The organism is Serratia sp. SA088, assembly GCF_049065515.1.
In the GTDB taxonomy this organism is placed as follows: Bacteria; Pseudomonadota; Gammaproteobacteria; order Enterobacterales; family Enterobacteriaceae; genus Serratia; species Serratia nematodiphila.
Genome location: NZ_JBAKGW010000002.1, coordinates 726,194 through 769,869, shown reverse-complemented (window position 1 = coordinate 769,869; position 43,676 = coordinate 726,194). Strand labels below are relative to the sequence as shown.

Here is a 43,676-nt window from a genome sequence, read left to right as displayed (position 1 = left end):
AGGGCGTGCTGGAGAAATCACCGCGGGTAAACGGCATCACGACCGAACAGTACCCGACGCCGGCTAAACGGCCCGCCTACTCGAGCCTGAACTGCGGGAAAATCGAAAGCTTAGGTATCTCACGTTCAGACTGGATGAATGCATTGAAATACATTATGCCGGCGCTGGGCTAAGCCGCACTATATGGCAAAAAGCGAGCATCTCTCAAAGAGATGCTCGCTTTTTTATATGTTTACTTATCAAGAAGCACAGCTAATCAGCTTTTCTCTTTTGAACATTCTCATGCTCATATAAATAATCAAGAGAGTGGCCAATAGTTCGGTGAAGACTAATGAGTAAGAAGCGCCTAGTGCGCCAAAAAGCTTTGTTGTGAAATAAATATGCAGGCAGTGAGTCGCGGAACAGAAGATGTAAATTCTCTGCAGTACTTTATCGTGACTGTTCGCCAATAGGTAAAGCTGCGCCAACACGATGGCCGGTGGAATGATCAGCAGCATGATGGACAACACGGCCAGAATGGGGGCCGCGGCAACGAAATTTTCACCAAACAGTAAGGTAATTATCGGTGCAGAGAACAAATTCAGTACCAAGAAAGCGCAAATTCCGAACACGAAGCTGACGCTTAAAACCAGTTTAATGAGCTTATTTCGCTTGGTGGTTTGCTCCGTACGGCAGCTGCAAATGATCGGGTAAGCCGCCTGGCAGAGTGGCGCCATAACCGCCAAACCGGAGCGAACCAACCTTTCCGCCGCACCGTATAAACCTGCCGCCAGGGGGCCGGAAATGATGCCTAAAAGAATCGTGTTGCTGGCGGCGTAAACCATCGTGATCGAGTTGGCGACAAATACCGGCCAACCCTCCTTTAAATTTGCCGCAATCTCTGGCAAAGAAAAACGAGGCCAGCCGATGTGATACCGCGAAAATACCCAAAACAGCATGATGAGCGCGGCAAGAAAGTTGGGCAGCACCAGCAACAGCACGGCGCTGTAGGGTGTGATCGGGAAACAAAGGAAGACCGCCAGCGTCACGATTCTGGCGAACAAGGTGATCAAGGCGCCCGCGGCCGTTTTCCCTACACCTTGTAATAGCCAATAAGGGGATAGCATGGACGCTACGATTAACAGTGAAGACAGAAGCATATAAACGCTGAGCTGGGCCAGTTTCTCCCAGCTTAGGGTCATCAGCGTCATCGCCGCCAGCGAGCAGAGGGCCAGGATGATTTTAGCGAATGTAATGCTATAGAAGCTTTTGCCGATGTCGCGATGGTCTTCCATTTTTGAAACCTTTCGGACCGCCGAAAAGTTAAATCCGTAATCGACAAAAATGGAAAAATAGAAGGCGACCATATAGCAAAACAGAATGTTGCCGAACTCACTGACACCGATGTTCCTGCCCACAAGAGGAAAGACCAACAGAGGGAATATGAAATTCCCCCCCTGCACCAGCAGCAAAGAAACATAGTTTTTAACTAAAGGTTGGTTCAGATGCTTAATCATGAACCGCGGCCTTTAGCTCGCTCGATGGTTTGGCCAGCTTGAGCCTCACCAACCAGTCCCGGCTCATAAATGCTTTGAATAACAAGAGCAGAATAACGTTGACGATGACGGTTGAGTAATAGAAATGATTATCAAAAATCATGAATAACATCGCCATACAGAAATAGCTGTAGAGCAGGGTATTAATGAGGGTTTTTCGCTGCTGAACCCGCTGATAGAGCGCCATGCCGACACAAGTGAATACCAGCATGAAGCCGCCAACACCATAGACGCCAAAGTCCATATAAGGTTTCTGCATAAAGGTCATGATATTGATCCAGTCATACCCTCCCATTTTGACCAAATCCAGCGTTTCTTCCGGCATGAAATGTTTGGTTGCAAAGCGGAAAGTTCCGGTCATCAACATGCGCCCATCTCTGAAATCATGAGTTTTATCCAGATAGACAACCATTTTGTTGAAGGCGTGCATCTCGGTACTCAGGTTAATCCAGATAGACATCATCTGCGGAGGCAATTCCATCGTAGGTTTAAATTCTTTTGCCTCTTTATCTCCCTGAGATGCCGTGTTTGGACTGTTATAAATGACTTCATAATATTGCGTGCCGGTTTGCACCTTTTCTTCTGTTGCCGGTTGTTGGTTTTGAACGTAAATTTGGGTTCGAATCAACGGCATGCTTATCATCAACAGAACAACGGAGAACAAGGTGATGACACCGGTAATCAGCAGTGCAGATTTATTTTCTTTAGCGACATAATATTGAATGAGTACATAGAATAAGCTGGTGATGACGGGGACGAAAATATTTATTCTTCCGCCTAACAACATCAGCAGGCTCAAATATGCGGCGCTGAAAAGAAGATATCCATACTTTCTTGACTCAGTCACGTAAATGGTGTTGAAGATAATAAAGAACGTAGGAATAACCATCAGCGTCATCAAGTAATTGCTGATCACTTTGGGCATGATGTTTGCGCGCGCATTGTCGTCAAATAGAGGAATGCTGCCAATTTTATGGATGGCATACCAATACAGAAACGCTTCGACCACGACGCAGATGACATTGGACCAGAAGAGGGTGCGGGCAGAAATCCCTGAGCGCACGTTTGCTTCACGATTGAGCGTGATGCGGCCGCGCCGTAGGATAAAGGCGGCCACGACGATATAGAAACAGGCTATCACTGCAAACAACGCCATCCAGGTCGAGTGACTGAAGTCGTCTTGTTCAATAAGCGTCAATTTCGCCTGACTGCACCCAATCATGAACAGGAACATGCTCATGAAGATCGAAGCGGGATTGTAGATGTTTTTGAAAAAATAGGTAAAGAATACGAAGTTTGCCACGGCGGCGATGGCGAAGCTTTTGCTAACCCCATTCACGGGGAGCAAGAGAATGCATGCCAAGCAAACAATGCCGAAACCGGCGAGCGTTAATCGGCTCAAGAACCCGTTATTACCCATTGCTTTTTTCCTCCCCCTGTTCTTTCAGCCGCGGCAGTTGTTTCATACATGTTTTATTCACGCCTCTGCGTTCTGCGTCAAAAAACCAACCCCATTTATTGAAATATGTAATCGCCGAGCGAATGTGGTAACCCATCAACTTCAGGTTTTTATATGAGCCTTTGGCAAAGGCATGCGTTACTGTCGCTTCCGAGCAAAACATCGGTTTTTCATATTGAAGCACTTTGCGGCACAGATCGACATCTTCAAGATACATGAAGTAACGTGAATCAAAGCCCTGTAATTGCTTTAACAACTGTGACTCTACGAACATAAAGCAGCCGGAAATGGTCGGTGCAAAGAAATTCTTATCGTAGTCGGCATTTTGCAACTCATAATTTTTATCGAGATACTTGGACAAAAAGGGCATGAATCGGCGCAAGAACAGATGAGCGGGTGTCGGCAGCAAACGGCAGACACGTTGCGCTTCGCCGTTTGGATAAACGATCTTTGGCGCAATAAAACGGTGGTTACCGCTTTCCGCAAAGTCATATAAACTTTTCACCGTGCCTGGCTTAAACTCGATGTCTGGATTGCAAATAATAAAATACTTACATTTATTCAGGTATTTATCCATGGCCTGATTATGCCCGTGGCCATAACCGCCATTGAAATCTGACTTGATGTAAGCAATACGCGGATTGTTTAAATTGTCCGCCCATTCACTATCGGCATTGTCAACCAACACGATGGTTTCTATTAACGGTTCGGCTAACAGAGAGTCGATGGTCGGTTGAATGTCCTTTTGTTTGTGTTTGTACAGAACAATGGACGCGACAACGGGTTTTTTATCTTCAACTGCACTCATTTTGCGCTAATTCCGTCTTTAATCGCACGGCACCAGGTTGCCAAATGCGTTTTTTTGTTCGGTTGTGTAGCAATCAGTAATACTTGGTGGATGGCGTTAAAAACGTTTTCGCGCACTTTGATTAATGGCGGAATGTGTTTCATTTTTGCCAGATATAACCCGTTGCGCAACCGATAGTATCTGCGGAAAGCCGAGTGCACCGGCACATGCCAGGCCAGTATCTTAATCGCTTTGTCACCGATAGCATGCGACATCCTGGCTGAGGTTGCCGCATAGATTTTGTAGCCTTTGGCAATGGCGCGCAGGCACCATTCAGTATCCACGTAGTCGATAAACAACGACTCATCCATATCGCCTACGTCCATCAATACCGTGACGGGAATCAGCGAGCCGGAAGAGATGATCATGCTGACTTCAAAGGGCGCAGTCTGGAATTGTGGACGCACTTTGCTGCGCCAGCCCAGCTTGTTTACCCTTATCAATGGATAATGGAAACCATAGCGCGAATCGGTAAAGATCGGGCCGATAGCCGCCACTCGATCGACGGAGGAAACCCGCTCATAATCTTTGAGCAAACCGGCCATAAACTGTTCGTCGATGTGGCTGTCTTGATCGAAAAATACTATTAGTTCGGCATCATGTTCCTTGCGGGCATATTCAATGCCGATATTTTGCGCTTTCGCAATGCCGACGTTCTCCGGCAAACACACTACGGTGGCTAACTGAGAAAGCGATTCGACGACGGATGCCTCTAATGAGCCATTATCAACGAGAACGCTGGAAACCTGCTGACGCTTAAGTTCTTTGATTAAGGTGGTGAGGTTGCCCAGTTCCGGATGATAAGAGACTATCACTGCTGCGATTTTGTGACTGTTAGCATGTTCATCGACGGTCGCAGGAGTATGGTTAATGGCTTGATGCTCAGACACTACATTCTCCAATAAAATACAATATCAATGCCGTCATGTCCTCGTCCTTTGGACAGAAGCGCATAGCATTAATCAAGCCGTCAATTTTAGCAGTCGTGAGAAATCTCGCAATCAGGAAAAATCTAAATTGCCGATAAATCTTATTTTACTTGAGTGCTTAATCAACTTGTTGAATAAAATGAATTAATTTAATTTTATTGGATTATTCTGCAGGTAAAGTAGGGGGATTGCCGCATGAATCGTCGAAGAAGCATCCCTGCGAATCGCCTATCGCATCAATCACTACCCACGCGCCGCAATCCTGAGTTAACATGTGTGCCACATCACAAAACCTGTTGGCCATCGTTGCTGACAGGGTCATCCTCAGACAGGAGTTCCTAAATGTCCAAGCAACAAATCGGCGTTGTCGGCATGGCGGTAATGGGCCGCAACCTCGCGCTGAACATCGAGAGCCGTGGTTACACCGTTTCCATTTTCAACCGTTCTGGCGACAAAACTGACGAAGTGATCGCTGAGAACCCGGGCAAGAATCTGGCGCCGTATTACACCGTTGAAGAGTTTGTCGAATCGCTGGAAAAACCGCGCCGTATCCTGCTGATGGTGAAAGCGGGCGAAGCAACGGATAAAACCATTGCCTCGCTGACTCCGCACCTGGACAAGGGCGATATCCTGATCGACGGCGGCAACACCTACTATCAGGACACCATCCGTCGTAATCGCGAGCTGTCCGACCAGGGCTTCAACTTCATCGGCACCGGTGTTTCCGGCGGCGAAGAGGGGGCGCTGAAAGGGCCTTCCATCATGCCTGGCGGCCAGAAAGAAGCTTACGAACTGGTGGCGCCGATCCTGGAGAAAATCGCTGCTGTTGCGGAAGGCGAGCCTTGCGTGACCTACATCGGTGCAGACGGTGCCGGCCACTATGTGAAGATGGTGCACAATGGCATCGAATACGGCGACATGCAGCTGATTGCCGAAGCCTATTCTCTGCTGAAGCAGGCGCTGAACCTGAGCAACGAGCAGCTGGCCGAAACCTTCGCCGAGTGGAACAAAGGCGAACTGAACAGCTACCTGATCGACATCACCAAAGACATCTTCACCAAGAAAGACGAAGAGGGTAAATACCTGGTCGATGTGATCCTGGACGAAGCGGCCAACAAAGGCACCGGCAAGTGGACCAGCCAGAGCTCGCTGGATCTGGGCGAACCGCTGTCGCTGATCACCGAGTCGGTGTTCGCACGCTACCTGTCCTCGTTGAAAGATCAGCGCGTTGCCGCGTCTAAAGTGCTGACCGGCCCGAAAGTGGCGCCGTTCACTGGCGACAAAGCCGAGTTCATCGAGAAAGTGCGTCGCGCGCTGTATCTGGGCAAGATCGTGTCCTACGCGCAGGGCTTCTCACAGCTGAAAGCCGCTTCTAAAGAAAACAACTGGGATCTGCACTACGGCGAAATCGCCAAGATCTTCCGCGCCGGCTGCATCATCCGCGCCCAGTTCCTGCAGAAGATCACCGACGCTTACGCGGCGGACGCCGATATCGCCAACCTGTTGCTGGCGCCATACTTCAAGCACATCGCCGACGAGTACCAGCAGGCGCTGCGTGACGTGGTGGCTTACGCCGTGCAGAACGGTATTCCTACGCCGACCTTCTCCGCTGCGATCGCCTACTACGACAGCTACCGCTCCGCGGTGCTGCCGGCGAACCTGATCCAGGCGCAGCGCGACTACTTCGGCGCACACACCTACAAACGCATCGATAAGGAAGGCGTGTTCCATACCGAATGGATGGAATAAGCGCTTTACCTGTCATCAAGCCGCCGCAAAGGCGGCTTTTTTTTGCAACGTTTTAAGCGCCTGGGGAAAGCATGGAACACGTCTGAACTGGCGCTTCTCAAGTCTTTTTTACATGCCAATCTGGCATTATTCTTAATTTTTAATTTTTTTTAATAATAAGATCTGCATCTTGTTATTCAGCATGTTAACCGTATTTTCTTTGCATCTCCTTGCCTAACAACACACGTTTGCTAATATAATTCCTAATCCAGTGAATCGCTTTCGCCGCCACCTCTCTCACCTTCCGTTGGTGCGGCTTCCCTGTTCGAGGGGGTAAAATGGATCTCTTTGTATTTATTTGATTTTCTTGTTTTTTCCTTTCCGGCTTCGGTGGGGCTGCTTGACGGCGCCGGCGGAGATTTTAGGAATGTGCCCGGTTATTATTTTTTTATTTTTATGCGAGATTACTGGAGTAGTGGGAAATCTTGATTTCATTTCACATATTAAAAAGCAAGAGAAGTCTCTTTAGCAATCAGCAAGCGATAGGTATTGGGTGATTAGCCTAATTGCCCTGAGCAATGCATCTGTGTTGGGGTAATGCGGGGTTTATGGTGAGATTAATTCCAGTCATTTTGGCCGGGGGCAACGGTAGCCGTTTGTGGCCCTTATCAAGAGAAGCATTTCCTAAACAATTTCTGACGGTCGATGGTAGCGGGCGCAGTTTGCTGCAGCAGACGCTGTTGCGCCTGGAAGGTCTGCATGGGGGAGATATCGCGGCGCCGATCGTCATTTGCAACGAAGAGCACCGTTTTTTGGTGGCGGAACAGCTACGAGAAATCGACTGTTCGAATCCTCACATTATTCTGGAGCCCGCAGGACGCAATACGGCGCCGGCAGTCGCGCTGGCTGCGCACCATGTTCTTAAAGACGATCCTGATGGCGTGCTGTTGGTCTTGGCCGCCGATCATTTGATCACGCAGATAGACGCGTTTCATGACGCGTTGCGTAAGGCTATCGAGTTTTCTTTGCGCGACCGTTTGGTGACCTTCGGCATCATTCCCCAGCATCCTGAAACGGGCTATGGCTACATCAAACGCGGAGCGCAGCTGTCACTTCATTGTTTTGACGTCGAGCGTTTCGTCGAAAAACCCTGTTATCAAAAGGCGCAGGCCTATCTGGAAAGCGGTGACTACAGCTGGAACAGCGGCATGTTTATGTTCACGGCGAAAAAGTATCTGCATGAACTGGCGCGCTTTCGCCCCGATATCTATCACAAAACGCTGTTGGCGATGGAAACCAGCCGGCGCGAGCTCAACTTCATTCACATTGATGAAGAAACCTTTCTCCGTTGCCCCTGCGAGTCCATCGATTACGCGGTGATGGAAAACACCGCGGATGCAGTAGTGATGCCGATCGATATTGGCTGGAGCGATGTCGGGTCGTGGGCCGCCGTGTGGGAGGTGGCCGAAAAGGACGCCCAAGGCAATGTGCACCGCGGCAATGTTATCGCTATCGACTCATTGAACAACTATGTTTACGCTGGCGACAAGCTGGTGGCCACGCTTGGCGTCAACGATCTGGTGATCGTGCAGACCGGCGATGCGCTACTGGTTGCCGCGCGAGACGCGGTACAGGATGTTAAACAATTAGTGGGCGAACTGAAGGCGCGCAAGCTGCCGTGTTGAGGCGCATGGAAAAATTTGCGTCAGAATCATGCTAAAGATTTCCAGAGCAGCGAGATAGTGATAAATGTAAGGAAGACCGTACCGGTGATTGCGACTCCATCGCATTAATTCCCCAGGATAGCGACAGAGCGCAAAGGTACAAATAACAGAAGAATGTGACATGACTGAGTTGACTTGTTTTAAGGCTTACGACATTCGTGGCAGATTGGGGAGTGAGCTGAATGATGAAATCGCTTATCGGATTGGCAGGGCTTTCGGTGAATATTTGCTCCCTAAAGCCGTAGTTTTGGGCAACGACGCCCGTTTAAGTAGTGAAAGCCTGAAACACTCATTGGCCAAAGGGCTTCAGGATGCCGGCGCCAGTGTGATTGACATCGGGTTGTGTGGGGCGGAGGAGCTCTATTTTGCCACGGCTTTTCTGGCGGCGGACGGCGGAATCGAAGTCACGGGCAGTCACAATCCTGAAAATTATAACGGCATGAAACTGGTGTGCAGGGATGCGAGGCCGATCAGTAGCGACTCTGGATTGAATGAAATCAAAGCGCTCGCGGAGAAAAAGCACATCGAGCGCGCAGCATGTTCGCGCGGCGGCTACCTTCAGGCCGATACCTTGAACGAGTATGTCGATCATATCCTGTCCTTCGTTGACTTCACGCATTTCAAACCGCTGAAACTGTTGGTGAACTCCGGGCACGGCACCGCCGGGCGGGTTATTGACGCCATCGAACGGCGCTTTCAGCAGCATCGGGTACCGCTGGAATTCATCAAGATTCAGCATGAGCCCGACGGCACCTTTCCTCATGGCGTACCGAATCCGCTGTTGCCCGAGCGTCGTCAGGACACCGCGGACGCGGTGCGGCATTATGGCGCGGATATGGGGATCGCCTTCGATGGCGATGCGGATCGTTGTTTCCTGTTTGATAGTCAAGGCCATTTTATCGAGGGCTACTATATCGTCGGTTTGCTGGCTGAGGCGTTTCTAGCCAAGGGGGCAGGAGAGAAGGTCGTTCACGATCCGCGATTGAGTTGGAATACCGTGGATATCGTTGAAAAAGCCGGCGGTATTCCCGTGATGTCGAAAACCGGACACGCTTTTATCAAAGAACGAATGCGGGCTGAAGATGCAGTCTATGGTGGCGAGATGAGTGCCCACCATTATTTCCGCGACTTCTATTACTGCGATAGCGGCATGATCCCCTGGCTAATGGTCGCCGAGATCATGTCTCTGAAAGATCGCTCGTTGGAACAGCTGGTTGCGGAACGCATCCGCGCCTATCCTTCTTCGGGTGAAATTAACATTGTCCGCGTTCCTGCGATATCCGCGCTCGATATGATCGAGCGCCATTATCGAGATCAGGCCTTAGAGGTTGATAAGACGGATGGTGTCAGCATGACCTTTGCCGACTGGCGGTTCAATTTGCGAGCGTCAAACACGGAACCTTTGCTCCGCCTCAACGTTGAATCACGGGGTAACCGCGACTTAATGGAGCGGAAAACAGAGGAAATTCTTGCGCTGGTAAACAGCCGACTATAAGGCTTCCCATTATCAGGGAAGCCTGTGTGCATTATTTCTGATGCCGCTCGCGCAGCCGGCCGATCACCGCGCTCAGATCCAGATCCTGGTCCTGCAGCAGCACCAGCAGGTGATAGATCAGGTCTGAAGCTTCGTTGGTCAGCTCTTCGCGATCGTTGACCGTGGCGGCCAGCGCGGTTTCCACGCCTTCCTCCCCGACCTTCTGCGCGATGCGCTTGGTGCCGCTGGCGTACAGGCTGGCGGTGTACGAGCTGTCCGGGCTGGCGTGCTTGCGCTCCGCCAATAGCTGTTCCAACTGATAGAGGAACGTCCAGTCGCTGGCGGCCGGGTGGAAGCAGCTGCTGTTGCCGAGGTGGCAGGTCGGGCCGATCGGGTTGGCCAATATCAGCAGCGTATCGTTATCGCAGTCCGGCGTGATGCTGACCACCTTAAGGAAGTGGCCGGAGCTTTCGCCCTTGGTCCACAGGCGCTGCTTGGTGCGCGAGAAGAAGGTGACGTTGCCGCTTTGCTCGGTGGTGGCCAGCGCTTCCGGCGTCATGTAACCCAGCATCAGCACTTCGCCGGAAACGGCGTGCTGCACGATGGCCGGCATCAGGCCGTCGGTTTTTTCCCAATCCAGCTGGTTTCTCTGTTGTTCTGTCAGCACACGCGAATCTCCACGCCTTGTTCAACCAGGAACCTTTTCAGTTCGCCGATATTGATGATTTGTTTGTGGAACACCGACGCCGCCAGCGCGCCGTCGACGTCCGCATCGCGGAACGCTTCCAGGAAGTGTTCCATGGTGCCTGCGCCGCCGGAGGCGATCAGCGGCACCTTGCAGACCTCGCGCACCCGGCGCAGCTGCTGCAGATCGTAACCGTTGCGCACGCCGTCCTGGTTCATCATGTTCAGCACGATCTCACCGGCGCCGCGGCGCTGCACTTCCTGCACCCAGTCGAGGGTTTCCCACTGGGTGATGCGGGTGCGGCTCTCGTCGCCGGTATATTGGTTGACGTGATACTTGCCGGTTTCACTGTCGAACCAGGTGTCGATGCCCACCACGATGCACTGCACGCCAAAGCGTTCAGCCAGGCGGCTAATCAGCTCAGGATCGGCCAGCGCCGGCGAGTTGATCGAAATCTTGTCGGCGCCGAAAGACAGGATCTGGCTGGCGTCCTCGGCGCTTTTAATGCCGCCGGCGACGCAGAACGGAATATCAATCACCTCCGCCACGCGCGACACCCAGCTTTTGTCCACCACTCGGCCGTCGCTCGAGGCGGTGATATCGTAAAATACCAGCTCGTCCGCGCCTTCTTGCGCATAGCGCTGCGCCAGCGGCACGATGTCGCCGATGATTTCGTGGTTGCGGAACTGCACGCCTTTCACCACTTGCCCGTCTTTAACATCCAGGCACGGGATTATCCGTTTTGCCAGCATGCGATCGCCTCCTCAACGCTAAATTTACCTTCCAGCAGGGCGCGCCCCACGATCACGCCGGCAACGCCGCTGCCGCGCAGCTGGGCGATGTCGTCCAGATTGCCGATGCCGCCCGAGGCCTGGAAGGCCACCTGCGGATAACGGCGGCTGATTTCCTGATACAGCGCCACGTTGGAACCGGCCAGCGTGCCGTCGCGCGAAATATCGGTGCACAGCACGTGCTTGAGCCCGTAGGGCAGGAACTGTTCCACCACCTGTTCCAGCGTGGCGTCGGAGTCTTCTTGCCAGCCGCTGATGGCCACGCGCTTCACGCCCTGCGCGTCGATGCGCACGTCCAGCGCCAGCACCAGCGCGTCGGCGCCGTAGCGCTCGAACCAGCTTTGCACCAACTGCGGCTGTTTCACCGCGGTGGAGCCGATCACCACGCGCGTGGCGCCGGCCTCCAGCAGGGCACTGACGTCTTGTTCGTTGCGGATGCCGCCGCCGACCTGCACCGGCACCTCAACCCCCGCCAGCAGTTTGCGCAGCAGCGGGATCTGGCGCGCCGCCGGATCCTTGGCGCCGGTCAAATCGACCAGGTGCAGCACCTGGGCGCCCTGCTGTTGATAGTCCTGCAGGCGCAGCAGCGGATCGTTGCCGTAGTCGCGCTGTTGGCCGTAATCGCCCTGATGCAAACGCACCACGTTGCCGTCGATCAAATCCAAAGCCGGAATAATCATGCTGCCTACATCTCCAGAAAGTTTTTCAACAGTTGCGCGCCGGCCGCTCCAGATCGTTCTGGATGAAACTGCACGCCGAAGAAATTGTCTTTTTGCACGGCGGCGGTGAAGGGCTCGCCGTAGTTCGCCTGGGCGATGGTGCTGGGGCATATCGGCATCGCATAGCTGTGTACGAAATAGAAGTAGGCGCCGTCATCGATGCCGCGGAACAGATGGAGGCCCGCCTGCGCGGACACCTGGTTCCAGCCCATGTGCGGCAGCGGCAGGCCGAAGTCGGTCATCTGCTTGACCGGCGTATCGATAAGGCCGAGCGTGGTCACGCCGCCGTTCTCTTCGCTGCTGGCCGCCAGCAGCTGCATGCCGAGGCAAATGCCCAGCACCGGCTGCGTGCAGGCCCTGATCAGTTCGATCAAATCGCGCTCGCGCAGCTGATCCATCGCCGCCTGCGCAGTGCCGACGCCCGGCAGGAACAGCTTGTCGGCGCGCAGCACGATCTCCGGATCGCGGCTCACCTCCGGCTGATAACCCAGGCGCCGCACCGCGTAGGTGACGGAGGCCAGGTTGGCGCAGCCGGTATCCAAAATCACCACGTTCATCACAGCACTCCTTTCGAACTCGGCAGGGTATTGCCCTCGACGCGGATCGCCTGGCGCAGCGTGCGGCCAAACACTTTGAACAGGCTCTCGACCCGGTGGTGGTCGTTTTTGCCCTTGGTCTTCAGGTGCAGCGTGCAGCCCATGGTGTAAGAGAGCGAACGGAAGAAGTGCTCGACCATTTCGGTGCTGAGATCGCCGACGCGCTGATAGTTGAACTCGGCCTTGTACTCCAGGTGCGGGCGGCCGGAGATATCCAGCGCGCAGCGCGCCAGGCATTCGTCCATCGGCAGCACGAAGCCGAAGCGGGCGATGCCGCGCTTGTCGCCGAGCGCCTTGTTCAGCGCTTCACCCAACGCCAGGCCGGTGTCCTCTACCGTGTGGTGATCGTCGATATACAGGTCGCCTTTGACGTCGATCTCCATGCGGAAGCCGCCGTGGGTGGCGATCTGATCCAGCATGTGATCGAAGAAGCCGACGCCGGTTTTGATCTTGCTGCCGCCTTCGCGATCCAGCCAGACGTTGACGTCGATCTGCGTCTCTTTGGTCACGCGATTAACCCGCGCGTGACGGTCACGCAGGGTCAACTGGCGCACGATCTCTTTCCAGCCCAGCACGCCGCGCTGGTAACGCAGCCCCTGGATGCCCATGTTTTCCGCCAGCTGCACATCGGTCGGCCGATCGCCGATCACGTAGCTGTGCGCGGTATCGAGCACGCCGGGTTCAAGGTAGCCTTTCACCAGCGCGGTTTTCGGCTTGCGGCAGTCGCAGTTGTCCGCCGGCAGGTGCGGGCAAATCAGCACGTCGGCGAACTGAATGCCCTGGGAGCTGAGGATCTGCATCATCAGGTTGTGCGGCGGATCGAAGGTCTCCTGCGGGAAACTGGCGGTGCCGAGCCCATCCTGATTGGTGATCATCACCAGCTGATACCCCGCCTGCTGCAGCGCCAGCAGGGAAGGGATCACGTCTGGCTCGAGCGCCAGCTTATCCAGGCGGTCAACCTGGAAATCTTCCGGTGGCTCGGCGATCAGCGTGCCGTCACGATCGATAAAGAGGATTTTTTGGCTCACATTGGCTCCTGGCGAGTCTGGTTGGCGCCGGGCAGGGCGGACAAGGCGTCCACCACGCGTTGACATTCGTCGCGGGTGCCTATGGTGATGCGCAGGCAGCCGGACAACCCGGGCTGTTTGTTTTGGTCTCGTAAGATAATGCCCTGATCCCACAAGCTTTTAAACACATTACTTGAGGCGGTGAAGCGAGCCAGCAGGTAATTGCTGTCGCTGGCGAAAACCTGCTCGACGCAGGCGCATTTCTCCAGCTGTTGCTGCAGCCAGCTGCGGGTGGCTGCGATGTTGGTGACGCGCTGGCGCATGGTGCGGATACCTTCTTCGCTCAGCGCCTGCGCGGCGATATCCGCCACCGGCGTCGAGAGCGGGTAAGGGGCGATCACCTTCAGCAGCAGGGCAATCAGATCTTCATTGGCGAGCGTAAAGCCGCAGCGCAGGCCGGCCAGCGCAAAGGCCTTCGACAGCGTACGCAAAATAGCCAGGTGCGGGTAGTCGCTCAACCAACCGGCTACCGAAGCCTGCGGGCAAAACTCGATATAGGCTTCGTCCACCGCGACGATCGCCTTGCCTTTGGCCAGCTCCAGCAGGCTGCGTAAATCGTCCGGATCGATCAGGTTGCCGGTCGGGTTGTTCGGGCTGCAGACGTAGATCAGCTTCACGTTGTCCAGGCTGTCCGCGATGGCCGGCAGATCCAGCTGCCAGTCCTCTTTGGCGGCCACGGTGCGGCGCTCCACGCCAAAGGTTTCGGCGCTGACGGCGTACATGCCGTAGGTCGGCGGGCAGAACAGAATGGCGTCTTTGCCCGGCTCGCAGAAGGCGCGGATCAGCAGCTCGATGCCTTCATCGGCACCGCGGCTGACCAGCACCTGCTCTTTCTTCACCCCGGCATAGGCGGCGTAGCGTTCGATCACCTGCGCCGGCTGGCACTCCGGATAGCGGTTGAAGGTTTGCGCGGTCAGCTGGAATTCCGGGGCGATCGGGTATTCGTTGGCGTTCAGCCATACGTCGCCCTTGCCGCCGAGGCGGCGCGCCGATTGATAAGGGGTCAGCTCGCGAACGTTGGCGCGCGCCAGTTTTTCGATGCTCATGCTTGCTCCTTCAGGGCGGCGACGCGCAGGGTCACGGCGTTCTTGTGGGCGATCAGCTGCTCGGCGGCAGCCAGCGTCTCGATGGTGGCGGCCAGGTTGCTGAAGCCCTGCGGCGTCAGCTCCTGCACCGTCATGCGTTTTTGAAAGTCGGCCAGGCCCAGGCTGGAGCAGGTGGCGGTGTAGCCGTAGGTCGGCAGCACGTGGTTGGTGCCGGAGGCGTAATCGCCGGCGGATTCCGGCGACCAGTCGCCGAGGAACACCGAGCCGGCGCTGGTGATGCCGTCCACCAGTTCGCGCGCATTGCGGGTCTGAATAATCAGGTGCTCCGGGCCGTAGCGGTTGCTGATCGCCACGCACTCAGCCAGATCGCGCGCTACGATCAGGCGGCTGCTCGCCAGCGCCTGACGGGCGGTCTCGGCGCGTGGCAGCTCGGCCAGCTGGCTTTCCACCGCTTCGGCCACCGCCTGCGCCATTGCCGCGTCCGGCGTCAGCAGGATCACCTGCGAATCCGGGCCGTGTTCGGCCTGCGACAGCAGATCGGAAGCGACGAACGCCGGAGTGGCGCCGGCGTCGGCGATCACCAGCACCTCCGAAGGGCCGGCCGGCATGTCGATGGCCGCGCCATCAAGGCGCTGACTGACCTGCCGCTTGGCTTCGGTCACGAAGGCGTTGCCCGGCCCGAAGATCTTCGCCACGCGCGGCACGCTCTCGGTGCCGAACGCCAGGGCAGCGATCGCCTGCGCGCCCCCGACCTGAAACACTTCCTGCACGCCGCACAGCTGAGCCGCATACAGGATCTCATCGGCGATCGGCGGCGGTGAGCACAGCACCACCCGGCGGCAGCCGGCGATGCGTGCCGGCGTCGCCAGCATCAGCACGGTGGAGAACAGCGGCGCCGATCCGCCGGGAATATACAGGCCGACCGAGTCGATGGGGCGGGTCACCTGTTGGCAGCGCACGCCCGGTTGCGTTTCGACGTCCACCGGCGGCAGTCGCTGCGCGTTGTGGAAGGTTTCCACGTTGGCGACGGCCACCGCCATCGCCTGTTTGATGTCGTCGCCCAACCGCGCGGCGGCGGCGGCGATCTGCTCGGCGCTGACGCGCAGCGCCGAGACTTCCGCCTTGTCGAAACGGGCGCTATAGTCGCGCAGCGCCCGATCGCCGTTGGCCTTCACGTTGTCGAGGATCTCGCTCACCGTGCGGGTGATGCTGTCAGAGGCGGCGATGGCCGGGCGCATCAGCAGCTCGGCCTGGCGTTCGGCGCTGCTGGTCGCCCAATCGATCGGCGTGTTGAAGGTCGACATGGCGTTACTCCATCATCTTTTCAATCGGCAGCACCAGAATCGAGCTGGCGCCGAGCGCTTTCAGTTTTTCCATGGTTTCCCAGAACAGGGTTTCGCTGCTCACCATGTGCATCGCCACGCGGTTCTGCGCGCCGGCCAGCGGCAGAATGGTTGGGCGCTCGGCGCCCGGCAACAGCGCGACGATCTCGTCCAGTTTCTCGCTCGGCGCGTGCAGCATGATGTATTTGGATTCACGCGCCTGGATCACGCCCTGAATGCGGGTCATCAGGCGATCGATCAGCTGCTGTTTGGCTTCCGGCATTTCGCCGTCGCGCTGGATCAGGCAAGCCTTGGAGCGGTAGATCACTTCTACTTCACGCAGGCCGTTGGCCTCCAGAGTGGCGCCGGTAGAGACCAGATCGCAGATGGCGTCGGCCAGACCGGCGCGCGGCGCCACTTCCACCGAGCCGTTCAGCAGGCAAGATTTGAAGCGCACGCCCTGCTTGTCGAGGTATTGCTTCAGCAGGTGCGGGTAAGAGGTGGCGATGCGGGCGTCCTGCAGGCTTTGCGGGCCGGCGTATTCGGCGTCGAGCGGGGTGGCCAGCGACAGGCGGCAGCCGCCGAAATCGAGGCGGCGCAGCGTGAAGTAACGCGGGTCTTCGCCCTGGGCGCGGCGGCTGAGCAGCTCTTCTTCCAGCACGTTTTCGCCGATGATGCCGAGATCGACCACGCCGTCCATCACCAGGCCCGGAATATCGTCGTCGCGCACGCGCAGGATATCGATCGGCATGTTCTCGGCGAAGGCGATCAGACGCTGCTGCTGCAGGTTGATCTTGATGCCGCAGCGCGCCAGCAGTTCCTGGGATTCATCGCTCAGGCGGCCCGACTTCTGCATTGCGATCCGTAAACGTGTCTTGTCCAGCATGGTAACCTCTGTTTAATCTGTAATTTTATGAATTTATTGTAAAAACTATTCTTTCTGTCTGTCCGGAGCCAAAAAAAAACCCTCGGAAGAAATCTTCCGAGGGCTCTCTCTTGCGTTCTGCGCGCCACTGGAAGATTAACAAACCGTCTTCCAGCACTCATCGCCTGAAAGACTAGTCAGGGTGATGGTGATGATGGTGGTTGAACTGAACGCGTGTCATGGTGTTTTTCTCTAATCAAAAGCCGGTAAAAACCGTATGCCAATTAAGCTAAACTATCCGCTGTCCACCGCGCAACCCTTTTTTAACGTCATAAATTTAATTTATTGAAACAGGTTAGGTTATTAGCCACAGACAGCTTTACCTGACCTTAAGCCGGGCAGATTGTATCGCCGTGCGCAGTGGCGTAGCCTTAGGGGTAGGGCGCTGCGATCTTCAGGAGAGGAAGAGGATGAAAAAGGTAGCCATTATTGGTTTGGGTTGGCTGGGCATGCCGTTGGCGCTGTCGCTGATGGGGCGCGGGTATGACGTGGTCGGTAGCAAAACCACGCCGGACGGCGTCGAGGCCGCGCGCATGAGCGGCATCGAATGCTACCAACTGGAACTGACGCCGGAGCTGGTGTGCGATCCGGACGATCTGGAATCGCTGCTGCGCGTGGATGCGTTGGTGGTGACACTGCCCGCTCGCCGCACCGTCGAAGGCAGCGAAAACTATTTCAATGCGGTGCGCATGCTGGTGGACAGCGCGATGGCCTTTGGCGTGCCGCGGGTGATCTTCACCAGTTCCACCTCGGTGTACGGCGAAACCGCAGGCACGCTGCGCGAAGAGTCGCCGTTGCGGCCGGTCTCGCCGTCAGGGCGAGTGTTGGCCGAGCTGGAACGTTGGCTGCATGAATTGCCGAACACCTCGGTGGACATTCTGCGCCTGGCGGGGCTGGTGGGCGCCGATCGTCACCCCGGCCGCTTCCTGGCGGGCAAACTCGACGTGAAGGGCGGTTCGCAGGGGGTAAATCTGGTGCACCAGGACGACGTCATCGCCGCCATCCAACTGTTGCTGAAGCTGCCGAAGGGCGGCCACGTGTACAACCTGTGCGCGCCGCGTCATCCGGCCAAGCGCGAATTTTATCCGGCGCTGGCCGAGCAGTTGCATCTGGAGCCGCCGCAGTTCGCCGACGAGGCGGAGCAGGATGAGCGGCTGGTGGACGGCAACCGCATCTGCAACGAGCTGGGTTTTGAGTATCAGTATCCCGATCCGGCGCGTATGCCGGTCAGTTAACGTCCGTCAGGCCCCGCGCATGCGGGGCTTTTTTTCGCCGGCGCGCGCCAAATCCTCCAGCAGCGCGTTCAACGCCTCGTTGGGCTGGACGGGGCGGCTGACCAGGCTAAGCGTGGCGCGATAAGAGAGCGCCGTGCCGCCCAACTGCCGCAGCAGCCCCTGTTCCACCCAGCGCGCCGCGTAGTGGGTGGGCAGATAGCCAAGACAGGTACCGCTCAGCACCAGATGGGCGACGCTTTCCATATGGTGAGCCACCGCCGCCAAGTGAGGCGGCGCGATCGGGCACAGCTGCTGCGCCAGCAGGTAGCCGCGCTTGACCCAGCGCGCGTTTTCAATCTGCTCGCGCTCGGGTTCTTCCACCGCGAACAGCGGGTGATCCGTGCTGCAGTAGATTGCCTGTATTTCCTCCAGCCACGGCTGATAACGTAACTCCTCCAGCTGTTGGCCGAAGTAGCCGATGCCCAGATCGAGCTGCTGGTGCAGCAGCCCTTGCTCAATCTCGTTCGGCGAACAGATGCGGCACTGCAATTGCACGTCCTGATGGCGCCGCTGAAAGTGCTTGATGGCCTGGCTGAACGGATTGCCCGGCAGCGAAACCAGATTGTCCACCAGACCGATTTGCAGATCGCCGGTCAGCAGGCCGTTCAGCGACTGGCTGACCCGGGTGAAGTCGCGGGCGGCGTTGAACAGCGAACGGCAGGCGATCAGCATGCGTTCGCCCTTGGGCGTCAGCCGGAAGCCGGAGCGCCCGCGTTGGCACAGGCGAAAACCCAGTCGGGTTTCCAACGAGGCCAGATGGGTGCTGATGGTGGATTGGTTCATCAGCAGCGCTTCCTGCGCGGCGCTGACGCCCTGGGCTTCCGCTACCGCGACGAACACCCGCAGCAGTTTCAGATCGATATCGCTTAGGTTGGTGAGCATTCCCCCTCCGCAGAACGTCGGCCGGTTAACCTATTTTTAACATCGAAGAAATAGGTGCGGCGCTGAAGATATGGCCTTTCTTATGGCATGAAGTTGAAATAAAAATCAATACTTCAATGGGTTAGTTGCATCGCGTTTTCCGATGTTTACATGCAAAAGCGGGAATGGTAGCCGAGGTGGCCAACAGGGTAGCCTGCGAATGTTGCTCAAATGTTTCAATCCATCGCAGATAACGACAAGGAAACGCCATGCTGAACCAACCCCAAAGCGGTAACGATATGCCGCGCTTTGCCGGCCTCCCCACCATGATGCGCCTGCCCGCGGCAGAACAGGCGCGCGGTCTGGACGCCGCCTTTGTCGGCATTCCGCTCGATATCGGCACCTCCAACCGCAGCGGCACTCGCTATGGCCCGCGCCAGATCCGCCAGGAATCGGTGATGATCCGTCCTTACAACATGGGCACCGGCTCTGCGCCGTTTGAACGGCTGCAGGTGGCCGATCTGGGGGATGTCGCCATCAACCCCTACAGCCTGGCGGACAGCGTGCAGCGCATCGAGGCGGCTTACCACGAGATCCTGGCGCACGGCTGCACGCCGTTGACGCTCGGCGGCGATCACACCCTGACGCTGCCGGTGCTGCGCGCCGTCGCCCGTCGTCATGGCCCGGTCGGGCTGATCCACGTCGATGCGCATTCCGATACCAACGAGGAGATGTTCGGCGAACAGCTGGCGCACGGCACCACCTTCCGCCGCGCGTTTGAGGAAGGGCTGCTGGCGCCGGAAAAGGTGGTGCAGATTGGCCTGCGCGGCAGTGGCTATGCGGCGGACGACTTCGACTGGTCACGCCGCCAGGGCTTTCGTGTGGTGCCGGCCGAGGCCTGCTGGCACCGGTCGCTGACACCGCTGATGGCGGAGATCCGCGAACAGATGGGCGAAGCGCCGGTTTATCTCAGCTTCGATATCGACGGGCTGGATCCGGCCTTCGCACCGGGCACCGGCACGCCGGAGGTCGGCGGGCTGTCGGTCTGGCAAGGGCTGGAGATCGTGCGCGGCTGTCATGGACTGAACCTGGTCGGCGGCGACGTGGTGGAGGTGTCGCCGCCTTACGATCGCTCCGGTAACACCGCGCTGCTGGCGGCCAACCTGCTGTTTGAAATGCTGTGCGTGCTGCCGGCCCGTTGAGGCCGGCGCACTGACTCTACCGGCGGAGCGGTTGCGTCGGGGCCCCTGATAACAATAACTACGGAGTGGAGGTACCCATGAATCTCGATCTGCTGGTCGTGGTGTTTTACTTTCTGGTGATAGGCGCGGTGGGGTGGATGGGCATTCGCCGCGCCAATTCCAAAGAGGCGTATCTGGTGGCCGGGCGCAACCTGGGGCCGGGGCTGTATCTGGGCACGCTGTCGGCGGTGGTGCTCGGCGGCGCGTCGACCATCGGCAGCGTCAAGCTCGGCTACACCTACGGCATCTCCGGCGTCTGGCTGTGCGGCGCGCTGGGGCTGGGCATTGTGGTGCTGAGTCTGGTGCTGGCCAAGCCGCTGCTCAAACTGAAGCTGTATACCGTCAGCCAGGTGCTGTCGCGGCGCTATCACCCGGCGGCGCGGGTCACCAGCGGCGCGATCATGCTGGCGTATGACCTTATGGTGGCGGTGACCTCGATCATCGCCATCGGCAGCGTGATGCAGGTGATGTTCGGCCTGTCGTTCAGCGCGTCTATCCTGCTCGGCGGCGGGCTGGTGGTGCTGTATTCGACGCTGGGGGGCATGTGGTCGCTGACGCTGACCGACATCATTCAGTTCATCATCATGACCGTCGGCATGATGCTGGTGCTGATGCCGATGAGCATCGTCAAGGCCGGCGGCTGGGAGGCGTTCACCAGCCTGCTGCCCGCCGGTTACTACCAGCTGTCGTCGATCGGGCTGGACACCATTCTGGTGTTCTTCCTGATCTACTTCTTCGGCATTCTGATCGGCCAGGACATCTGGCAGCGGGTGTTCACCGCCCGCAGCGCCAATGTGGCGCGCTTCGCCGGGCTGGGGGCGGGCGTCTATTGCGTGCTGTACGGCGTGACCGGCGCGCTGATCGGCATGGCCGGCAAGATCGTGCTGCCGTCGCTCAGCAACACCGACGGCGCCTTCGCCGCCATCGCGCAGGCGGTGTTGCCGGTTGGCGTCAGCGGGCTGGTGGCCGCCGCGGCCTTGGCGGCGCTGATGTCCACTGCCAGCGCCTGCCTGTTGGCGTCTTCGACCATCGCGCTGGAGGACGTGCTGCCGGCCATCCGCCGTAAACCTTCCGGCGGGCTGGCCGCCGGGCGCTTCACCACGCTTTTCATGGGCGCGGTCATGCTGGGGCTGGCGTTTGTGGTGCGCGACGTACTGGCGGCGCTGACGCTGGCTTACAACCTGTTGGTGGGCGGCATGCTGATCCCGCTGGTGGGGGCGATCTTCTGGCCGCGCGCCACCAGCGTTGGGGCCATCGCCAGCATGCTGACCGGCAGCCTGTGCGTGGTGGGGCTGATGATCTGGCACGGCATCGACGCCAACAGCCCGATCTACGGCGGTCTGCTGGGCGGCGGCGTCGCCTTCGTGCTGGGCAGCCTGCTGAGCCGCCCGACGCCGCAGCTGCAGGCTCAAACTGAACGCTGAGGCGCGATCCGGGCTTTTATCACGGCGCCTTTACTGATTTACTGAGGAGCAGGGCGCATCGCCGCCCTGTCGGTTTAACGGTGAGGGTAAGGAGAAGGTGAGCCATGGGTAAAATCAGCGTCGCATGCTGCCAGTTAGCGCTGCGGGTAGGGGAAGCAGAGCATAATCGGGCGCAGTCCGCTCAGGCGATCCGTCATGCGGCGCAGCGCGGCGCCAACGTCATCGTGTTGCCGGAGTTGGTGAACAGCGGCTATGTGTTGCGCGATAAGGCGGAGGCGCGGGCGTTGGCCGAGAGCGAAGACGGGCCCAGCCTCAGCCTGTGGGGGGCCCTGGCGCGTGAGTTGGATGTGGCGATCGTCGCCGGTTTCTGCGAGCGGCTGCCCGATGGCGGGGTGGCCAACAGCGCGGCATTGATCGATGCGCAGGGGGTCAGGGCGATTTATCGCAAGGCCCACCTGTGGCATGAGGAGAGCACGATCTTTACCCCCGGCGATCGGCCGCCACCGGTCGTCGAGACCCGCTTTGGCCGGTTGGCGGTGATGATCTGCTACGATCTTGAATTCCCTGAGTGGGTGCGGCTGCCGGCGCTGGCCGGCGCTCAGCTGCTGTGCGCGCCGGTCAACTGGCCGCAGGCGCCGCGTCCGCAGGGCGAACGGCCGGCGGAGATGGTGAAGGCGCAGGCCAACGCCGCCGTCAATCGGCTGTTCATCGCGGTGTGCGATCGCTGCGAAACGGAGCGCGGCGTTGCGTGGATCGGCGGTTCGGTGATCGTCGATGCCGATGGCTACCCGTTGACGCAGAGCCTGGCTGGCGAAGGCATGGCGCTGGCGGAAATGGATATCAGTACGGCCGATGACAAGCGCATCGGCCGCTACAATCATGTGCATCGCGATCGGCGGCCGATGCTGTATTGAAGCTGCGGGGCAGTCGGCGGATCCGGCTGCCCCGCCGATCGTTTCTCCGGCGGGAAAATCCGCCGTTTTGGCGCTTACAGCCAGCCTGATTTCTTCAGCTTCTGATACAGGAAAATACAGCCGACGGCGGTCGCCCCCAGCGTGGCGTGATAGGCCCACGGGAATTTCAACTCCGGCATGTCGGCGAAGTTCATCCCGTACAGGCTGAAGATCACCGTCGGGATAGCCAAAATCGCCCCCCACCCCGCCAGCCGTTTCACCACTTCGTTTTGTTTGACCGTCACCAGCGCCAGATTGACGTGCATGGCGTTGGTCAGCATTTCGCGCATGTCGTCGATGTTGCTGACCACCTGATGCGCGTGATCCTGCACGTCGCGCACGTAGGCGCGCAGCTCTTTCGGGATCACTTCTTCGTGCAGACGGATCAGCTGGTTGCAGATTTCATCCATCGGCAGCGCGGCGTTGCGCAGCGCCAGCAGGTGGCGGCGCAGAGTATAGACGTTCTCGATCGCCGCCTGATCGAACTCCGACTGAAACATGTTGGCTTCGATGTTCTCGATGGTGCTCTCGAAGCGCGTTACCACGCTGCGGTAGTTATCCACCACGAAGTCCAACACCGAATAGAGGGCGAAGCCCGGCCCGCGGCACATCTGCTTGTGGTTCTCTTCCGCCTTGGCGCGGATCGGCGCATAGCTGGGTGAGGCGCCGTGGCGCACCGTCACCAGAAAGTTTTTGCCGACGAAGAAGTGGGTTTCGCCGTATTCGATTTCGTCGTGCTCGCCCCACTGCGCGGTTTTCACCACGATGAACAGCGAGTCGCCGTAGGTCTCCAGCTTCGGCCGCTGGTGCGCACACAGCGCGTCTTCGATCGCCAAATCGTGCAGGCCGAACTCCTCCTGCACCTTGCGCATAAACGCCGGTTCCGGCTGCCGCAACCCCAGCCAGACGAAGGTGTCCGGTTGTTTGACCACCTCGCTGATATCGTCGATGGTCACTTCGCCCAGCCGTTGGCCGGCTTTGTACGCCACACAGTTCACCACCATGCTTTTGCTGTCCATCTGTCCATCCATCAATCAGTCAGGGTTTTGGTAAGAAAATAGCACTCATGTTCCACCGGATACTCTTTCAGCGTCATTTGCAGCTGATAGCCGAGCTTTTCGTAGAACGGTCGCGCCTGGAAGCTGAAGGTGTCGAGACGGGCGTAGCGGCAGCCGCGCGCCTGCGCCTCGTGCTCGGCGGCGCGCATCAGCCGGCCGCCGAGGCCGCTGCCGCGCTGGGTATCCGCCACCCACAGCCACTCGATGCTCAGCCAGTTGCCCCAGGTTTCGGCGGTCAGCCCGCCGATCACCGTGCCGGCCTCGTCGCGCGCATAGACGCTGAGCGGCTTGCGGTGGCTGGCGTCGATATGCGGCAGGTTGTAAGCGCGCAGGCCTTGCCTGATCGCATCGAGGGTATGTTCGTCAATCGCGTCGGTAACGGTAATGTCCATTTTTCCTCCTGGGTTATGGATTAACTTAAGCACACTGCGGCTAAAAGGCAACCCGTTGAAATGTAATGTAAACACCCATTGCGACGGGCTGGGCTACACTAAACGGGTCATTTCATCTTCAGGAGGACGCCATGCCCCGATTGACTCTGCTGGCCGGTTTGCTGCTGTGCAGCGGCCTGCTGCACGCCGCGCCGACGGTCAGCCAATTGCAGGACGGCCTGGAACACCCATGGTCGCTGGCCTTCTTGCCGGCGGAACAAGGCCTGCTTATCACCGAACGGCCCGGCCGGCTGCGGCTGTGGCTGCAGGGCAAGGGCCTGTCGCCGCCGATCGCCGGCGTGCCGCAGGTCTACGCCGAGGGGCAGGGCGGCCTGCTGGAGGTGTTGCCGGCTCCCGACTTCGCCGCCAGCCGCCGGGTGTACCTGAGTTTCGCCGAACCGGGCGAGGGCGGCAAAGCCGGCACGGCGGTCGGCTATGGCCGCCTGAGCGACGACGGCGCGCGGCTGGAAAACTTTAAGGTGATCTTCCGTCAGCAACCCAAGCTGTCGGTCGGCAATCACTTTGGCGGCAAGCTGGCGTTCGATCGGCAGGGCTACCTGTTTATCGCGCTGGGCGAAAACAACCAGCGGCCGACGGCGCAGGAGACTGACAAACTGCAGGGCAAGCTGGTGCGGCTGACCGCCGAGGGCGCGGTACCGCCGGACAACCCCTGGGTCGGCCAGGCAGGTAAACGCCCGGAGGTTTGGTCTTACGGCCACCGCAATCCGCAAGGGTTGGCGCTGAATCCGTGGAGCGGCGCGATCTGGGAGCATGAACACGGTCCGCGCGGCGGCGATGAGCTCAATATCCCGCTGCCGGGTAAAAACTACGGCTGGCCGCTGGCTACCTATGGCATCAACTATTCCGGCCAACCGATCCCGGAGGCCAAAGGGGAACGGGTGCCCGGCACCGAACAGCCGCTGCACTATTGGCGGGTTTCGCCCGGCCTCAGCGGCATGGCGTTTTATGACGGGCAGCGTTTCCCCGCCTGGCGGCATTCGCTGTTCATCGGCGCACTGGCGCAAAAGGCACTGATTCGCCTGACGCTGGAGGGGGACAAAGTGGTGGCGGAAGAGCGGCTGCTGGGCGATCGCGGCGAACGCATTCGCGAGGTGCGCAGCGGGCCGGACGGCTACCTGTATCTGCTGACGGACGAACGGGACGGCAAGCTGCTGAAGGTCGGGGCGTCGTAACGCCCCGCACGCGTCAGGTGAGCTCGCTCATCACGCCGCGCTGATAGGCCGGGCGTGCGCGCAGTTGCTGATACCAGCGCTCCATGTTCGGCCGCGGGCGGCGGGCGATCGGCATTTCGAACCAGGCGTAGGCGAAGCTGCCGAGCGGGATATCGCCGAAGCCGAACGCGTCGCCGGAGAGGTAAGGCTGGTGCGCCAGCGTCTGTTCAATGACGTCGAAGTGTTTTTCCAGCGTGGCGATCGCCGCTTCGATTTTCGCCATGTCGCGCAACTCTGGCGCAGTGCGGATCAGGCCCCAAAAGACGATGGTGAAGGCCGGAACGATGGTCGAGGTGGTCCAGTCCATCCATTTCTCGGCGGCGGCGCGCGCCTGCAGATCTTGCGGATAGAACGTCGCGTCGCCGAATTTCGCCGCCAGGTAGCGCACGATGGTGTTGGACTCCCACAGCACGAAGTCATCGTCCTGCAGTAACGGCACCAGGCCGTTCGGGTTCAGCGCGCGGTAACTCTCTTCGTTGACCTTGCCAAACGCCCCGCCGGCGTTGATGTGGGTATAGCTCAGCCCCAGTTCGGCGGCGCACCACAGCACCTTCCTGACGTTGTTCGAATTCTCACGACCCCAAATGGTCAGCATGGGATAACTCCGTTAGCGGATTAAAGACCCTTAATACCTACGCCACAATGCGCTTTTTGTCACACCGCAGGGCATTTTTTGTCTGCCGCTCAACGCTCCCAGCGGCACACTTCCCAGCCGTGCTCCGCCGCCAGCGCGCTCAGTTCGCTGTCGGGATTGATCACCGTGGCGCTGTCGACGAATTGCAGCATCGCCTTGTCGTTGAGAGAGTCGCTGTAGCCGTGGCTGTGCTCGAACTTCAGGTGCGGGTGGTGCGCCAGCCAGTGCTGCAGGCGGATCACCTTGCCCTGTTGATAGGTCATGGTGCCGTAGGTGTTGCCGGTGAAGCGGCCGTCGCTGATTTCCACGCCGATCGCCAGCGCATCGTCGGCGCCGAGCTGTTCGGCGATCGGCGCCACCAGGTGTTCGCCGGTGGCGGAGATCACCAGAATGCAGTCGCCGCGCTCGCGGTGCCACTGCAGGCGTTCACGGGCGGCGGGATAGACGCGCGGCAGGATGTCGCGCCGGATGTAGCGTTGCACCCAGCCGGCCACGGTTTGCACGCTCAGGCCGGTCAGCGGCGCCAGCGTGGCCTGCATGTAGTCCTCCATCGACAGCTTGCCCTGATAATAGAGCTGCATCAGCTGCTGCTCCTGCAGTTCCAGCTCCGCCGGCGCGAACCCCTGGCCGACCAGCCAGCGGATCCACAGGCTGGCGCTGTCATCGTCAATCAGGGTTTCATCCAGGTCGAATAAGGCTAAATCCATCAGTATTTCTCCGGCAGGCAGGGTATGAGGTCGTTTACAGGATAGCGGATAGCGCACGTCGCCAGCCAGCGGCGTCGGCGAAATTGCGCAGAGCATAAGAAACATTGATGACGGTTTTGCGACAGTTTGTTGAACGTTTGCATAACTTAGAACGCAACAATATTGGCCGCCCCGGCGAGCGCGGTGGTAACTATGGGGCAAATGCAGCCACCCGCTGGGGAGGGTCAATGTTGATTATTCGCCTGTACGGCAGCCCGATCGTAATCGGGGAAGAAGAGGAACCGCATGATGACGCACCTGACGACGCTGAAGACGTTGCCGCTGCTGGATCTTTCGCAGCTTGACGGTGATGCGCGCCGGCGGCGCGCTTTTCTTGACGATTTGCGCGCGGCGGCGCGCGACGTCGGTTTCTTCTATCTGCGCGGTCACGGCGTGGACGGCGCGTTGAATGCGCGGTTGCAGCACGCCGCGCGACAATTTTTCGCCCTGCCGGAAGCCGACAAGCTGGCGGTGCAGATGGTGCATTCGCCGCACTTTCGCGGTTACAACCGGGCGGCGGCGGAACTCACGCGCGGGCAGCCTGACTGGCGCGAGCAGTTCGATATCGGCGCCGAACGCCCGGCGCTGACGCTGGCTGACGACACGCCGCGCTGGGCGCGTCTGCAGGGGCCAAACCAGTGGCCGGCGGCGCTGCCGGCGCTGAAACCGCTGCTGCTGGAGTGGCAACAGGCGATGACCGCCATGTCGCTGCGGCTGCTGCGCGCTTTCGCGCTGGCGCTGTCGCTGCCGGAGCAGGCTTTCGATCGCTTATACGGCGAGAAGCCCAACGAGCACATCAAACTGATCCGCTACCCGGGGCGGGAGGCCACCGCCAGCGCACAGGGCGTCGGCGCGCACAAGGACTCCGGTTTCCTCAGCTTCCTGCTGCAGGACGCGCAAAAAGGGCTGCAGGTGGAGGTCAGCGAGGGGCAGTGGATAGACGCACAGCCGCGTGAAGATACCTTCGTAGTGAACATCGGCGAGCTGCTGGAGCTGGCGACCAACGGCTATCTGCGCGCCACGGTGCACCGGGTGGAAACGCCGCCGGCGGGGAGTGACAGATTATCGATCGCGTTCTTCCTCGGCGCGCGTCTGGACGCGGTGGTGCCTCTGTATCAACTGCCGCCGCAGCTGGCGGCGCAGGCGCGCGGCCCGGCCAGCGATCCGCTCAATCCGCTGCTGCGCGACGTGGGGTATAACTACCTGAAAGGCCGCATCCGCTCCCATCCCGATGTGGCGCACCGTTTTTATCAGGACGTCATCGGCCTCTGAACGCCGGGCGTAAAAAAGCCCGGCGCGTCGGCCGGGCTGATCGAGCGCTGATGCGGCGATTATTCCGCCAGCGCCTGCTGCAGATCGGCGATCAGATCTTCCACATCCTCAATCCCCACCGACAGGCGCACCAGCTGCGGCGTGATGCCGGTTGCCAGGCGCTGTTCCAGCGGAATGGAGGCGTGCGTCATGCTGAACGGCTGGCTGATCAGGCTTTCCACGCCGCCCAGGCTTTCCGCCAGGGTGAACAGGCGCGAACGCTGGATGACCCGGCGCGCATAGGCGTCGTCGCCTTTCAGCCGTACCGAGATCATGCCGCCGAAGCGCGTCATCTGGCGCGCCGCCAGTTCGTGCTGCGGGTGGCTCGGCAGGCCGGGATAGTAGACGTTTTCCACCTGCGGCTGGCTCTCCAGCCACTGGGCGATGCGCAGCGCGCTGTCGCTGTGACGCTGCATGCGCAGCGCCAGGGTGCGGATGCCGCGCAGCGTCAGGAAGCTGCTGAACGGATCGAGAATGCCGCCGACCGCGTTTTGCAGGAAACCGAGCTGTTCCGCCAGCGCCGGGTTATCGCCCACCGCCGCGACGCCGGCCACCACGTCGGAGTGGCCGTTGAGGTATTTGGTGGCGGAGTGCACCACCACGTCAAAGCCCAGATCCAGCGGGCGTTGCAGATACGGCGAGGCGAAGGTGTTGTCCGCCACGCTGATGAGCTGGTGCTTTTTGGCGATCACGGCGATGGCGCTCAGATCCGCCAGCTTGAGCAGCGGGTTGGTCGGCGTTTCCACCCAGATCATTTTGGTGTCCGGCTCGATCGCCTGTTCCAGCCCGGCGAGATCCGCCGGCGCCACGTAGGTGACGCGCAGGCCGGCGGTGCGGCTGCGCACTTTTTCCAGCAGGCGATAGGTGCCGCCGTACAGGTCGTCTACCGCGATCAGGTGGCTGTCTTTATCGAGCAGCTCCAGCACCGTGGAGCAGGCCGCCAGGCCGGAGGCGAAGGCGTAACCGCGGCTGCCGCCTTCCAGTTCGGCGATGGCGCTTTCCAGCGCGGTGCGCGTCGGGTTGGCGCTGCGGGAATACTCATAGCCGGTATGCTCGCCCGGCGCCGGTTGGGCGTAGGTAGAGGTGGCGTAAATCGCCGGCATCACTGCGCCGGTCGCGTCCGGGGTGTAACCGGCGTGAACGGTCAACGTATCAAACTTGGCCATAATGAGTCCTTATTAACGTAATTTTTGGCGCCAGGCGTTAAGCACGTCTGTGCGGGTAATCAGGCCGAGGAAGCGCTCGCCGTCGAGCACCACCGCGACGTGGCCATGGTTGAAGGTGGCCTGTAATTCCTCGTAGCCGGCTTCCTTTTGCAGCGTATGAACCTGTTTGGTCATCGCGCTGCCGGCCGTCAGGCTGAAGTGGGCGGCGTCGGCCTGAACGGCGTTCAGCAGATCCCACTCATCGATCAGACCGACCACCCGATCGCCTTCCAGCACCGGTAGCTGCGAGATGTCGTACAGCCGCATGCGGGCGTGCACGATCGCCAACGTGTCGTCCGGCGCGGCGGAAACGGCGGCGCCCTCGTCGTGGCGGTAGGCGATCAGATCGCGCAGATCGCCGTGCTGTGGCTTGCTCAGCAGGCCCTGTTCCAGCATCCAGTGATCGTTATACATTTTAGACAGGTATTTGTTGCCGCTGTCGCAGACGAAGGTCACTACCCGCTTGGGTTCGGTCTGTGCGCGGCAATAACGCAGGGCGGCGGCCAGCAGGGTGCCGGTGGACGATCCCGCCAGCACGCCTTCCTTGCGCAGCAACTCGCGCGCGGTGGTGAAGGCTTCGGCGTCGCCGATGCGGTAAGCGTTGCGCACCTGGTCAAAGTCGCTGAGCGGCGGGACGAAGTCTTCGCCGATGCCTTCCACCAGCCAACTGCCGGCTTCGCCGATATGGCCGTTGTCGAGATAGTCCGCCAGTATTGAACCCGCAGGGTCGGCCAGCACGAATTCCGTCTGCGGCGAAACCTCGGCGAAATAGCGGCTCAGCCCGCCCAGCGTGCCGCCGGAACCGACGCCGACCACGATGGCGTCCACGTCATGCTCCATCTGCCGCCACAGTTCGGGCGCGGTAGTGGTGGTATGGGCCGCCGGGTTGGCCGGGTTGTTGAACTGATCGATATAAAAGGCACCGGGGATCTCTTCCGCCAGGCGTTTGGCGTAATCCTGGTAGTAAGCTGGATGCCCTTTGCCGACGTCCGAACGGGTCAGCAGCACTTCCACCCCCAGCGCGCGCAGGTGGAAGATCTTCTCGCGGCTCATCTTGTCCGGCACTACCAGCAGCAGCTTATAGCCTTTCAGCGCCGCCACCAGCGCCAATCCCAGGCCGGTATTGCCGGCGGTGGCTTCGATGATGGTGCCGCCCGGCTGCAGTTTGCCGTCGCGCTCGGCCTGTTCGATCATCGACAGCGCCACGCGGTCTTTGATCGAACCGCCGGGATTTTGGTTCTCCAGCTTGACGAACAGCCGGCATGGGCCGGTATCGAACTGGGTCAGTTCCAGCATCGGGGTATTGCCAATCATCTCGATGACGGAATGGGGGATCGCCATGACTCATCTCCAGGATTATTCGGTATAAAAGTCTTTGTGCGGATGATAGCGCTGAGGATAAGCGCTTTAAAAAGAACAAATATCGGTTCTATATGCCATTATGGAATATATTAATCTTTTTTGGACGTATGGATGCGCAGATGTTTAGCGGTGCAGATGCTTGGCCGTGTAGCCGTGGGTAGATGCGAAAATGCGCGTCGCGATGCTTTTTTGAACGATAAGTGCGTGCCTGCGTACAGTTATGTAAAAATGCTGAAAATTCACGCTAAACCCTGCAAAAATAAGATAAATCACATAAACTCACAGCAAGGGCATTTTCGGTGCGTTGCGTTACCCATTACGGGCGCCGCAGGGGGTTGCGGCCGGCACGCGCGCACCGGGCCACTCTCGCTGGTTGGCTTAAAACGTGAACATGTTTGAAAGTTAACGCTATTTCAATGGTTTTGAATGGACACTCTGGCGACGTCATGATGAAAAAAAACTTATCCACTTCCCTGAAAAAACTGACCTTCAGCGTAGGCATCCTGTTGCTGGCCGCCCCGGCCGTGCACGCGGCCGAGCCGCCGGCGCCGCCGCAGGTAGACGCCAAGGCCTTCATTCTGATGGATTACAACAGCGGTAAGGTGCTGACCGAAGGCAATGCCGATACGCGTCTCGATCCCGCCAGCCTGACCAAGATCATGTCCAGCTACGTGATCGGCCAGGCGATCAAGGCCGGCAAGATCAAGCCGGAAGACATGGTCACCGTCGGCAAAGACGCCTGGGCGCCCGGTAACCCGGCGCTGCGCGGCTCTTCGCTGATGTTCATCAAGCCGGGCGATCAGGTGCCGGTGCTGGAACTGAATAAGGGCATCGTGATCCAGTCCGGCAACGACGCCAGCATCGCGCTGGCGGACTACGTGGCGGGCAGCCAGGATTCGTTCGTCGGCCTGATGAACAACTACGCCAAGTCTCTGGGGCTGCAGAATACCCACTTCCTGACGGTGCACGGTCTGGATGCGGAAGGGCAGTACAGCACCGCGCGCGACATGGCGCTGCTGAGCCAGGCGCTGATCCGCGACGTGCCGGACGAATACGCGCTGCATAAAGAGAAAGAGTTCACCTTTAACAAGATCCGCCAGATTAACCGCAACCGTCTGCTGTGGAGCAGCAACCTGAACGTCGACGGCATCAAGACCGGTTACACCAGCGGCGCCGGCCACAACCTGGTGGCGTCCGCCACCGACGGCCCGATGCGTCTGATCTCGGTGGTTTTAGGCGCGCCGAGCGATCGCGTGCGCTTTAGCGAAAGCGAAAAGCTGCTGACCTGGGGCTTCCGCTTCTATGAAACCGCGACGCCGATCAAGGCCGATAAGCCGTTCGTCACCCAGAAAGTGTGGTTCGGCGACGTCAGCGAAGTGCCGCTCGGCGTGGCGAAAGACGCCTCGGTCACCATTCCGAAAGGGCAGATGAAAAACCTGAAGGCCAGCTACAAGCTGACCCAACCGACGCTGGAAGCGCCGCTGGCGAAAAACCAGGTGGTCGGCACCATCGATTTCCAGCTGGACGGCAAAACCATCGAGCAGCACCCGCTGGTGGCGATGCAAGAGGTGAAAGAGGGCAACTTCTTCAGCCGCATCTGGGATATGGTGATGATGAAGCTGAGCCAGTGGTTCGGCGGGATCTTCGGCTGAATGCCCTGACACCGCTGCCGCATCGTCGCGTGCGGTTCCTGAAAAAGCCGCAACCTTCCGTTGCGGCTTTTTCATTTTCAGCATCCGTGGCGTTTTAGAAATAGTCCACCAGCATGGTGGCGCCGCTGGAGAAGTCACCTTCCGCCAGGGGGACGGCGCTGTTTTTCACCGGCACCGCATCAAGCGTCGGCGGATTGGCGTAATCGATGTTCAGCGGCGTATTGATGGCGAAAGCCTTGCCGTTGGCCAGCAGTTTGATGCCCAGCCCATTGACGCTGCTGTTCAACACGCTGCTGTCAAAGGCCGCCGCGCTGCCCATGATCTTCATTTTCAGCTGGCGGCTGTTATCCAGAAACTCACACTTGATGCTGTAATCGATGCGTTGCATATAGCGATTACCGTCGATACGTTTGATGCCGACCTTGCCAAAGTCGATATCGATAGTGCGCCCGTCGTTGATCACGCAAGGCGGAGGCGCCACCACGGTGGCGGTGATACTGACCTTGGTGCCCTGGTCGGCGGCCTGGGGGGCGGCGCTGATCACACCCAGCGTAAACAGCAGAGCGCAACGCGTTTTCCTCGTCATGTTCATTCTGGCTCCCGTCTCAAGGTGCGCTGAAGATCAGCGTGGCCGAGCCTGACATCGGACCGGTGGCGATGCTGGTGTAAGGCACATTGTTCTTCACAGGCACAAAGGTGACGGTGTCGTTGCCCAGTCCGTTGACGATGCGCGTTCTGAACGTATTGTTGGGTTTCACCACCGCGCCATTGTGCACCATGGCTACGCCGACATTAGGATTGGAGGTCTTGATGAAATCGCTGGAGAAGCCGCTGGCATCGCTGACCATGCGAACCAAAATGTCTTGTGTCGCGCTCTGATCGTCACACCGGTAGCTGAGCGCCTTGTCCTGTTTGATTTGGGCGTCGCTGGCGCCCTGCGTGAGAAAGTCCTGGCGGATCTGACCGAAGTCGACGTTAATCTGCTGGCCGTTGTTGATAGTGCAACTGGTGGTGACGAAGTAGGCGTCGTTGTCGGCGATCAGGCGCCACCGGTAAGGCCCACATTTTGGGCAACCTGACTGGTCATTTTTTTGTTCAAAGTTGATTTGGCCGATAACGTCGCCCTTGTTCACCTTGATATCCTGCGTCGGCGAACGGTTGAGCACGATGTAAACCCTGATGGAAATGCTGGCACTGTTTAGGCCGGTAATCGTCATCACCTGGATACCTGATTGGATCGGGGATAAGTAGTCGGTGCCGTTGATTGTCATACCGTTGGCAAGCGTACCGAAAATGGCGGTGTTCATCGTCAACGCCGGGCTGCCGGTGAGTAAAATATCTTTCCAGTTGGCGACGTCGTTTTTACAGGTCACCTGGCTGACGTTGACGATTTCATTTTTCCCGATGGACAATTCAGGGCCTATCTTTACCCTGACGTCGACCGGCGTCATTGAACCACCCTGACCAATGCTCCCGCCGTCGGAGGTTTTACAGGTAAATGCATTGGCGTTACCAATGAGGACGAAAAAAGATAATGCCAGGCAGTGTTGTAAAAATAGGATGGTTGTTTTTCTCACAATAATATCCCGATTATATAGTGTCATTTGGCTAGGTGCCGCCACGAAATAGGGCTAATTAGGCTGGCTGTGCCAGCGTTATTCCGTTAAATGAGAATAAGGCGCATCTATTCCTGGTATTTCCTTGTTGTCAGCTGGCAGTAGGGCGGTGGGGTACCACCTCAACGAGTTGTTGATGGAACCGTCCGTTACGAGCACTTCTTGTTTGGCGACGAGTTCCAACAGCAGTAGCCGGGCGCGGTAAACGCCGACGTTGACGGCGTTGGCCAGTTGTCGGGTAGACAACCACAGATGCTGAGGTGGCAGTCCGGTGTCGGGACATTGACGGGGCGACTGCGCGAATAATGTTTGCAGCAGATCGTGCTGCAATTGCCGTATTTCCTTTTGTTTTGGAGATAACGCTTCCATAGCACTTCCTCTGTATTTCGATTGCTGTATTCCTAAGAAAAAACAAAGTTTCACTGCCTACCAATAACGAGGTAAATCGCGAATCAAGAAAAATCCTATCTATTTATCAGGATTGAAAAAAAGGGGGTTCCCACTCCGTTTCTACCTGTTTGCAGGCTGGGGGAGTGTCACGCAGAAACCTAAAGTTTTGGTTTATTATATTCACAAAGAGCGGCTTTGCGATCTGATTAATTGTGAAACAGAGAAAAACAGGATATTGCACTATAAAAGTATTTTTTACGATCTATGAGCCTAAAAATAACACTAAATTAACTTTAATTAGGAAATAAATTGCGAATGTTCGTCTTGATCAAAAAAAGACTTTTTTTGCTGGTGGGCATTTGCCAGAATATTCACCGCCAGACAAGAAGGGCGGATTAGAAAGTATTGGTCTCTGCTTGTTGTGATTTCGTTTATTTTTCATATGACGGATTCATTAATGGGTAGACCGCTGCAGACTTGCCGTTATCGACGTATCTATTGTCGGTTTCTTTGGTTTTGGCAGTTAACCAACCAGCAAGATGCTAAAGAATCAGGGCTGCGCATATATAAGCGCGAGCAGATTTCCTGTTGCTCTTTTTCTTGATTGGAATATGCATTTTTTCTTATAAGGAATATAGGTTCTATGAAACTTAACAAAATCATGATGGCTGCAGTGATTGCATTTGGCGCAAGTTCTTTTGCACAGGCAGCCGATCAGGGACACGGTAAAGTGACCTTCACGGGTTCTATTATTGATGCGCCATGCTCTATTGCACCCGAGTCGATCGATCAGACCGTAGATCTGGGCCAGGTTTCTAACGTGGCGTTGAAAAACGGCGGCAAATCCAACCCGCGTCCGTTTGAAATCAAGCTGGAGCAGTGTGATACCACTACGCTGAAAACCGTTAAAACCACCTTCAGCGGCATTGCGTCGTCAACCAACAAAGATCTGTTGGGTATCGCGGGGACCGCCAGCGGCGCCGGCGTAGCAATCACTTATGGCGGCCAGCCGATCAAACTGGGTCAGGCGACTGCGGCACAGACGCTGAATACTGGCAACAACAGCCTGAACTTCTCCGCTTACCTGCAGGGTGAAGGCGCTTCCGCAGCCATCGTCCCGGGCGATTTCACCGCCGTAGCCGACTTCACTCTGGCTTATCAGTAAGTGAGACCGCTGGCTTAATCAACCAGGCATGGGGCACGCCGCATGCCTGGTGACTCTCTGTGTCAAAGGAATGTCGCGATGTTTTTTTCAAGGAATCGGGCGAGTGCCGTTCTTTTGGCGTCGTTGGCGTTTGCGCCCGGCAGTGCAATTTCCGCCGCACAGGGGTGGGGCAAAGTCAGTATGCACGGCGCCATTATCGACACTGCCTGCGCCATTGCCGCCGGCAGCCGCGATCAGACAATCGATATGGACACGCTTCCTATCGGACAGATCATTCGTGACGGCCAGGGAATGACTAAACCTTTCAGTATTGAATTGGTTAATTGCATTTTGGAACGTCCGGAAAACAAGCCTGATTGGAAATTCTTTCAGGTCACGTTTGATGGTTTGGCGGAAGGCGCTTTGTTTGGCGTACAGGGCGATGCGCGCGGCATCGCATTGAAGATAAAAGACAGCCGCGGCAGGCCGGTTATTCCAGGGGAGCCGTTGCCGATGGAGGGAATAATACCGGGCAACCGAGTGCTGAATTATTCCATGACGTTAATGCCGAATCACCAGCCGTTGAAGGTGGGAGCGTATTTTTCCACAGTGCGTTTTAAGCTGGATTATTTTTGATTTTTTTTCGTACTGACGGTTAATTCGTTATTGAAAGGACTTTATTATGCTTTCACCGGCAGGGAAGTTATTTCGTCTTCAGGCCTTGGGGCTCTGTGTCGCCCTTTCTCTGGGAAATCCGATCGCGTTGGTTTATGCCGCCGACGTTATTCAATTCAATACTGACGTCTTGGACATCAACGATCGTAAAAATATCGATCTGAGCCAATTTACGCGCAGCGGCTACATCATGCCGGGCGTTTATACCATGGTGGTGCACGTCAATAAGAACGATCTGGCGGAACAGCCGGTGACGTTTATGGCGCCCGAGAACGAACCTAAAGGCAGCGAAGCCTGTCTTTCGCCGGAGTTGGTCAACCAACTGGGGCTGAAAGAAAAGCTGTTAAGTACGCTGAACTGGACGCACGGCGGCCGTTGCCTTGACGCCTCCAGCCTGGCAGGGATGGAAGCCCGCGGCGATCTTGCCAGCTCCTCGCTGTACCTCAACATTCCTCAGGCCTATCTGGAATACAGCTCGGAAAACTGGGACCCGCCTTCGCGCTGGGATGACGGTATTCCCGGGCTGCTGTTTGACTATAACGTCAATGCTCAAACGCAAAAACATCAGAAAGGCGGCAGCAGTTACAGCCTGAGCGGCAACGGCACCGGCGGCGCCAATCTGGGCGCCTGGCGTCTACGCGCCGACTGGCAGGCTAATCTCAGCCATCAGACCGGTTCTTCTCAGTCGAGCGACAAACAGTTCGACTGGAGCCGCTATTACGCCTACCGGGCTATTCCGGCGCTGCGCTCGCGGCTGACGATGGGTGAGGATTATCTGAACTCCGACATTTTCGACAGCCTGCGCTTTACCGGCGTCAGTCTGCGATCCGACGACAGCATGTTGCCGCCCAACCTGCGCGGCTATGCGCCGGAAGTGACGGGCGTGGCGAAAACCAACGCCAAGGTGGTGGTCAGCCAACAGGGGCGCGTGCTGTATGAGACGCAGGTGGCGGCGGGGCCATTCCGCATTCAGGACATCAACGACGCGGTTTCCGGCGAGCTGGACGTACGCGTCGAAGAGCAAGACGGCAGCGTGCAGGCGTTCAAGATGAATACCGCCAACATCCCTTATCTGACGCGACCGGGTACGGTGCGTTACAAGCTGGCGACGGGCAAGCCGTCGGAGTGGGGGCATCACCTGCGCGGGCCGATGTTCGGCACCGGTGAGTTCTCCTGGGGCATCAGCAACGGCTGGTCGCTGTACGGCGGGGGCATCGCCGGCGGCGATTACAACGCGCTGTCGCTGGGGATCGGGCGCGATCTGATGGCGCTGGGGGCGTTGTCGTTCGATGCCACGCAGTCGCGTGCGCGCTTGCCGCAGGAGGGCGCTCTGACCGGTGGTTCGTACCGGTTGAGCTATTCGAAGAACTTCGACCAGTACGACAGCCAGATCACCTTCGCCGGCTACCGCTTCTCCCAGGAGGACTTCATGAGCATGGGAGACTACCTCGATGCGCGTTACGAAGGGGGACGCAGCGGCAAGAGCAAGGAGATGTACACCATCACCTTCAACAAACAGTTCCGCGATCTGGGGCTCAGCACCTATCTCAACTACAGCCACCAAACCTATTGGGATCGGGCGCCGAACGATCGTTACAACCTGATGGTATCGCGCTACTTCGATATCGGCGATTTCAAGAACGTCAGCGTATCGCTGTCGGCCTATCGCAACCGTTACAACGAGCGCAATGACGACGGGATGTACCTGTCGCTGTCGCTGCCCTGGGGCAGCGCCGGGACGCTCAGTTACAACATGACGCTCGATCGCGAAGAGAACGCCCATCGGGTCGGTTACTACAACCGGGTCGATGAACACAACAACTATCAGATCAGCGCCGGCGCCGCACGCAGCGGGGCGACGGCCAGCGGCTATTACAGCCATCAGGGCGATATGGCGCAGATCAACGCCAATGCCAGCTACCAGGCCGGCCGTTACAGCGCCGTCGGCATCGGCGCGCAGGGCGGCCTGACGATGGCGGCGGAAGGGGCGGTGCTGCACCGGGTCAATACGCCGGGCGGCACGCGCTTGCTGCTGGATACCGAAGGCGTCGCCGGCGTGCCGGTGCGCGGCTACGGCAGTACGGTGCTGACCAACCGTTACGGCAAAGCGGTGGTGGCGGATGTAAACAGCTACTACCGCAATAAGGCCAGCATCGATCTCAATAGCCTGAGCGACAACGTCGAGGCGACGCGTTCCGTGGTGCAGGCCACGTTGACCGAGGGGGCCATCGGCTACCGCAAGTTTGAGGTGATAGCCGGCGAGAAGGCGATGGCGATCGTCAAACTGGCGGACGGCAGCGAGCCGCCGTTCGGCGCCACGGTGCTGAATGCCCGCAAACAGGAGACCGGCATCATCAATGACGGCGGCAGCGTTTACCTGTCCGGCCTCAACCCCGGCGAGCGCATGCGCGTGCATTGGAACGGCGCGGCGCAGTGTGAAATCCAGTTGCCGGCGCCGCTGCCGGCCGAAATGCTGATGAACACGCTGCTGCTGCCTTGCCGTCCTCTGGCCGGCAACAAGCCGGCGGCTGACGCCAACTGACTTACACCCGGCGGAGTGCGCTCCGCCGCTAAACCGCCGGGGCGGGATTGCCCGCCTTCGGCCGACTGGAACCGTGAAGACATGATGAATCTGACTATGACCAGAAAGACCGTTTCCCTTGTGGGCCCGCTCGCCGCCGCATTGACGCTCGGCGCGGTCGGCCTGCCCGCTCATGCGGCTATCGCGCTGGATCGCACGCGCGTGATTTTCGACGGCGACCTGAAAACGGTCAGTCTCAACATCAGTAACCAGAACAAACAGTTGCCGTATTTGGCGCAGGGATGGATCGAAGACGATCGCGGCAACAAGATCCAAAGCCCCTTCACCGTGCTGCCGCCGGTGCAGCGGGTGGAGCCGGGCAAACCGAGCCAGGTGAAGATCCAGTCGCTGCCGGCGGCGCGTCAGCTGCCGCAGGACCGGGAGACGCTGTATTACTTCAACCTGCGGGAAATACCGCCGCGCAGCAATAAGCCGAACACGCTGCAGATAGCGTTGCAGACCCGCATCAAAATGTTTTATCGCCCGGCGGCGCTCGCCCCGAAGAAGAACGCGGCGCCGTGGCAGGAGCAGCTGACGCTGACCCGGCAGGGTGACAAATATGTGGTGAACAACCCGACCCCTTATTACGTGACGATCGTTGAGGCGAGTGCCGGCAAGGGCGGCAAAGGGGCGGTCGGCTTTGAACCGTTGATGGTGGCGCCGAAGGCCAGCGCCCCGCTGAACGTTTCCGCCGCGAGCCTCGGCAACGCACCGTCGCTGGCGTACATCAACGATTACGGCGGGCGGCCGCAGTTGAACTTCCGCTGCGCCGGCAGTGCCTGCCAGGTCGTGCCGGTCGCCAAATGACGAGCCGCGCGCAAGCAGGGAAGACCGAGTCATGAACACAGCGGAGTGAACGAATCATGCAACGAAAGATCCCCATGCTGTTGGGAAAGGCCTATGAACGTCATCAGCGACGCACTATCGGCCTGACGGTGTTGGCCGCGCTGATGGTGCCGCTGACGGCGGGCACGATGCTGATGCTGATGCCGCCGGCCCGCGCGGTGGACAACTGGGACGTGGAGGGGGCGAACGGCACGCTCCACGTCTACGGCGCGTTGACGGAAAGCGCCTGCAGCCTGGAAATGACCACCGCTCGTCAGGAAGTGTGGTTGGGTGAGACGGGAACGGCGCACTTCCAGCGCCCGGGCGATCGCGGCACGCCGGTGGCGTTCGAGCTGACGCTGAAAGACTGCCTGCGGGCGCCGGCGAGCAGCCGCGACGCCTGGACTGGGGTGCTGGCCTGGAGCGGCAGCCAGCCTGCGGTGTCCGTGGCGTTTGCCGCGCCGACGGATGACGACGCGCCGGGGTTGGTCAGGGTTGCCGGCGTCACCGGGTTGGGGTTGCAGCTGGCGGATGCCAGCGGCCTGCCTGTGCGCCTCGGCGCGCGTAACAAACCGGTATTGCTGACGCCGGGACAAAACACCCTGACGTATACGGTGACGCCGGTGCGCACCCCGGCGACGCTGAGCGCCGGCGCTTACCGTGCGGCGATCGATTTCCGGCTTTACTACGACTAATACGCCGCTTGCGCCCGGTCGGCGCAAGCACAACCAAAGGGAGTGGCGTCATGCGCGCGACAGAGACGAACCGGCGCCGGAGCGCGCTGTTGGGGGCTGGCATGGTCATGGCGGCCGGCATAATGGCGCAGTCGGCGACTGCGGCGGAAAACATGCGCTTTCACGGCACGCTGGTGGCCGAGCCGTGCGTCATTCAGCCAGGGGATGAGGACATTCCGCTGGATTTCGGCACCATCGTCGACAAATACCTGTATCTGAACACCCGCTCCCACAGTCAAACCTTCGCATTGCACCTGACCGAGTGCGATCTCAGCCTGGGCAATACGGTGGCTATCACGTTTACCGGCACCGAAAACGCCAAACTGCCCGGCCTGTTGGCATTGGATGCCGGCAGCCTGGCGTCGGGGATCGGCATCGGGCTGGAAGACAGCAGCGGCAAGGCGCTGCCGCTCAATCGCGCCAGCGATAAATTCCGCCTGAGTGCCGGCAACACCACGCTTACGCTGCAGGCCTATGTGCAAGGGGAACCGGAGGCTATCCAGACGAAGTCCATCGGCCGCGGCACCTTCAGCGCGGTGGCCACTTTTACGTTGGAATACGAATAAGCGTCTACAAGGACAAGAAACGCAATGATGAGAAAGCACGTCAATCACGCCCTGCGCATGGGGCTGCTGTGCCTGTTGGCGTTGAGCGCCGCCGCTTGCCAAAGCCAAAAGTCGGGCAAGCCCGCCGTGAACACTAAAAATCAGGTTGTGCAACCTCCGTCAGAAGAGGCTTTGCGCAAGCAGCGTGAGGCCGAACAGCTGCAGCAGTGCCAGCAGCAACTGGGCGCATTGCGCGCGATCGACGAGAAACAGTATCAGCGCTATAAGCAGGCCTTCGACAGCCTGATGAGCGGCGCCTCGCAGTACGCCAGCCTGCGCGCCAGGGTAAACGGTGACACGCAGGAGACGGTGGATGCGCTGTATCGCTACAAGGTCAACTATCTGTGCGCCGGGGTGAATCAGGCGGTGTTGACCGGCTTGGCGGATCGTGGGGAGCAGATTAAATGAGGCTGCGCCTGCTGGGCTGCGTCGCTCTGCTGTTCTCCGGCGTCGCGCTGGCGGACGACGGCGTGCCGGCGCTGCTGCAGTTTGCCGAGCAGTATCAACGGCAAAACATCGTGCCGACGAACGAAAAAGCGGCGCCAGTCGAACGCGAGTCGGGGCAAAAAAAGCGTGAACCCGCGAAGCGCCCGTCGGACAACAATAAGCCAGCCTCACCGGCCAAAGCTTTTACGCTGACCCAGGAATTATTGGCGCGTGACCAACAGCTGGCGCGCCAGCGAATGGAACTGACGATGTTGCGCCAGGAACTCGCCGCGTTGCGGGCGGAGAAAGCGACGCCATCCGTCGCGACGTTGCCCGATTCGTCAACGCTGCAAAAGTGGATCGCCGGGTTGGGCACCGCCTGGCGCGGCTCGCCCGACGCGCAGCGCGCCGAGGCGCTGCTGCGTCAGGCGACGCAGGAAACCGCCCAAAGCAGAGCGACGGCGGCGCAGGCCGAACGGCGCGTCACCGAACTTGAGTCTGCCGCGCAGGCATCGGCACAGACGCTTGCACAACGCCAACGCGAGCACCAGGAGGCGTTGAACGCTCTGCGCGCCGCGTTGGAAGAAAGCGAGCAGAAGCGGGCCGGTGAGCAGAAGGCGACTCAGCAGGCGCGCGAAGACCTGCTGGCGTTGCGTAAGCGGCTGCAATGGGAGATGACGCCGGAGCAGTTGAAGGATGATCGCAAGCGTCTGTCCTATGCGGCGGGCAGTGCGCTGGGGCGGGACATTCAGGGGGTAGTGGCGGAGCGTCAAAGTTGGGGCGTGCCGGTGGATCGCGACAGCCTGTTGGCGGGCGTCATCGATAGCGTCTCGGGGCGTTTGCGGTTGCCGCCGGATGAACTGAATGCGCTGACGGCGCAAGCGGATGCCGCCGCCGTGGCCGCGCGTGAGAGCGTTAACGAACAGCGGCGGCGTGATGAAGATTACCTGACGCAGTTCAGTCAACAAAAGGACGTAAAGCAATCGGCGATGGGCTTCTGGTATCGGGTTGATTACGCCGGGGAGGGCGCGCTGGCGCCAACGACGGTGGTTGATGTGGTCGTGAAGGAGAAATTGACCGACGGTACGGTGATCCAGGATATGGAACTGAGCGGCAAGGTGCTGTCGCAACCGTTGTCCGAGTATCCGCCGCTGTTTCGGGAGGCGATAAGCCACCTGCACAACCACGGATCGCTGACGATGGTCGTGCCGCCAGCGCTGGCCTACGGCGAAACCGGCTATCCGCCGAAAGTGCCACCCAACGCCACCATGATTTATGAATTACGCATCGACAACAGCCAGGCGCCGGCAAAGGGTGCCCAGGCGGTTAAACGGGAAGCCGGAACGGCGGGGAGGCAGGGATGAACACGATGATAAAAATCGCGCTATTTGATGAAAACCGTTACTTCAGCGCCGGTTGGCAGGAGGCCCTGGCGCTGCATTTCAGCACTTACGGCAAGCGTACGCTGTTACTGGATGCGCAGCAGGTTCACGAAGCCGATCTGGTGTTCTGCTATTTTCCCCCCGGCGTGCAAAGCTGTTTTTGTCACTTCTTTGAGACGCAGCCCGTGGGGCGTAAAACGCTGTATTTCTCGTTGCGAATGCCGGAGGGGCGGCATAAACGCACCGTCGGAAACCGCTGCGCGCTGGAGGCCGGCGTCATCTACCACGATATGCCGTTGGTCTCGGCGCTGTATCAGGTGAGCGCCGAGCTGGAGCGGCGCAGCAAATGGCCGAACCGGCCGGGTTGTGGCAGGAACTGCATATGCCAGCACCGCGGCCTGACGCTGCGCGAACAGGAGATCATGCGCTGTATGACGCGCGAGATGGGGGTGACGCAAATCGCCCGGATGCTGGACATCAGCGTGAAAACCGTCAGCAACCACAAGATGAGCGTGATGCGCAAAATGGGATTCCGGCGTAATGCCGAACTTTACGGTTGGCTGCGGCACAGCGCTCGTCCTGGGGCTGTGGGGCCTCGCGCGGGCATTCAGGTGGGCGTTGCGGCAGGAAAGAATCGCTATTGAAACGGCGCCGGCCAAGTCAGACCGGCCGGCGCCTTTAGTGCCTCGCCGTGGCGATCAGTTACAGGCCACGACCTTGATCGCCAGCCCGCCCTGTGAGGTTTCGCGGTATTTGGCGTTCATGTCTTTGCCGGTTTCGTACATGGTTTCGATCACCTTATCCAGACAAACCCGCGGCTCGCTGGTGCGGCGCATCGCCATGCGCGCGGCATTGACTGCCTTGACGGCGGAAATGGCGTTGCGTTCGATGCAAGGCACCTGTACCTGGCCGGCGAGCGGATCGCAGGTCAGCCCCAAATGGTGCTCCATGGCGATCTCTGCCGCGATGCACACCTGCGCCGGGCTGCCGCCCAGCAGCTCGGTCAACCCGGCCGCCGCCATCGAACAGGCGACGCCCACTTCCCCCTGACAGCCCACTTCGGCGCC

45 protein-coding genes and 1 other annotated feature (1 of these 46 cut by a window edge) are annotated in these 43,676 nt (G+C 58.9%); of the genes, 21 read left to right on the top strand and 24 right to left on the bottom strand.

Features of this window, described 5'->3' with window-relative positions; all coding sequences use genetic code 11:
• Positions 1-5 precede the first annotated feature (5 nt).
• Positions 6-173 (top strand): sugar nucleotide-binding protein, encoded by a 168-nt coding sequence (locus ACOWVD_RS08775; RefSeq protein WP_319860892.1) that lies wholly within the window; start codon positions 6-8, stop codon positions 171-173.
• 66 nt (positions 174-239) lie between these two features.
• Here ACOWVD_RS08775 and ACOWVD_RS08770 read toward each other — a convergent pair whose 3' ends face one another.
• Genes ACOWVD_RS08770 through ACOWVD_RS08755 form a run of 4 tightly spaced genes read right to left on the bottom strand, consistent with a single transcriptional unit; the run spans position 240 to position 4,731 of the window.
• The gene (locus tag ACOWVD_RS08770; RefSeq protein WP_049240165.1) at positions 240-1,496 is read right to left on the bottom strand and encodes an oligosaccharide flippase family protein; all 1,257 of its coding nucleotides are present in this window, start codon (positions 1,494-1,496) and stop codon (positions 240-242) included.
• Positions 1,489-2,955: an O-antigen polymerase gene (locus ACOWVD_RS08765; protein WP_049240164.1), complete on the bottom strand. Its 1,467-nt coding sequence runs from the start codon at positions 2,953-2,955 to the stop codon at positions 1,489-1,491. The genes ACOWVD_RS08770 and ACOWVD_RS08765 overlap by 8 nt, the downstream gene beginning before the upstream one ends.
• Complete coding sequence (locus tag ACOWVD_RS08760) at positions 2,948-3,802, bottom strand: glycosyltransferase (protein ID WP_049240163.1); 855 nt, start codon at positions 3,800-3,802, stop codon at positions 2,948-2,950. The genes ACOWVD_RS08765 and ACOWVD_RS08760 overlap by 8 nt, the downstream gene beginning before the upstream one ends.
• Positions 3,799-4,731, bottom strand: a complete 933-nt coding sequence (locus ACOWVD_RS08755) for a glycosyltransferase family 2 protein (RefSeq protein WP_421105581.1) — start codon at positions 4,729-4,731, stop codon at positions 3,799-3,801. Before ACOWVD_RS08755 ends, ACOWVD_RS08760 begins: the two co-directional genes overlap by 4 nt.
• Before the next feature lie 381 nt (positions 4,732-5,112).
• On the opposite strand from ACOWVD_RS08755, the gene gndA reads away from it, so the two are divergent.
• The 3 genes from gndA to ACOWVD_RS08740 all read left to right on the top strand — a co-directional run bounded on the left by gndA (position 5,113) and on the right by ACOWVD_RS08740 (position 9,717).
• Positions 5,113-6,519: an NADP-dependent phosphogluconate dehydrogenase gene (gene gndA / locus ACOWVD_RS08750; RefSeq protein ID WP_049240161.1), complete on the top strand. Its 1,407-nt coding sequence runs from the start codon at positions 5,113-5,115 to the stop codon at positions 6,517-6,519.
• A 587-nt stretch (positions 6,520-7,106) separates the two neighbouring features.
• Complete coding sequence (locus ACOWVD_RS08745) at positions 7,107-8,183, top strand: mannose-1-phosphate guanylyltransferase/mannose-6-phosphate isomerase (RefSeq protein ID WP_075201878.1); 1,077 nt, start codon at positions 7,107-7,109, stop codon at positions 8,181-8,183.
• A gap of 160 nt (positions 8,184-8,343) precedes the next feature.
• Positions 8,344-9,717 carry a phosphomannomutase CpsG gene (locus ACOWVD_RS08740; RefSeq protein WP_164095265.1) on the top strand — a complete coding sequence of 458 codons (1,374 nt, stop codon included), beginning with the start codon at positions 8,344-8,346 and terminating at the stop codon, positions 9,715-9,717.
• Between the two features lie 31 nt (positions 9,718-9,748).
• Here ACOWVD_RS08740 and hisIE read toward each other — a convergent pair whose 3' ends face one another.
• The 9 genes from hisIE to hisL form a co-directional block, all read right to left on the bottom strand.
• Positions 9,749-10,363 carry a bifunctional phosphoribosyl-AMP cyclohydrolase/phosphoribosyl-ATP diphosphatase HisIE gene (gene hisIE / locus ACOWVD_RS08735; RefSeq protein ID WP_049240159.1) on the bottom strand — a complete coding sequence of 205 codons (615 nt, stop codon included), beginning with the start codon at positions 10,361-10,363 and terminating at the stop codon, positions 9,749-9,751.
• Positions 10,357-11,133, bottom strand: coding sequence for an imidazole glycerol phosphate synthase subunit HisF (hisF, locus tag ACOWVD_RS08730; protein WP_033633500.1), 777 nt, complete (start codon positions 11,131-11,133; stop codon positions 10,357-10,359). Before hisF ends, hisIE begins: the two co-directional genes overlap by 7 nt.
• The gene (gene hisA / locus ACOWVD_RS08725) at positions 11,115-11,852 is read right to left on the bottom strand and encodes a 1-(5-phosphoribosyl)-5-[(5-phosphoribosylamino)methylideneamino]imidazole-4-carboxamide isomerase (protein ID WP_021504314.1); all 738 of its coding nucleotides are present in this window, start codon (positions 11,850-11,852) and stop codon (positions 11,115-11,117) included. Before hisA ends, hisF begins: the two co-directional genes overlap by 19 nt.
• A 5-nt stretch (positions 11,853-11,857) precedes the next feature.
• Positions 11,858-12,448, bottom strand: coding sequence for an imidazole glycerol phosphate synthase subunit HisH (hisH, locus tag ACOWVD_RS08720; protein ID WP_049240158.1), 591 nt, complete (start codon positions 12,446-12,448; stop codon positions 11,858-11,860).
• A complete protein-coding gene (hisB, locus tag ACOWVD_RS08715; protein ID WP_015377254.1) occupies positions 12,448-13,515 on the bottom strand; it encodes a bifunctional histidinol-phosphatase/imidazoleglycerol-phosphate dehydratase HisB in 1,068 nt (355 codons plus the stop codon). Before hisB ends, hisH begins: the two co-directional genes overlap by 1 nt.
• Positions 13,512-14,600, bottom strand: coding sequence for a histidinol-phosphate transaminase (gene hisC, locus ACOWVD_RS08710; protein WP_164095264.1), 1,089 nt, complete (start codon positions 14,598-14,600; stop codon positions 13,512-13,514). The genes hisB and hisC overlap by 4 nt, the downstream gene beginning before the upstream one ends.
• Positions 14,597-15,904 (bottom strand): histidinol dehydrogenase, encoded by a 1,308-nt coding sequence (hisD, locus tag ACOWVD_RS08705; RefSeq protein WP_004938796.1) that lies wholly within the window; start codon positions 15,902-15,904, stop codon positions 14,597-14,599. The genes hisC and hisD overlap by 4 nt, the downstream gene beginning before the upstream one ends.
• Positions 15,905-15,908: 4 nt before the next feature.
• Positions 15,909-16,808 carry an ATP phosphoribosyltransferase gene (gene hisG, locus ACOWVD_RS08700; RefSeq protein ID WP_015377256.1) on the bottom strand — a complete coding sequence of 300 codons (900 nt, stop codon included), beginning with the start codon at positions 16,806-16,808 and terminating at the stop codon, positions 15,909-15,911.
• A 70-nt stretch (positions 16,809-16,878) separates the two neighbouring features.
• Positions 16,879-17,005, bottom strand: a sequence feature (His leader region).
• Entirely contained in the window at positions 16,981-17,028 is a 48-nt protein-coding gene (gene hisL, locus ACOWVD_RS08695; RefSeq protein WP_100396937.1) for a his operon leader peptide, read from the bottom strand. It overlaps the preceding feature by 25 nt.
• 229 nt (positions 17,029-17,257) lie before the next feature.
• Between hisL and ACOWVD_RS08690 the strand changes: the two genes are divergently transcribed.
• Positions 17,258-18,082, top strand: a complete 825-nt coding sequence (locus tag ACOWVD_RS08690) for an SDR family oxidoreductase (RefSeq protein ID WP_015377257.1) — start codon at positions 17,258-17,260, stop codon at positions 18,080-18,082.
• Between the two features lie 6 nt (positions 18,083-18,088).
• On the opposite strand, the gene ACOWVD_RS08685 is transcribed toward ACOWVD_RS08690, so the two are convergent.
• A complete protein-coding gene (locus tag ACOWVD_RS08685; RefSeq protein ID WP_049187404.1) occupies positions 18,089-19,003 on the bottom strand; it encodes a LysR family transcriptional regulator in 915 nt (304 codons plus the stop codon).
• Between the two features lie 248 nt (positions 19,004-19,251).
• On the opposite strand from ACOWVD_RS08685, the gene speB reads away from it, so the two are divergent.
• From speB to ACOWVD_RS08670, 3 genes are all read left to right on the top strand, one after another.
• Positions 19,252-20,184 carry an agmatinase gene (gene speB, locus ACOWVD_RS08680; protein ID WP_015377259.1) on the top strand — a complete coding sequence of 311 codons (933 nt, stop codon included), beginning with the start codon at positions 19,252-19,254 and terminating at the stop codon, positions 20,182-20,184.
• Between the two features lie 77 nt (positions 20,185-20,261).
• Entirely contained in the window at positions 20,262-21,647 is a 1,386-nt protein-coding gene (locus ACOWVD_RS08675; RefSeq protein ID WP_044031580.1) for a sodium:solute symporter, read from the top strand.
• 104 nt (positions 21,648-21,751) lie between these two features.
• Complete coding sequence (locus tag ACOWVD_RS08670) at positions 21,752-22,561, top strand: nitrilase family protein (RefSeq protein WP_099982694.1); 810 nt, start codon at positions 21,752-21,754, stop codon at positions 22,559-22,561.
• 74 nt (positions 22,562-22,635) lie between these two features.
• On the opposite strand, the gene ACOWVD_RS08665 is transcribed toward ACOWVD_RS08670, so the two are convergent.
• The gene (locus ACOWVD_RS08665; RefSeq protein WP_015377262.1) at positions 22,636-23,619 is read right to left on the bottom strand and encodes a magnesium and cobalt transport protein CorA; all 984 of its coding nucleotides are present in this window, start codon (positions 23,617-23,619) and stop codon (positions 22,636-22,638) included.
• A gap of 11 nt (positions 23,620-23,630) precedes the next feature.
• Positions 23,631-24,050, bottom strand: a complete 420-nt coding sequence (locus ACOWVD_RS08660) for a GNAT family N-acetyltransferase (RefSeq protein ID WP_049241084.1) — start codon at positions 24,048-24,050, stop codon at positions 23,631-23,633.
• Between the two features lie 131 nt (positions 24,051-24,181).
• Between ACOWVD_RS08660 and ACOWVD_RS08655 the strand changes: the two genes are divergently transcribed.
• A complete protein-coding gene (locus ACOWVD_RS08655; RefSeq protein ID WP_004938764.1) occupies positions 24,182-25,282 on the top strand; it encodes a PQQ-dependent sugar dehydrogenase in 1,101 nt (366 codons plus the stop codon).
• Positions 25,283-25,295: 13 nt separating this feature from the next.
• Here ACOWVD_RS08655 and ACOWVD_RS08650 read toward each other — a convergent pair whose 3' ends face one another.
• Positions 25,296-25,916 carry a glutathione S-transferase family protein gene (locus ACOWVD_RS08650; RefSeq protein ID WP_048322642.1) on the bottom strand — a complete coding sequence of 207 codons (621 nt, stop codon included), beginning with the start codon at positions 25,914-25,916 and terminating at the stop codon, positions 25,296-25,298.
• An 89-nt stretch (positions 25,917-26,005) separates the two neighbouring features.
• On the bottom strand, positions 26,006-26,662 hold the full coding sequence (locus ACOWVD_RS08645) for an HAD family hydrolase (protein ID WP_015377266.1): 657 nt from the start codon (positions 26,660-26,662) through the stop codon (positions 26,006-26,008).
• Between the two features lie 107 nt (positions 26,663-26,769).
• Here ACOWVD_RS08645 and ACOWVD_RS08640 point away from each other — a divergent pair, with 107 nt between their 5' ends.
• Both ACOWVD_RS08640 and ACOWVD_RS08635 read left to right on the top strand, forming a co-directional pair.
• Positions 26,770-27,006, top strand: coding sequence for a hypothetical protein (locus ACOWVD_RS08640; protein ID WP_103085749.1), 237 nt, complete (start codon positions 26,770-26,772; stop codon positions 27,004-27,006).
• The gene (locus ACOWVD_RS08635; RefSeq protein ID WP_033633490.1) at positions 26,951-27,973 is read left to right on the top strand and encodes an isopenicillin N synthase family dioxygenase; all 1,023 of its coding nucleotides are present in this window, start codon (positions 26,951-26,953) and stop codon (positions 27,971-27,973) included. Before ACOWVD_RS08640 ends, ACOWVD_RS08635 begins: the two co-directional genes overlap by 56 nt.
• A 59-nt stretch (positions 27,974-28,032) precedes the next feature.
• On the opposite strand, the gene ACOWVD_RS08630 is transcribed toward ACOWVD_RS08635, so the two are convergent.
• Both ACOWVD_RS08630 and ACOWVD_RS08625 read right to left on the bottom strand, forming a co-directional pair.
• Positions 28,033-29,178 carry a trans-sulfuration enzyme family protein gene (locus tag ACOWVD_RS08630; RefSeq protein ID WP_306377297.1) on the bottom strand — a complete coding sequence of 382 codons (1,146 nt, stop codon included), beginning with the start codon at positions 29,176-29,178 and terminating at the stop codon, positions 28,033-28,035.
• A gap of 12 nt (positions 29,179-29,190) precedes the next feature.
• Positions 29,191-30,558, bottom strand: a complete 1,368-nt coding sequence (locus tag ACOWVD_RS08625; protein WP_048322651.1) for a pyridoxal-phosphate dependent enzyme — start codon at positions 30,556-30,558, stop codon at positions 29,191-29,193.
• Between the two features lie 467 nt (positions 30,559-31,025).
• Here ACOWVD_RS08625 and ACOWVD_RS08620 point away from each other — a divergent pair, with 467 nt between their 5' ends.
• On the top strand, positions 31,026-32,231 hold the full coding sequence (locus ACOWVD_RS08620) for a serine hydrolase (RefSeq protein WP_015377270.1): 1,206 nt from the start codon (positions 31,026-31,028) through the stop codon (positions 32,229-32,231).
• Between the two features lie 94 nt (positions 32,232-32,325).
• On the opposite strand, the gene ACOWVD_RS08615 is transcribed toward ACOWVD_RS08620, so the two are convergent.
• The 3 genes from ACOWVD_RS08615 to ACOWVD_RS08605 all read right to left on the bottom strand — a co-directional run bounded on the left by ACOWVD_RS08615 (position 32,326) and on the right by ACOWVD_RS08605 (position 34,216).
• Positions 32,326-32,817, bottom strand: coding sequence for a fimbrial protein (locus ACOWVD_RS08615; RefSeq protein WP_274851953.1), 492 nt, complete (start codon positions 32,815-32,817; stop codon positions 32,326-32,328).
• Between the two features lie 19 nt (positions 32,818-32,836).
• Positions 32,837-33,643 carry a fimbrial protein gene (locus ACOWVD_RS08610; RefSeq protein ID WP_049241086.1) on the bottom strand — a complete coding sequence of 269 codons (807 nt, stop codon included), beginning with the start codon at positions 33,641-33,643 and terminating at the stop codon, positions 32,837-32,839.
• Between the two features lie 243 nt (positions 33,644-33,886).
• Positions 33,887-34,216 carry a hypothetical protein gene (locus ACOWVD_RS08605; RefSeq protein WP_004938734.1) on the bottom strand — a complete coding sequence of 110 codons (330 nt, stop codon included), beginning with the start codon at positions 34,214-34,216 and terminating at the stop codon, positions 33,887-33,889.
• Positions 34,217-34,880: 664 nt separating this feature from the next.
• On the opposite strand from ACOWVD_RS08605, the gene ACOWVD_RS08600 reads away from it, so the two are divergent.
• The 9 genes from ACOWVD_RS08600 (at position 34,881) to ACOWVD_RS08560 (ending at position 43,253) form a co-directional block, all read left to right on the top strand.
• Entirely contained in the window at positions 34,881-35,402 is a 522-nt protein-coding gene (locus ACOWVD_RS08600) for a fimbrial protein (protein ID WP_049241088.1), read from the top strand.
• A 78-nt stretch (positions 35,403-35,480) separates the two neighbouring features.
• Positions 35,481-36,017 carry a fimbrial protein gene (locus ACOWVD_RS08595; protein WP_015377273.1) on the top strand — a complete coding sequence of 179 codons (537 nt, stop codon included), beginning with the start codon at positions 35,481-35,483 and terminating at the stop codon, positions 36,015-36,017.
• A gap of 46 nt (positions 36,018-36,063) precedes the next feature.
• On the top strand, positions 36,064-38,598 hold the full coding sequence (locus tag ACOWVD_RS08590; RefSeq protein WP_197763620.1) for an outer membrane usher protein: 2,535 nt from the start codon (positions 36,064-36,066) through the stop codon (positions 38,596-38,598).
• A gap of 81 nt (positions 38,599-38,679) precedes the next feature.
• Positions 38,680-39,444, top strand: coding sequence for a fimbria/pilus periplasmic chaperone (locus ACOWVD_RS08585; RefSeq protein ID WP_049241091.1), 765 nt, complete (start codon positions 38,680-38,682; stop codon positions 39,442-39,444).
• A gap of 74 nt (positions 39,445-39,518) precedes the next feature.
• The gene (locus ACOWVD_RS08580) at positions 39,519-40,157 is read left to right on the top strand and encodes a fimbrial protein (RefSeq protein WP_041922204.1); all 639 of its coding nucleotides are present in this window, start codon (positions 39,519-39,521) and stop codon (positions 40,155-40,157) included.
• 50 nt (positions 40,158-40,207) lie between these two features.
• Positions 40,208-40,762, top strand: coding sequence for a fimbrial protein (locus tag ACOWVD_RS08575; protein WP_004938719.1), 555 nt, complete (start codon positions 40,208-40,210; stop codon positions 40,760-40,762).
• A 24-nt stretch (positions 40,763-40,786) separates the two neighbouring features.
• Positions 40,787-41,209, top strand: a complete 423-nt coding sequence (locus tag ACOWVD_RS08570) for a hypothetical protein (RefSeq protein ID WP_033645816.1) — start codon at positions 40,787-40,789, stop codon at positions 41,207-41,209.
• Entirely contained in the window at positions 41,206-42,591 is a 1,386-nt protein-coding gene (locus ACOWVD_RS08565) for an FKBP-type peptidyl-prolyl cis-trans isomerase N-terminal domain-containing protein (RefSeq protein ID WP_421105580.1), read from the top strand. The genes ACOWVD_RS08570 and ACOWVD_RS08565 overlap by 4 nt, the downstream gene beginning before the upstream one ends.
• Positions 42,588-43,253 carry a helix-turn-helix domain-containing protein gene (locus tag ACOWVD_RS08560; RefSeq protein ID WP_049241094.1) on the top strand — a complete coding sequence of 222 codons (666 nt, stop codon included), beginning with the start codon at positions 42,588-42,590 and terminating at the stop codon, positions 43,251-43,253. The genes ACOWVD_RS08565 and ACOWVD_RS08560 overlap by 4 nt, the downstream gene beginning before the upstream one ends.
• A gap of 54 nt (positions 43,254-43,307) precedes the next feature.
• Here the strand turns inward: ACOWVD_RS08560 and ACOWVD_RS08555 are convergent, their stop codons facing one another.
• Positions 43,308-43,676, bottom strand: the final stretch of a protein-coding gene (locus ACOWVD_RS08555; protein ID WP_197842806.1) for an L-serine ammonia-lyase. Its footprint extends 999 nt past the window's final position; 369 of the gene's 1,368 nt are visible here — the last part of the coding sequence; the start codon falls outside the window, past its right edge — the gene reads right to left on this strand; the stop codon is at positions 43,308-43,310.

Bases quoted from the DNA above. Each gene is read 5' to 3' on its own strand.
- ACOWVD_RS08770 (WP_049240165.1), bottom strand. From the start codon at position 1,496: ATGATTAAGCATCTGAACCAACCTTTAGTTAAAAACTATGTTTCTTTG.
- ACOWVD_RS08765 (WP_049240164.1), bottom strand. From the start codon at position 2,955: ATGGGTAATAACGGGTTCTTGAGCCGATTAACGCTCGCCGGTTTCGGC.
- ACOWVD_RS08760 (WP_049240163.1), bottom strand. From the start codon at position 3,802: ATGAGTGCAGTTGAAGATAAAAAACCCGTTGTCGCGTCCATTGTTCTG.
- gndA (WP_049240161.1), top strand. From the start codon at position 5,113: ATGTCCAAGCAACAAATCGGCGTTGTCGGCATGGCGGTAATGGGCCGC.
- ACOWVD_RS08745 (WP_075201878.1), top strand. From the start codon at position 7,107: ATGGTGAGATTAATTCCAGTCATTTTGGCCGGGGGCAACGGTAGCCGT.
- ACOWVD_RS08740 (WP_164095265.1), top strand. From the start codon at position 8,344: ATGACTGAGTTGACTTGTTTTAAGGCTTACGACATTCGTGGCAGATTG.
- hisF (WP_033633500.1), bottom strand. From the start codon at position 11,133: ATGCTGGCAAAACGGATAATCCCGTGCCTGGATGTTAAAGACGGGCAA.
- hisA (WP_021504314.1), bottom strand. From the start codon at position 11,852: ATGATTATTCCGGCTTTGGATTTGATCGACGGCAACGTGGTGCGTTTG.
- hisH (WP_049240158.1), bottom strand. From the start codon at position 12,448: ATGAACGTGGTGATTTTGGATACCGGCTGCGCCAACCTGGCCTCCGTC.
- hisC (WP_164095264.1), bottom strand. From the start codon at position 14,600: ATGAGCATCGAAAAACTGGCGCGCGCCAACGTTCGCGAGCTGACCCCT.
- hisD (WP_004938796.1), bottom strand. From the start codon at position 15,904: ATGTCGACCTTCAACACGCCGATCGATTGGGCGACCAGCAGCGCCGAA.
- hisG (WP_015377256.1), bottom strand. From the start codon at position 16,808: ATGCTGGACAAGACACGTTTACGGATCGCAATGCAGAAGTCGGGCCGC.
- ACOWVD_RS08690 (WP_015377257.1), top strand. From the start codon at position 17,258: ATGAAAAAGGTAGCCATTATTGGTTTGGGTTGGCTGGGCATGCCGTTG.
- ACOWVD_RS08685 (WP_049187404.1), bottom strand. From the start codon at position 19,003: ATGCTCACCAACCTAAGCGATATCGATCTGAAACTGCTGCGGGTGTTC.
- speB (WP_015377259.1), top strand. From the start codon at position 19,252: ATGCTGAACCAACCCCAAAGCGGTAACGATATGCCGCGCTTTGCCGGC.
- ACOWVD_RS08675 (WP_044031580.1), top strand. From the start codon at position 20,262: ATGAATCTCGATCTGCTGGTCGTGGTGTTTTACTTTCTGGTGATAGGC.
- ACOWVD_RS08670 (WP_099982694.1), top strand. From the start codon at position 21,752: ATGGGTAAAATCAGCGTCGCATGCTGCCAGTTAGCGCTGCGGGTAGGG.
- ACOWVD_RS08665 (WP_015377262.1), bottom strand. From the start codon at position 23,619: ATGGACAGCAAAAGCATGGTGGTGAACTGTGTGGCGTACAAAGCCGGC.
- ACOWVD_RS08660 (WP_049241084.1), bottom strand. From the start codon at position 24,050: ATGGACATTACCGTTACCGACGCGATTGACGAACATACCCTCGATGCG.
- ACOWVD_RS08655 (WP_004938764.1), top strand. From the start codon at position 24,182: ATGCCCCGATTGACTCTGCTGGCCGGTTTGCTGCTGTGCAGCGGCCTG.
- ACOWVD_RS08650 (WP_048322642.1), bottom strand. From the start codon at position 25,916: ATGCTGACCATTTGGGGTCGTGAGAATTCGAACAACGTCAGGAAGGTG.
- ACOWVD_RS08645 (WP_015377266.1), bottom strand. From the start codon at position 26,662: ATGGATTTAGCCTTATTCGACCTGGATGAAACCCTGATTGACGATGAC.
- ACOWVD_RS08640 (WP_103085749.1), top strand. From the start codon at position 26,770: ATGACGGTTTTGCGACAGTTTGTTGAACGTTTGCATAACTTAGAACGC.
- ACOWVD_RS08635 (WP_033633490.1), top strand. From the start codon at position 26,951: ATGACGCACCTGACGACGCTGAAGACGTTGCCGCTGCTGGATCTTTCG.
- ACOWVD_RS08630 (WP_306377297.1), bottom strand. From the start codon at position 29,178: ATGGCCAAGTTTGATACGTTGACCGTTCACGCCGGTTACACCCCGGAC.
- ACOWVD_RS08625 (WP_048322651.1), bottom strand. From the start codon at position 30,558: ATGGCGATCCCCCATTCCGTCATCGAGATGATTGGCAATACCCCGATG.
- ACOWVD_RS08620 (WP_015377270.1), top strand. From the start codon at position 31,026: ATGATGAAAAAAAACTTATCCACTTCCCTGAAAAAACTGACCTTCAGC.
- ACOWVD_RS08615 (WP_274851953.1), bottom strand. From the start codon at position 32,817: ATGACGAGGAAAACGCGTTGCGCTCTGCTGTTTACGCTGGGTGTGATC.
- ACOWVD_RS08605 (WP_004938734.1), bottom strand. From the start codon at position 34,216: ATGGAAGCGTTATCTCCAAAACAAAAGGAAATACGGCAATTGCAGCAC.
- ACOWVD_RS08600 (WP_049241088.1), top strand. From the start codon at position 34,881: ATGAAACTTAACAAAATCATGATGGCTGCAGTGATTGCATTTGGCGCA.
- ACOWVD_RS08595 (WP_015377273.1), top strand. From the start codon at position 35,481: ATGTTTTTTTCAAGGAATCGGGCGAGTGCCGTTCTTTTGGCGTCGTTG.
- ACOWVD_RS08590 (WP_197763620.1), top strand. From the start codon at position 36,064: ATGCTTTCACCGGCAGGGAAGTTATTTCGTCTTCAGGCCTTGGGGCTC.
- ACOWVD_RS08585 (WP_049241091.1), top strand. From the start codon at position 38,680: ATGATGAATCTGACTATGACCAGAAAGACCGTTTCCCTTGTGGGCCCG.
- ACOWVD_RS08580 (WP_041922204.1), top strand. From the start codon at position 39,519: ATGCTGTTGGGAAAGGCCTATGAACGTCATCAGCGACGCACTATCGGC.
- ACOWVD_RS08575 (WP_004938719.1), top strand. From the start codon at position 40,208: ATGCGCGCGACAGAGACGAACCGGCGCCGGAGCGCGCTGTTGGGGGCT.
- ACOWVD_RS08570 (WP_033645816.1), top strand. From the start codon at position 40,787: ATGATGAGAAAGCACGTCAATCACGCCCTGCGCATGGGGCTGCTGTGC.
- ACOWVD_RS08565 (WP_421105580.1), top strand. From the start codon at position 41,206: ATGAGGCTGCGCCTGCTGGGCTGCGTCGCTCTGCTGTTCTCCGGCGTC.
- ACOWVD_RS08560 (WP_049241094.1), top strand. From the start codon at position 42,588: ATGAACACGATGATAAAAATCGCGCTATTTGATGAAAACCGTTACTTC.